Source organism: Bacillus sp. S/N-304-OC-R1, from assembly GCF_019749375.1.
GTDB lineage: Bacteria > Bacillota > Bacilli > Bacillales > Cytobacillaceae > Cytobacillus.
On the sequence record NZ_JACWFE010000026.1, the window covers coordinates 1 to 57,671 of the forward strand.

41 protein-coding genes, 1 pseudogene and 3 riboswitches (1 of these 45 running past the window's edge) are annotated in these 57,671 nt (G+C 35.4%); of the genes and pseudogenes, 6 read left to right on the forward strand and 36 right to left on the reverse strand.

Features of this window, described 5'->3' with window-relative positions; genetic code table 11:
• Positions 1 to 278: 278 nt before the first annotated feature.
• From H0173_RS20990 to H0173_RS21020, 7 genes are all read right to left on the reverse strand, one after another.
• On the reverse strand, positions 279 to 1,607 hold the full coding sequence (locus H0173_RS20990; protein ID WP_221848744.1) for an NCS2 family permease: 1,329 nt from the start codon (positions 1,605 to 1,607) through the stop codon (positions 279 to 281).
• Positions 1,608 to 1,761: 154 nt separating this feature from the next.
• Positions 1,762 to 1,863, reverse strand: a riboswitch (purine riboswitch).
• A 101-nt stretch (positions 1,864 to 1,964) separates the two neighbouring features.
• Positions 1,965 to 3,485, reverse strand: coding sequence for a glutamine-hydrolyzing GMP synthase (guaA, locus tag H0173_RS20995; protein WP_221848813.1), 1,521 nt, complete (start codon positions 3,483 to 3,485; stop codon positions 1,965 to 1,967).
• Between the two features lie 205 nt (positions 3,486 to 3,690).
• Positions 3,691 to 3,792: riboswitch (purine riboswitch) on the reverse strand.
• Between the two features lie 71 nt (positions 3,793 to 3,863).
• Complete coding sequence (locus H0173_RS21000) at positions 3,864 to 6,077, reverse strand: transglutaminase TgpA family protein (protein ID WP_221848745.1); 2,214 nt, start codon at positions 6,075 to 6,077, stop codon at positions 3,864 to 3,866.
• Positions 6,074 to 7,288 carry a DUF58 domain-containing protein gene (locus H0173_RS21005; protein ID WP_221848746.1) on the reverse strand — a complete coding sequence of 405 codons (1,215 nt, stop codon included), beginning with the start codon at positions 7,286 to 7,288 and terminating at the stop codon, positions 6,074 to 6,076. The genes H0173_RS21000 and H0173_RS21005 overlap by 4 nt, the downstream gene beginning before the upstream one ends.
• A gap of 1 nt (position 7,289) precedes the next feature.
• Positions 7,290 to 8,246, reverse strand: a complete 957-nt coding sequence (locus H0173_RS21010; RefSeq protein ID WP_221848747.1) for an AAA family ATPase — start codon at positions 8,244 to 8,246, stop codon at positions 7,290 to 7,292.
• Positions 8,247 to 8,737: 491 nt separating this feature from the next.
• Positions 8,738 to 9,868, reverse strand: coding sequence for a vWA domain-containing protein (locus H0173_RS21015; RefSeq protein ID WP_221848748.1), 1,131 nt, complete (start codon positions 9,866 to 9,868; stop codon positions 8,738 to 8,740).
• A gap of 74 nt (positions 9,869 to 9,942) precedes the next feature.
• Complete coding sequence (locus H0173_RS21020; protein ID WP_221848749.1) at positions 9,943 to 10,182, reverse strand: hypothetical protein; 240 nt, start codon at positions 10,180 to 10,182, stop codon at positions 9,943 to 9,945.
• 320 nt (positions 10,183 to 10,502) lie between these two features.
• On the opposite strand from H0173_RS21020, the gene H0173_RS21025 reads away from it, so the two are divergent.
• Positions 10,503 to 12,434, forward strand: a complete 1,932-nt coding sequence (locus H0173_RS21025) for a DUF2207 domain-containing protein (protein ID WP_221848750.1) — start codon at positions 10,503 to 10,505, stop codon at positions 12,432 to 12,434.
• A gap of 90 nt (positions 12,435 to 12,524) precedes the next feature.
• Here the strand turns inward: H0173_RS21025 and H0173_RS21030 are convergent, their stop codons facing one another.
• The 7 genes and pseudogenes from H0173_RS21030 to H0173_RS21060 all read right to left on the reverse strand — a co-directional run.
• A complete protein-coding gene (locus tag H0173_RS21030; protein WP_221848751.1) occupies positions 12,525 to 12,677 on the reverse strand; it encodes a hypothetical protein in 153 nt (50 codons plus the stop codon).
• Between the two features lie 369 nt (positions 12,678 to 13,046).
• Entirely contained in the window at positions 13,047 to 14,747 is a 1,701-nt protein-coding gene (locus H0173_RS21035; protein WP_221848752.1) for a transglutaminase domain-containing protein, read from the reverse strand.
• Between the two features lie 232 nt (positions 14,748 to 14,979).
• Positions 14,980 to 16,389, reverse strand: coding sequence for a VWA domain-containing protein (locus H0173_RS21040; protein ID WP_221848753.1), 1,410 nt, complete (start codon positions 16,387 to 16,389; stop codon positions 14,980 to 14,982).
• Between the two features lie 500 nt (positions 16,390 to 16,889).
• Positions 16,890 to 17,102: a hypothetical protein gene (locus H0173_RS21045; protein ID WP_221848754.1), complete on the reverse strand. Its 213-nt coding sequence runs from the start codon at positions 17,100 to 17,102 to the stop codon at positions 16,890 to 16,892.
• Positions 17,103 to 17,820: 718 nt separating this feature from the next.
• Positions 17,821 to 18,303 carry an IS200/IS605 family transposase gene (gene tnpA / locus H0173_RS21050; protein ID WP_221848755.1) on the reverse strand — a complete coding sequence of 161 codons (483 nt, stop codon included), beginning with the start codon at positions 18,301 to 18,303 and terminating at the stop codon, positions 17,821 to 17,823.
• A gap of 177 nt (positions 18,304 to 18,480) precedes the next feature.
• Positions 18,481 to 19,506, reverse strand: coding sequence for an ABC transporter substrate-binding protein (locus H0173_RS21055; RefSeq protein ID WP_221848756.1), 1,026 nt, complete (start codon positions 19,504 to 19,506; stop codon positions 18,481 to 18,483).
• Positions 19,507 to 19,680: 174 nt separating this feature from the next.
• Positions 19,681 to 20,487 (reverse strand): annotated as a pseudogene (locus tag H0173_RS21060) (pentapeptide repeat-containing protein); the annotation flags it as partial.
• A gap of 317 nt (positions 20,488 to 20,804) precedes the next feature.
• Between H0173_RS21060 and H0173_RS21065 the strand changes: the two are divergent.
• Positions 20,805 to 21,044: a spore germination protein gene (locus H0173_RS21065; RefSeq protein WP_221848758.1), complete on the forward strand. Its 240-nt coding sequence runs from the start codon at positions 20,805 to 20,807 to the stop codon at positions 21,042 to 21,044.
• 105 nt (positions 21,045 to 21,149) lie between these two features.
• Positions 21,150 to 21,674, forward strand: a complete 525-nt coding sequence (locus tag H0173_RS21070) for a DinB family protein (protein WP_221848759.1) — start codon at positions 21,150 to 21,152, stop codon at positions 21,672 to 21,674.
• A 47-nt stretch (positions 21,675 to 21,721) separates the two neighbouring features.
• Here H0173_RS21070 and H0173_RS21075 read toward each other — a convergent pair whose 3' ends face one another.
• From H0173_RS21075 to H0173_RS21095, 5 genes are all read right to left on the reverse strand, one after another.
• Complete coding sequence (locus H0173_RS21075) at positions 21,722 to 22,168, reverse strand: hypothetical protein (protein ID WP_221848760.1); 447 nt, start codon at positions 22,166 to 22,168, stop codon at positions 21,722 to 21,724.
• Between the two features lie 737 nt (positions 22,169 to 22,905).
• Positions 22,906 to 24,555 (reverse strand): pyridoxal phosphate-dependent decarboxylase family protein, encoded by a 1,650-nt coding sequence (locus H0173_RS21080; protein WP_221848761.1) that lies wholly within the window; start codon positions 24,553 to 24,555, stop codon positions 22,906 to 22,908.
• A 118-nt stretch (positions 24,556 to 24,673) separates the two neighbouring features.
• On the reverse strand, positions 24,674 to 25,876 hold the full coding sequence (locus tag H0173_RS21085; protein WP_221848762.1) for a methyl-accepting chemotaxis protein: 1,203 nt from the start codon (positions 25,874 to 25,876) through the stop codon (positions 24,674 to 24,676).
• Between the two features lie 53 nt (positions 25,877 to 25,929).
• Positions 25,930 to 26,640: a hypothetical protein gene (locus H0173_RS21090; protein WP_221848763.1), complete on the reverse strand. Its 711-nt coding sequence runs from the start codon at positions 26,638 to 26,640 to the stop codon at positions 25,930 to 25,932.
• A 54-nt stretch (positions 26,641 to 26,694) separates the two neighbouring features.
• Positions 26,695 to 27,063, reverse strand: a complete 369-nt coding sequence (locus H0173_RS21095; RefSeq protein WP_221848764.1) for a hypothetical protein — start codon at positions 27,061 to 27,063, stop codon at positions 26,695 to 26,697.
• Between the two features lie 122 nt (positions 27,064 to 27,185).
• Positions 27,186 to 27,273: riboswitch (cyclic di-GMP riboswitch) on the reverse strand.
• A gap of 377 nt (positions 27,274 to 27,650) precedes the next feature.
• Here H0173_RS21095 and H0173_RS21100 point away from each other — a divergent pair.
• Entirely contained in the window at positions 27,651 to 28,268 is a 618-nt protein-coding gene (locus H0173_RS21100) for a DUF47 domain-containing protein (RefSeq protein WP_221848765.1), read from the forward strand.
• Positions 28,269 to 28,285: 17 nt separating this feature from the next.
• Positions 28,286 to 29,284 carry an inorganic phosphate transporter gene (locus tag H0173_RS21105; RefSeq protein WP_221848766.1) on the forward strand — a complete coding sequence of 333 codons (999 nt, stop codon included), beginning with the start codon at positions 28,286 to 28,288 and terminating at the stop codon, positions 29,282 to 29,284.
• 688 nt (positions 29,285 to 29,972) lie between these two features.
• Here H0173_RS21105 and H0173_RS21110 read toward each other — a convergent pair.
• The 11 genes from H0173_RS21110 to H0173_RS21160 form a co-directional block, all read right to left on the reverse strand.
• Positions 29,973 to 31,244, reverse strand: a complete 1,272-nt coding sequence (locus tag H0173_RS21110) for a RidA family protein (RefSeq protein ID WP_221848767.1) — start codon at positions 31,242 to 31,244, stop codon at positions 29,973 to 29,975.
• Positions 31,245 to 31,886: 642 nt separating this feature from the next.
• A complete protein-coding gene (locus H0173_RS21115) occupies positions 31,887 to 33,380 on the reverse strand; it encodes a GIY-YIG nuclease family protein (protein WP_221848768.1) in 1,494 nt (497 codons plus the stop codon).
• Between the two features lie 1,042 nt (positions 33,381 to 34,422).
• Positions 34,423 to 36,048, reverse strand: coding sequence for a DUF2075 domain-containing protein (locus tag H0173_RS21120; RefSeq protein ID WP_221848769.1), 1,626 nt, complete (start codon positions 36,046 to 36,048; stop codon positions 34,423 to 34,425).
• A gap of 58 nt (positions 36,049 to 36,106) precedes the next feature.
• The gene (locus tag H0173_RS21125) at positions 36,107 to 36,409 is read right to left on the reverse strand and encodes a nucleotide pyrophosphohydrolase (RefSeq protein ID WP_221848770.1); all 303 of its coding nucleotides are present in this window, start codon (positions 36,407 to 36,409) and stop codon (positions 36,107 to 36,109) included.
• 914 nt (positions 36,410 to 37,323) lie between these two features.
• Entirely contained in the window at positions 37,324 to 37,716 is a 393-nt protein-coding gene (locus tag H0173_RS21130; RefSeq protein ID WP_221848771.1) for an SMI1/KNR4 family protein, read from the reverse strand.
• A 2-nt stretch (positions 37,717 to 37,718) separates the two neighbouring features.
• Positions 37,719 to 38,264, reverse strand: a complete 546-nt coding sequence (locus tag H0173_RS21135) for an HNH/ENDO VII family nuclease (RefSeq protein WP_221848772.1) — start codon at positions 38,262 to 38,264, stop codon at positions 37,719 to 37,721.
• 3 nt (positions 38,265 to 38,267) lie between these two features.
• Positions 38,268 to 41,405, reverse strand: a complete 3,138-nt coding sequence (locus tag H0173_RS21140) for an ATP-binding protein (RefSeq protein ID WP_221848773.1) — start codon at positions 41,403 to 41,405, stop codon at positions 38,268 to 38,270.
• 250 nt (positions 41,406 to 41,655) lie between these two features.
• Positions 41,656 to 42,240 carry a hypothetical protein gene (locus tag H0173_RS21145; RefSeq protein ID WP_221848774.1) on the reverse strand — a complete coding sequence of 195 codons (585 nt, stop codon included), beginning with the start codon at positions 42,238 to 42,240 and terminating at the stop codon, positions 41,656 to 41,658.
• A gap of 47 nt (positions 42,241 to 42,287) precedes the next feature.
• Entirely contained in the window at positions 42,288 to 42,743 is a 456-nt protein-coding gene (locus H0173_RS21150; protein ID WP_221848775.1) for a hypothetical protein, read from the reverse strand.
• Positions 42,744 to 42,763: 20 nt separating this feature from the next.
• Complete coding sequence (locus tag H0173_RS21155) at positions 42,764 to 45,034, reverse strand: dynamin family protein (protein ID WP_221848776.1); 2,271 nt, start codon at positions 45,032 to 45,034, stop codon at positions 42,764 to 42,766.
• Positions 45,035 to 45,047: 13 nt separating this feature from the next.
• Positions 45,048 to 46,511 (reverse strand): dynamin family protein, encoded by a 1,464-nt coding sequence (locus H0173_RS21160; protein WP_221848777.1) that lies wholly within the window; start codon positions 46,509 to 46,511, stop codon positions 45,048 to 45,050.
• 339 nt (positions 46,512 to 46,850) lie between these two features.
• On the opposite strand from H0173_RS21160, the gene H0173_RS21165 reads away from it, so the two are divergent.
• A complete protein-coding gene (locus H0173_RS21165) occupies positions 46,851 to 47,837 on the forward strand; it encodes a helix-turn-helix transcriptional regulator (protein ID WP_221848778.1) in 987 nt (328 codons plus the stop codon).
• 319 nt (positions 47,838 to 48,156) lie between these two features.
• Here H0173_RS21165 and H0173_RS21170 read toward each other — a convergent pair whose 3' ends face one another.
• The 6 genes from H0173_RS21170 to H0173_RS21195 form a co-directional block, all read right to left on the reverse strand.
• Positions 48,157 to 50,169 carry a putative dsRNA-binding protein gene (locus H0173_RS21170; protein ID WP_221848779.1) on the reverse strand — a complete coding sequence of 671 codons (2,013 nt, stop codon included), beginning with the start codon at positions 50,167 to 50,169 and terminating at the stop codon, positions 48,157 to 48,159.
• A gap of 127 nt (positions 50,170 to 50,296) precedes the next feature.
• Positions 50,297 to 51,664, reverse strand: coding sequence for a coiled-coil domain-containing protein (locus H0173_RS21175; RefSeq protein WP_221848780.1), 1,368 nt, complete (start codon positions 51,662 to 51,664; stop codon positions 50,297 to 50,299).
• 14 nt (positions 51,665 to 51,678) lie between these two features.
• Complete coding sequence (locus H0173_RS21180) at positions 51,679 to 53,391, reverse strand: HEAT repeat domain-containing protein (RefSeq protein ID WP_221848781.1); 1,713 nt, start codon at positions 53,389 to 53,391, stop codon at positions 51,679 to 51,681.
• A gap of 18 nt (positions 53,392 to 53,409) precedes the next feature.
• Complete coding sequence (locus H0173_RS21185; protein WP_221848782.1) at positions 53,410 to 55,194, reverse strand: Hsp70 family protein; 1,785 nt, start codon at positions 55,192 to 55,194, stop codon at positions 53,410 to 53,412.
• Position 55,195: 1 nt separating this feature from the next.
• Entirely contained in the window at positions 55,196 to 56,737 is a 1,542-nt protein-coding gene (locus H0173_RS21190; protein WP_221848783.1) for a hypothetical protein, read from the reverse strand.
• Positions 56,738 to 56,745: 8 nt separating this feature from the next.
• Positions 56,746 to 57,671, reverse strand: the end of a protein-coding gene (locus H0173_RS21195; RefSeq protein ID WP_221848784.1) for an MBL fold metallo-hydrolase. It continues 1,576 nt past the right edge of the window; 926 of the gene's 2,502 nt are visible here — the last part of the coding sequence; its start codon lies beyond the right edge, outside the window — the gene reads right to left on this strand; it ends in the stop codon at positions 56,746 to 56,748.

A 57,671-nucleotide genomic window follows, 5' to 3' on the forward strand; every position in this document is an offset into this window, starting at 1 on the left:
TTTTAAGTAAAAAGACTAAAACGTTGACGTTTCTGCTTTGTTTAGTTTTCAAAGAACTATTACGCCGTCCAAAGGCGACTTTATTAATATATCATTTCTCAATCGCTAAGTCAATAACTTTTTCACTTCTAAAATATTACCTCGTTTAACGACTGTTTTTATATAATAACACCTTACACTTTTTGAGTCAACCCAAAATTTAAGCTGTCTTTTTTCCACTTTATTAAATGCTCCTAACAATAAAAAACGGAGACCCTATTAGATCTCCGTTCACTACATTACTTTAAGAAAATGAAATATAAGACAAATATAACAAAGAAGAAATACATGATTGGATGAATATCTTTTGCACGTCCTTTTACAATCATTGTAATTGGATAAAAGATAAATCCAACTGCAATACCTGTTGCAATACTATAAGTAAGAGGCATCGCAACCATTGTAAAAAACGCTGGTACTGCAATCTCAAATTTCGACCAATCAATTTTTCCTAAAGATGAAACCATCAATATCCCAACGATTATTAATGCAGGCGCTGTAACCGGTGCAGTAATAACTGATAATACTGGGAAGAAGAATAAAGAAAGAATAAATAGCGCTGCAGTTACAAGTGATGCAAATCCCGTTCTTGCCCCAGCCGCAACCCCAGCAGTTGATTCTACAAAAGAAGTTACTGTTGATGTTCCAAGAATTGATCCAGAAATAGTAGCAATTGAATCAGAAATCAATGCTTTACCTGCACGTGGTAATTTATTATCTTTTACAAATCCAGCTTGGTTCGCAACTGCAACTAAAGTTCCTGCATTATCGAAGAAATCAACGAATAAAAACGTTAAGATGACTCCAAGCATTGTTGTTGTATAAAATGAACTGTCTCCAAAAGAAGAAAATAAAGCGCCAAACGTTGGTTCAATACTTGGAACCTTGTCTACAATTTTATGAGGAACATCAATTAATCCGAAAATCATACCAACAATAGAAGTGATGATCATTCCATAAAATACTCCGGCCTTGACACCCTTCACCATCAAGATAATCGTTACGATTAATCCAAAGATCGCTAATAGTGTATTACCGTTCGTAAAATCCCCTAAACCTACAAGAGTAGCATCATTATTTACGATAATCCCAGCACTTTGCATTCCGATGAATGCGATAAATAATCCAATTCCCGCTCCAACCGCTAATTTCAGCTCAATTGGAATAGCATTTATTAATTTTTCACGAAGTCCTGTTAGTGTTAAAAGTAAGAAGAATACGCCTGAAATAAAAACTGCTGCAAGTGCATGCTGCCAAGGGCTTCCATTAACAAGTACTACCGTATAAGCAAAAAACGCATTAAGTCCAAGACCAGGCGCAAGACTCAAAGGATACCTTGCCACTAATCCCATAATAATCGAACCAATAACAGCAGATAGAGCAGTAGCAACGAATACTGCACCATAATCCATTCTCAGCGCCTCTGGATAGTCTGTTACAGATTGAAGAGTTAGCGTCATTGGATTAACAACCAAAATATATGCCATCGCTAGAAATGTAGTGAAACCACCTAATATTTCACGGCGATAATTTGTTCCAAGTTCTTCAAACTGGAAATACTTTTTCATCTTTCTTCCCCCTAGAAGTTTGTTACTAGTTTTTTACTAACTAAAACAAAAATACGCCCTAGCTGATAACTAGAGCGTTGACGACAAAGTATGGGCCAATCATTAACAGAGGAAATAAAAAGTAAACATAAAAACAGTAATCAATCCTCGTATAAATGAAAGACACTTACCTCGTAGTCAAGCTATTATCGGTAGCTCGGTAGAAACTTCTGGACCATATTTCCAGAATTATACGATGTAAAAAACATATATTTAATTTACTTTTTTATTGTAACAGCAGGACAAAAGTCCGTCAATACAAAAAGCGAACATTTTCATGTTCACTTTTTGTATTGTTCGTATATTTTATGTTTTTCCTTATTCCCACTCAATTGTAGCAGGTGGCTTGCTTGTAATATCATACACAACGCGGTTAACATGACTAACTTCATTAACTATTCTTGATGAGATGACCTCAAGAACATCCCATGGAATTCTAGCCCAGTCTGAAGTCATACCGTCAATTGAAGTAACGGCACGGATACCAATTGTGTAATCATAAGTACGGGCATCGCCCATAACCCCTACACTTCTGATGTTAGGCAACACAGTGAAATACTGCCAAATATCACGATCTAAGCCAGCTTTTTTAATTTCTTCACGCAAAATATAATCAGATTCACGAACAATTTCAAGCTTTTCATCCGTAATTTCTCCTAAAACACGGATTCCTAAGCCTGGGCCCGGGAATGGCTGTCTCCAAACAATTTCATCTGGAATTCCAAGCTCTGTTCCTAGTGCACGCACTTCATCTTTAAATAATGTGTTTAACGGCTCGATAAGCTTAAATTGCATATCCTCAGGAAGACCACCTACATTGTGATGAGACTTGATTGTTTGAGCAGTAGCTGTTCCACTTTCAATAATATCTGTGTAAAGAGTTCCTTGTGCTAAAAACTCAATGCCTTCAAGCTTTGCAGCTTCATCATCGAATACATAAATGAACTCATTACCAATAATTTTACGTTTTTGTTCTGGATCAGACACACCACTTAATTTATTTAAGAAGCGTTCTTGTGCATCTACTTTAATGACATTCATATGGAAGCCTTCAGCAAATGTTTTCATTACACCTTCTGCTTCCCCTTTGCGAAGCAAGCCATGATCAACGAAAATACATGTTAGCTGATCACCGATCGCTTTATGGATAAGAACAGCAACAACCGAAGAATCAACACCGCCGCTCAATGCACAAAGAACTTTTTTATCGCCAACCAATTGACGAATCTTTTCCATTTCTACTTCAATAAAATTCCCCATTGACCAGTCGCCTTTGCACCCGCAAACACCGAATACGAAATTCTTCAAAATATCATTTCCGTAAACTGAATGAAGAACCTCTGGGTGGAATTGAACTGCATACATCCCGCGCTCTTCATTGCTCATTGCAGCAATTGGACATGATGGATTCACTCCATCTACTGTAAATCCATTTGGAGCTTCGACTACTAAATCTCCATGGCTCATCCAAACTGTTTGAACAGAAGGAAGATTAGCAAAAAGCTTTGATTCGTTTTCAATTTTCAGCTCAGCCTTACCATACTCACGGTTTTTGGCCTTTTCAACCTTACCGTCGAAATGCATAGTCATTAACTGCATTCCATAGCAAATTCCGAAAATAGGCAAACCAAGCTCGAAAATTTTCTCATCGCAACGGAAAGCTCCCTCTTCATATACACTGTTCGGACCGCCAGAGAAAATAATCCCTTTCGGATTCATTTCCTTAATTTCCTCAGCTGTAATTGTATGAGGGTGTAATTCACTATACACACCAAATTCTCTAATTCTGCGTGTAATTAACTGATTGTACTGACTACCAAAATCTAATACAACGATCATTTCTTGTCCTTCTAGTTTCGCCGTCAAGCTGTTCACCCCATTAGTTAAATTAAACACCATTTAATATGAATAGTGTTCTCTATTACATAAAAATTAACGCAAATACAATTTATAAAACGATGCAGCAATAAAAAATAAAAAACCAGAATCTGCTCCCCCGAAATTGGCGAAGGCAGACATTCTGGTTTCAAAAAACACGAAAAAGCATAGAAATATCTGCCTTCATAGTCAAATCATTTACGGTGATCTGGTAGAGACTTTCGAACCATATTATCGAGGATATATGAAGGTTTACATTCAATTTTTTTATTCTTGAGTAACTCCAAAATATTTGTCGCAGATTAATGAACCTATTGTATCAACAGATTATTTTTTCGGTCAAGCTATTGTTTTTTTAATTAAATTTTCCCACAATTCTTTCGTTTCTTTCCAGCTGCCTTCTGCGATTTCCCCTCGATAGAGTAACTTTTCATAACGTGCAGTTAATCGGCTCATTTCACTTGTAGAGAAGAAACGATCAACGTATTGCGCATAGTCACGGAGAGTTTGTCCTTCCTTCCGATGTAAACCATAGCGCTGCAGCTCACCTAGTAAAAGCATATAAGCCTTTGGAAAATTATCGTCCTTTCTTGTCCATTTAAATCTTAATGCTAAGTAATACGGAAGCCATTTGCCACGAGAACGGTAAACAAGGCTGACTACTAGAGCTATTGTGATAATTGACCCTAAAACCCACCTCCATGTTTTTCCAACGAATCCTTTAACAGACTGAGTAAGCTGTTTGAACGAAAACGATGAAGCCGCTTTTTCTGTTTTTTCCTCGGCAAGTTCCGGCTTTTCTTGTTCTTCCGGTTTTGGCTGATTCGTTTGAGTTTGAGTATTCGTTTGTGATGGCTGATCAAAATTAAACTGAACATTATTCGAGAAGCCTTGAGTAGGCTCAAACGGAACCCATCCTATATTCGGGAAATACACTTCTACCCATGAATGAGCATTATTATTCGTAACTTCAAAAATCCGGCGGCTATTTTCGCCTAGCCCTTTAAAATCACCCTCCGTATACCCTTTTACCCATCTTGCCGGTATACCAAGCGATCTAACAAGCACAACCATAGAAGAAGAGAAGTTGTCGCAATACCCGCGTTTTGTATCAAACAGGAACTGATCCACATAATCATCCTCAGCACTTGGGACAGCTACATCTTTTTGATCATATACATAACCATTCTTTTTAAAATATGACTCAATCTCCCGTACTTGTTCAAACCAGGTTTTCTTGCCCTCTGTAATGGACAGCGCTAATTCTCGGACCCTTAAAGGAAGATCATTAGGCAGCTGTGTATATCTATGAACGAAATCATTACTGAGCAAATTTCCCCCTTCAGAACTAGCTTCCATGAGAGCCGTCACACTATATTTAGGCACATCATACACAACCGAATAGTTTAAAAACGCAACTGGCCTTCCGTCTGAAAATGTATTAATTTTTTCGGTGATATTTTCTATTTCGAAAGAACTCCAAGTATATAAAGGCGTCTCGACTTTTTTAATACCTAGAGGATAGACAATATGACGATAGTCCATTAATGAATTAATATTGGCCGTTTCTTCAGCCTTTTTGATACCTTCACTATCTAGAAAAGATGTAATTGGTACCTCATCCTCTGGACGAAATGAAGTCATTACGTCTCTAGGACCGGAAGTAACCCATCCTTTTCCGGTATACACATCCTTTGTTTCTACCTTCCAATATTGTCGTGATTCAACTTCTGCACGAAACACAAGCTGATTATCACCGACAAATGGGCCGCCAAGCTCAGAATCGTCCAGGCCATAGCCAATCTTTTGGACCCCTCCACCCTCATTTCCGCTTCCATTTGCATACGATTTAATAAACGGAACAGGGTCTGGCCATATTGGTCCAGCCTTAGGTGCTGCAAATCCAAAGGACACACTGATGACAATCATGACAATAAGCGGTGTTAGCCATTTACGGGAAAGCCCAGACTTTCTTTGGATGGCTTCATTGTCTGTAAGTCTATAAAAAGTAAGCATCCCTAAGATCGCAAATCCGGAAATAATCGTTCTGACAATGGCTGCTCCTGCTTCATAAGTACTAAACGTGTCCAGTACTGTAATATAGACTAAAGTCATAAAAAAGAAGATGAACATTTGTCTTCTTGCGATGAGCCAATATTGGATTAAATACGTCATTAGCCAAAGTAGGACAAAAAACAGGAAGCTTCTAAATAAATTAGTTAAACTTGACCAGTCCTGTGCCGCCAGCATCTGAAGGTTTTTCCAAAAATCTGCTATAAAGTCACCTATCCATTTTGTTTGAAAAAAAGGACCTTCAAAATATAAGAAATGCAATAAATAAATCATTAACAGCCATTTAACGGAACCGCTGATTAACATTCGTGTTCCAAAAAAGGAAAATAACAAACATACTGCGCTAAAAATGAGAAATACCCATATATAAGATGTATCAGTTAATTGTTCAACTGGCCTGATCCACTCCCATAGGAGAAGGAATCCTAATGTATATAGCAAGAATGTTGCTAAATCCTTTTGACCTTTTTGAATTCTCACGCTCGAGCCACCTCCGAAAAGACAGCCTTAAAGTTACCATTGTGAACTAAAACAACCCGAACCCCTCTTGCATTTGCAGCAGACTTAAGTGACAGTTCATTTTGCGAAAGTGATTCCATTTCGTTTTTTATGATAAAAATGGTCACCGTGCCGCTTTTTGAAATGAGTAACCCCGCTTTTTCAATCACATTTCTCGTCAGCTGTGAGGTGATTAGCATTAAAGTGTTTTTCTGCAGCTGAAACCCTTCTGCTTCTAGCACACGATCAATCGAAACAGGACTATTATCTCTTACTTTCGCCAAATGATAGAATAATTGCATCATCTGTTTCTCCCCGCCTCTAATCGGTATGGAGATTCTCTCAGCTGAAGAAGAAAGAAAACCTACCTGAGCACCTTTCTGGAGAATTGCTCTAGCAAGGGAAGCAGAAAAGGAAACAATCGCTTCAAAACTGCTGCTTGGTGCACAATCCATTAAGATAAATACATCATGGGATTGTCTTTGCTCGAATTCCTTTGTCATAATATCGTTTCGCTTCGCTGTAGCCTTCCAGTTTATCCATGAAAAACGGTCTCCAGGCTGATACTCCCTAATCCCAATGGCCATAGAAGTATCCCTTTGTACTCGCTCCTTTGAAGCTGTCATTCCCTGGTCATAATGATTATCAAATGGCCTGTAAATCAGATCTTCATAAGCTGGATAGACCATGATTTTTTGATTCGTTTGGAAATGGATTTCTTTTTCAATTAAGCCAAGCGGATCACCAGTTTTCAGCCGTATCGTGGGAAAATGATGTTCTCCCCTTAATAACCCATGAATTTCAAATTCCAAAACCATTTCCTTCTTAAACCATGGAAACAAGAATGATTTAGCCCTGTTTCTTTCTTGGGCATAACGAAGCTGATCACTCAGACAATCCTCGATTAATAAATAGAATAAAGGGAAGGACGTCCTCCTTTTCAGCCTAATTTCTACCTTTAATGTTTCACCGGCATTGTATTCATGCTTCTGAAAAACTCGCGTTGCCTCGAATTGATTCAAACTATAAAGGGAAAGAATTAAAGCATAAATCGCAAACGGAAGAAAGCTGTAAAATAAAAACCAGCTGACAAACCCACCTTGGAACATTGCGTACGAAAAGGTAATAATAATCAAGAGATACAAAACGATGAGTTTCCATACCTTTTTAAATGTAGATTTTAAACCTTTCATTCTACTTCACAAGCCTTTTAACAGGTACTGGAGTCCTTGCGATCACGCGATCGACTACTTCATCAGCTGTAATTCCTTCAAACTTTGCCTCTGATTTTAAAATAATCCGGTGAGCGAATACAGCCTGAGCCAAATATTGAATATCATCTGGAAGAACATAATCTCTTCCATACATAAATGCGTACGCCTGCGCTGCCTTCATTAAAGCTAGTGATCCCCTTGGACTGACTCCTAAATAAACATTTTCATGAGTTCTAGTCCGGTTTGCAAGATCAACAATATACCGTTTAATCGTGTCATCCACATGAACTTCTTTAATTTTTTCCTGTAACTCTCTAAGTTCCATTAAATCAATAACAGGCTCCAGCTCGTCAATAGGTCTAGCTCTTTGCGCCCGGTTTAATACTTCAATTTCTTCCGCCATATCTGGATAGCCCATCTTCATTTTTAATAAAAATCGGTCTAATTGAGCTTCAGGTAGAGGATAAGTGCCTTCGTATTCAATTGGGTTTTGAGTAGCCATAACGAAAAACGGCTTATCAAGCTTATGAGTCACACCATCAATGGTGACACTGCTCTCTTCCATTCCCTCTAGCAATGCAGATTGGGTTTTCGGTGAAGTACGGTTAATTTCATCGGCGAGAATGATATTCCCCATTATTGGGCCTGGTCTAAATTGAAACTCCATTTCCTTCGGATTATATATAGAAACACCCGTTACATCTGATGGCAGCAGGTCCGGTGTGAATTGAATTCTTCTAAAATTAGCCCCGACAGATTTTGCAAGGGATCGTACCATCATCGTCTTTCCAACACCTGGTACGTCTTCTAATAGAACATGCCCTTCAGCAAGCAAGGCAATTAAGCTTAATTCTGCCACATTGCGCTTGCCGATCATAACCTTTTCAATATTCTCCAAAACTTTCTCTATCGTATGATGCATGTATTCACGAGTCATATTTTCCTCCTGTAAATAGTTTAATAGATTGTTTATGTTTAATTTTTCCATATACCTATCGTTAATTAATTCGATAAATTTTGTCAAATACCTGTAATATTCTTCTATCTTTTGATGTTAATAACATGGAATGCTTATGAAGGAGATCTAGTTGAGAAGAAAAAAACAATTTTTGCAGATAAAAAAGTTATATATGCAATTACATTTGAGCACCTATCCAATCCATTTACATATGTCTAAGTACTTAGAAATGCGATGATATTAATATTCTCATTTATAGACAAATCTGTAAATAAAAAAGGCGTGGAGTTTACCTATATTTTCCATTTGTAATTAAGATGCAAGCCCCTATAAAAATAGAATCTCCGAATATTCCATTCAGAGATTCCATTGTCCATCTACTATTTTTCCAAATGAATAGATCTTTCTTCTCTTTCAAGAGTGACTGTTGGCAATTCTACCCTTATTGCATTTCTGCCTCCTAAAGAAATCTATTTTTTGCTCTCCTCACGAAGTTTTTCCATTCGTTCGGCCCAATCATTAATTTTATTATCGATTCTATTAACCTCGTTATCAATTTCGTTAAGTTTTTGCTGTTTTAATTGTACATTGACTTGTTCCAGCTTTTCTTTTTGCTCCTCGATCATTTTAACTAACTTATCTTTTTGTTCTTCACTAATCATTTTTTCTATATACATCACATCAATGGCATCTCTAAATCTTCCTTGTTCTACATTAATCGCATAAGAAATTCTCTGTGACATTTTTTCAACATCCATTTGCTGCCAAAGAATCGCAAATGTTCCTTTAGGCGAAGACCATTGCTTGCTAATAATGTCAAGGAAGCCAGGCGGGATCCATTTCTGAATAACGGTATTCTTTAGCTCTTCTGTGTTTTTCGCAGAAAAATATTCACCATTCCCTGCCTCTGCTACTGCTTTTAATTGGTTCTCTTGCTTTGCATCCACATCGAAACCAATAATATTCACCTTACGATTCTCTCGACCTTCCACAAATCGCTTCGCCTCTTCAACCGGATTCCCATCACATATTTCCGCTCCGTCACTTACAATATACAGTGTGATATCCCCATCAATGGACTGGCTTACTCTATTCGCTTTTTGAATAGCACCTGCTAGAGGCGTCCATCCTTTTGCCTCAACACCATCAACCGCTTTAAAAAAGGATTCTTCGTTATATTTTTGCAAAGGATATACCTCATCAATTTTCGAGCAGGATAATTGTTTATCCTTGTTTTCCTGTGATCCGGCATGTCCATAAACATAGAGAGAAACATCACTTGTTGCACCAATGGTTTTGGCAAAGCTTCGAACAGCACTTTTGGCAATTTTCATCTTTTGTTCCCCATCTACATTTAGAAGCATACTGGAGCTGGCATCTAACATGATAATTGCTTTTTTAGCAGCTTTTTCCTGTGTTGCCGATTGCTCTGTTGCTTCCTCAGGCTCAGGCAAGTATGGTTCATCAAACTGCGGCTTAAACGTCATCAATTGCTGGACTACATCCTTATAAGCGCTGTTTCCTAAATAATAGATGAGCGATTTAAAAAGAATCTCTGTATCTTTGGTTTCATTTGTCGTTTCCTGCAAATGAACGGTCAATTCATCTTTAATTTCTTTCAGCGAGTTTATACTTGGCCAAGAGGCAGTTTCTTTATCATATGTAAACTCTTTCGTTAATTGACCTGAGTTGAATTAGCTAAATCTTCAAGTGTTTCTGGAATTTTCAGGGATTCAATTTCCGTTAGGGACACCTCCCCCTTTACTTCCACCTCTTTATGTTCTTCTTCCTTTTCTTTCTCTTGCGGTACTGTCTCATTTTCTACTTCTGGTGTTTCCTCGCTTACCTCTTTTTTGTCGGAACACCCAGTAAGGAATAATAATAAAACACTAAACAATGCTATGGTCCGTTTCAATTATATTCACCTCAATCATTTTTTAACGATTTCATTTATTTACGTTTTAGGCTGCGTAATAGATTCTGTGAAATTCGGACTATTCTTTTGCGCACCTTTAATATTACTGCAAATGTATACTTTTTAGGCTAATTATGGTAGAAACAGGATTTTTGTAATAAATGTCCTATTTCGGGAGATAGGATAAAGGAAAGGAAATCATTTCCTTAACCAGGGATAAAGAATCAAATGAAATCCAATACAGGAAAATGCGGAGAACATCATAAGTCCATACTGTATAATGATCATAATAAAATTAGACAATTAGAAGGAGGGATTCATTGAAAAAGTTCACTATAACCGTATTGACTTCGATTATTATTTTGTTCTTCTCTCATTCTGCACAAGTGGCAGCAAAATCCTTCTTAATTAATCAGGTAGATATCCATGCATTTATTCTAGATAATGGCGATTTATATGTTGAAGAGCTTTTCACTTACGAATTTGAAGGGCAATTTAATGGTACAACTCGGACCATTGGTGTCGATGATCATCAGGGAATTCAATTTTTTGAGGGATATCTTGCACCGCCAAGTACAAACCTATTAAGTTATGATTCGGGGTCCTTTAAACCTCTTAAGGTGGAAAGAGAAAACTTAACTTTTAAAATTCACACCGCCTCTAAGGATGAGACAAAGAAGGTTTTTTATCGTTATTTGATTAAAGGTGCCGTGACAAAATATAAAGATACTGGACAATTTTACTGGCGTTTTTTTGATGAAATGAATGAATCTGATTTGCATCATATAACCATTCGAATGACCTTATATAACGACTCGGATAGGACATTAAAAGGCTATGCTTTTTTACATGACTTAACGGGCGGCAGTCTTGAAAAGTCGAAACAAGACGGCATCATTTATATGAATGAACTGCTGCCTGCTGGAAAGACGGCAGAACTCCGTTTTTTGTTTCCAGAGGATTACTTAAAGAATGCGAGGTTCACAGAAGAGGTTTCTAAGCTTGAAGAATTCTTATTAGAGGAAGAGAAATATCAAAAGTGGTTTGAAAAGAGAACAGCTGTAAGTCCAATTGTAGATGGAATCGATGTGATCCTGTTTATCACTGTTTTCTCTTTACTGTTGGTTACAGTTTTTTACCCGAGAAGAATTATCCGGCTATTTCATAGAGGTTTACCTGTGGAAGAGCTTGAAAAGTTAGACTCCTTCATCTTGGCAAATCTTTACCGCAAAGGCAAACTGCAGCACAGTGACATCATTAGTGCTCTTTTTCGACTATACCAAAAAGGGATTATTTCCATAGGGCAAGAGACAGCCAGGCCCGCTTACTTGGAGGACGAGGAAGCCCCCGATTACACATATCGTTTTACTCTGCTTAAACACGGACAAAAACTGACCCAATACGAACAAGACTTAATTGATTGGCTTTTTGTCACAGTGGATTCAGGCCAAAGAGTTTTTTCCTTAGACGATCTCCCCTTTCCAACCAAAACAGAAAAACAGAAAAATTGGCGATTAGAAGAGGAATATAAACAAGCGGAAGCAGCATTCCACAGTACTTTTAAGAAGTGGAAAGAGACTGTTTTAGCAGATTCGGAGATAAAGAAATATGTGAGAGTCAATCCTATTAGAAAGTGGTTTGTCAGATTGGGTATTCCCCTATGGATTGCTTATTCTCTGTTAAGTACCTGGATGGGCAAGGCAGATCTATTTGATATGCTCCTTATTGTTTTGCTTTTATTAGCTGGTGGAGCTGTTTATTTTCTAAAGAGACATAAACGTTCAGCTCTCTCCATCTATTTATTAGCAGGTTCCCTAGCTACCGGTCTGTTTACCTTTGAAATTTCAGACATGTATGCGATTTTCTCAGCTGCCTGCATCATGATTGCCTTTATCGTACCGGTATATGATATTACTTTGAAGGCTGTACCCTTTTATAAGGGCATAAAGGCATTTAGAAAAACGATTGCGACCGGACAATTTACATTCAAAGTAACTAATTCAGATAAGTGGTTTCAGCATGCCCTTTCTCTAAATCTATTTATTGAATTAAAATACCGATATACTTCTTCATTTTCTGAGAGTGCAGAAGGTTTCTCGCCGATTTTTAAAATCTCTTCAGAAACCGCAGATATTTTTAGCTATCCGCATCATTATTATTACCACAGATACTCTTCGTACAATTCAAGTGGATCATCAGGAAACGGATCGAGTGGAGGATCAGGCGGCGGAGGCGGCGCTGGTGCGTTTTAGACATTATAATGACGATATGTGGAAGAAAAAAATTCCTAAACTATGTAAAAAACCTTGAAGGGCTTTGGTCTCCTTCAAGGTTTTTTGACCTTACTTCTTTTCCAGTTCTTTATACAACTTATCCTGCCATGCTTTCACTTTTGCATAAATTTCATCAGCTGCCCTTTTTGCCTCTGCTTCTTTTTTCGTCCTTATGGATCTAAAGTAGTCATTTCGAAGATCATTGTATTTTCCCTTTTTCAACTTGCTCCTGCTAATTCGGGAAGATACAACACTTCTATTTTCCCTTTTTCAGCTTGCTCCCGCTAATTTGGGAAGATACAATACTTTTATTTTCCCTTTTTCAGCTTACTCCTACTAATTCGGGAAGATACAACACTTTTATTTTCCCTTTTTCAGCTTGCTCCCGCTAATTTGGGAAGATACAACACTTTTATTTTCCCTTTTTCAACTTGCTCCTGCTAATTTGGGAAGATACAACACTTTTATTTTCCTTTTTTCAGCTTACTCCTACTAATTCGGGAAGATACAACACTTTTATTTTCCCTTTTTCAGCTTACTCCTACTAATTGGGGAAGATACAACACTTTTATTTTCCCTTTTCAGCATGCTTTAATAAATCACTCCCGTACGTGTATGAGTTTTATTAAATTGCTCCATATCCGGATCAAAGTATGTGTCAGTAAATTTAGGAACAAATTTGCCATCTTGTAAATATCCTGATCCCCATGTTGGGTCCATGATTAGCCAGCTGCCATCGATATTAGCTTCCACCCATGCATGCTTCCCTGGCCAGAATTGTCCTGCCCTTCCTTCAATCATTCTAGCTTCGATTTGACTTGCCCTTAGGAGTGCAACTGTTAAGTAAGCATAATCTTGGCAAACTCCTGTTTTAAGCTGCAGTGTTTTTAAGGCACTGTCATCCCACTCGAATTCATCATTCTCATATTTTGCGACATCATAGCTGATGTTCTTGGCTACATAATCGTAAATGGCCTTTGCTTTTTCTCGGTCGGAACTTATGCCTGCTGTAAGCTCCTTTACCAGTTCTTTCATTTCAGGTGCATCTGATTGTATTCCTCTGGAAGGAAGAAGATCCCGTTCATCTTTAAGAGCTTTGGATTCTACCTCGAACTGCGCAAAACCAAAGTATCGGAAGTAATCACTGTTCTCCTCTTTAATTTCAGGTACGCTTACCGTAATATCATATGTACCTGGACCAAATCGTAAATAAAACGAGTCATCGAACTTAAAATTCTTAACAGGGATGACATCTAATGCTTCATCCTCACCCTTTTTTGATGTGATGTAAATATGTGTGGTTTCCGCTGCAAACTCAGCTTTAGGGTCAATGGAACCTTTAACATTAAAAATCCCATCTGACTCTTCACCTCCAAATAGTGGATACTCCAGTGAAACTCCCCGCTCTATATACGTCTTCGAAAACTCGATTGGCTGCATTACACGGTCAGACTTGTTATCTATTAAAATTGTTGTGGCCGTTTGGTAATAATTCTCCCGTTCTTTGTCAGGAACTAACACTTCAAGCTCATGTACGCCTTCCCCATAAAATAAAGGGACATCATATGAGAATTTCCCATCTTTTATTGAAATGACATGCTTCCATGTTTCTGAATCTTTATGGAGTGTAATCATTAAGGTATCACTATCAGTCAATTTGCCTGCCTTGCCTTTTAACTGAAAAATCTCTTCTTCCTCCACATAGCTCGAATCTAAATTTACTGCTAAATCTGCTTCTCGGCCAAACTTTGTATACGTGAGATCCCGCTGAAGATCAGGATTCACATTAAATACTTCAAATTCAGCTGTATCATAAAAATAATTATCTCGGTCTGTACTCGGGAGTTGAACAGTTATGCGGTATTCTCCTTCTCCATTAAAAAAGTGAATGGCCTGCTTAAATTTCCCCTCTTCAATAGGAGTGAAGTATTCATGCTTATCTCCCGCAGGGCCTCTATCTTTAGAGTAAACTTTGATCCAAGCATAATCCGATTTTAAAAGAGTGTGCTTTTCAATTTCCCCTTCAACCATCACTACCCCATTAACAGCAAATTTCTTATGTTCAGGGTTTTTAAAGGTTACACCAATCTCTTCACTATAAGAAGACAGCTCAATTGGTTCGAATTCAATTTCCTTATTTTTTTCCTCTGCCAGCTTTTCATATTTATTTTCTTCCTTTTTAGGAGCTTTCGTCTCTGAATCACTTGGACTAGCATCGCTGCAAGCTGAAAGGATCAAAAAGGAGCTTAAAAAACTAAATAAAATCGTAAAAAAATTAATTTTCCTATTCATTGCTCTGCCTCCAAATTTATCATTAAGGTTATTAAAATAAACCGGTTGTATACAGTTAAATTTACGTTTTACCAAGGGTTTAGTTCCTAAGGATAAATTCCTCTTTTTTACATAGATGATATGACTAAAGGATTACTTTTTCTGTAAAAACAAAAAACCGATAGGTGATTCCTACCGGTAAAAGGGATATACGCTAATAAATAATTCCGATATTTTGGTTAAAGAACTGGAACTATGGATTCTTTCTGTCAACTTGGGTTTCATACTTTTGAATAATTTCGTTTATCACATTCTCAGAGTATTCTTCCGTAAGTTTTCTCAATTCTTTCTCTATTTGTTTTCCAATTTCTATAGCTAAACTATATCTTTCCCTACGTTTATCAGATAATCGCTGGCGCGCTTCTGCGCTAATTTGCTCATGATCCCTTAGATCACTGAAAAGATGAAGAATATTCATATCTTCATTATTATTTGCTCTACTCCAATCAATGCTAAACGATGGTATATTTTTAAGAAATTGATCGTATTTGTTTGAATTAACATTATTAATAGCGTCCGTTTTCCACTCTTCCCATTTTCTTGCCATAGTTTCTGCCCTTTGCAGTTCTTTCTTTAATTCCTGTCCATTCCTTGCATCACTATAAATCCCTTTAGACGCAGCGGCAACATCCTTTAACTGCTGCTGCCCCTCCGCATCTAAATCAAAGCCAATTACATTTACAATAGGCTGAATATCAGACTCTGCTAGTTTCTTAGCCTCTGTAACAGGATCCCCGCCACAAGTCTCTACCCCGTCACTTACGATATAAATAATATTTGTATTATTATCACTTTTATATGATGATAAATCTTTTTTCGCTTCTTCTATTGCCTTCGCCAGGGGTGTCCAGCCTGCTGGTTTAATTTGGTTTAACGAATTTTTTAATACGTCGGCATCATATGTACCAAGCTCGTAAACAAGCTCATTACTTTTACATGATATTTCTTTATCTTGATTAGATCCGCTTCCCTTATGACCGTAAACTCTAAGAGCAATATTTGCTCCTTCCGGCAACGAGGCTGCAAATTCCTTAATAGAATCCTTTGCAATATTCATCATTGTCTTTCCATCAATGATCTTGCCCATACTTCCGCTTGAATCCAGCAGAATTTGTACATTTAACTGTTCTTTAAATATGTTTTCTTCATCATCAAAATTCGGATTACCTAATGCTTCGATTGCCACCTTGTCTAGTACATCTTCTGGGCTTGGATAATCCTCGTGAAAAAGGGATAATGCCTTTCTCCAATAAAGCTCAATCTCTTGATCGGATGGGGTTTCCCCAAGAGCAGGCAGCTCCTTAAAAATATTTAATATTTTACTTTTTTCTTCCTCTGATAAATTTTCATATTTTTTCCCAGCATAAATCCCTTTAGATGCATGGATAAATTCTGTTTCTGTCAATGTGGGTTCTGGAAGCTCGGCCAATAATTCATCTATCGTTTTGTTCGGTTGCTCTTTATCTTCTTTTTCTTTAAGCTGCTCGACATTAGCCTCTTCAGTATCATTCACTATTAAATCATATTGTTTTTGACTGCATGCTGAGAGAATTAATGAACCTAACAGCATTAAAATTAAATAGATTCGACGACTTCTACCCATTTACAACATACACTCCTTAAAAAAAATTATTAATTTTGCTCGAAGGTTTACACTCGTCATCTTGGGTTTCTAATTAAAGGAACTATTTTTACTTCAAATGCCCGTAATCCGCCTATTTTCATTTTTTCGTTAAACGATTGTATTAAGTTTGCAGGATCTCGATGAACGCCATCTTTCTTAAAACCATCATCAAATTCCTTTATTGTTTTTTTAAAGGCTCCATTAATTTAACTCATAGAATCCTTTAAAAGGGTCATTATCCTTTTTATTGATGCCATTGGGATATTTGCGGGTTCTTTTTAACCTATTAATCATTCTCTGGTAATCACTCATTAATTCGAGTGCCTTAAGGCCTTATTCGTACATCATGGCATTGTACTTTACACATTCGTCTTTTATTGTCTTTAAGATATTATCATCGAAATATCCATGTTCTCTTGTCGCAAAGCGCTGCAAATGACCAAGTGTATGAATAAGACCATCGATTCTCTCACGGTGTCCTAACCAGATGCCTCTAGTTTAGAAGATTTATTGATTAAGCCAGTTTTATGCTGTGTTAACAAGGAGAATACTTCCTTATATGGGGTCATGTTTTTCAACATTTGCGGGACCATTTCCTTCATGGCTCCATGAATCGTCGTATTAAATCTAATTAAGGAGAGTGCCGGAGCCTTTGCCCGTTCAAACGGTACAACATTTCCTTCACAGTCCAAATTAAATATCCAGTGATGCCTTTAAGAATTTATTCATATAGAGTTAGAAAATAATACTCTTTCCCATCAAAATAGGCAAAATCCCACATATCCCACTTTTCTATGAAATTTTTATTCTCTTTAATATTTTTTTCATGTATCTTTGTAGGTTTTATGTTAATCAAATCTACACACTCCCTTGGATAGTGAATTATTTTCGAAACCTATAAAGTCATTTACGCTTGGACTACAGAATAGTTCCTAAGAATAAATTCCTCTTTTTCACTTTTTTGTATGACTTAAGGCCCGAGTTCGTATGATATAAAAAGCTGGTAAGACGATTCCTACCAGCAAAAAAGATATTTCCGTGATATATAGATATTTAGTGTTATTATTCTTGGGCATTTAATTCTTATATGATAGACAACTTATCATTTGCTAGTACTAAAAATTTATAAGGTAACCGCCAATCGCCATGAGAAAAGATGATTGTAGTGGATAAATCTAGAATTATCCCTAGTCCCTGCAGCATCTATTCCAGCAAGCATCACTGCAATAATCCCTAAAACGATAAAAATAAGGATTCCTGTAGAATGTAATTTGAAATAACGACCATCCGTGCAAAACGGGTAGTTTTCTCTGCGGCTGGAAGCCTTTGTTACTGACCAAGCCCTAAAGGGCCACTGAATGGTTCGCCAAGTGTACTACTTCTACTGGCCAGACCTCAAAGGCCTCCATCCTACTTCCGTTTCTTTTTCTGTATCTCTTCACCTGTGAATGGATCAATATATTCCATCATACTCAATTGTTCTGCGACTATATCATCTTGTATCTGATTACGAATGTATTCTTCGATTACCTTCTTGTTTCTTCCGACGGTATCTACATAATATCCAGTACACCAAAATTTTCGGTTCCCGTATCTATATTTCAAGTTGGCGTGTCGATCAAATATCATTAAACTACTTTTCCCTTTTAAATAACCTACAAATGAAGACACACTTATTTTAGGCGGAATACTTACTAACATATGTACATGATCTTTACACGCTGTTGCTTCAATAATCTCCACTCCTTTTCTCTCACATAGAGTACGAAGTGTTTCTCCTATATCCTTTTTGATTTTCCCGTAAATTACTTGCCATCTGTACTTCGGGACAAATACGATGTGATACTTACAATTCCAAGTCGTGTGTGCTAAACTATTAGTGTCTTTTGACATAAGACTCCTCCGTATGCTTGATATTTTGGTTGGCGAACCAAAAATATTTTAGCACCGCGGGGGAGTTCTTTTAATACCACGCTATAAGCTTTTTGGAACCCTAGGCCTAGCCTAGGGTTTTCTTTTCTATAATAATAAAAAAACTGCCATCCATACTGATAGCAGTTTTTTTGTTACTTATTCACCTACAATTTTTGCGCCCTTTAACATTTCTTCAGTCAATGTAATTCCTTCAAGCTCGGCAGCCTTTTTGTTAATCACAAGCTCTAAGTTTTCAGGGAATCCAACTGGAATGTCACTCGGCTTTTTGCCTTTTAGTATATCAACGGCCATTTTACCAGTCGAGTAACCAAGATCATGGTAGTCAAGTCCGTATGAAGCAAAGGCTCCACGCTTAACGGAATCTCCTTCTCCTACAAACATAGGGATTTTCTTGTCGTTTGCTACGGTAATGACAGATTCAAGAGCGGACACAACCGTATTATCCTTTGGAATATAGAATACGTCTGCTCTTCCTACTAATGATTCAGCAGCTTGCTTTACTTCAGAGCTTGTTGATACGGATGTTTCGACTGCTTCTAATCCAATCTCTGCGATTACCTTTTTCGCATTTTCAACGTTCACGACTGAATTGGGTTCACCAGAATTATAGATAATCCCTACTTTTTTCGCATTAGGGATGAACTTTTTAATAGAGTTAATCGTGTTTTTAATCGCATCAGGATGTGTATCAGAAGTACCCGTCACATTCCCGCCTGGCTTTTCAATGCTTTCAACAAGCTTGGCTCCTACAGGATCTGTAATCGCTGTAAATAGAATTGGTATCTCCTTTGTCGCTTGTACAACCGCTTGTGCACTCGGAGTTGCAATTGCTAGAATCACATCATTTCCATCCGCTACTAGGTTTTGTGCAATGGACATATTATTATTCATATCTCCCTGCGCATTCTGATAATCTAGCTTTAAGTTCTTGCCTTCCTCATATCCTGCATCCTTTAATGCTGCAATAAAACCTTCTCTCGCAGCATCTAATGAAGGGTGCTCCACCAGCTGAATAATTCCAACTTTTACTGTTTTCTCTGCCTCTTTACTGCCTCCGCTATTATTTGTGCCACTGCTTCCGCTAGTTTCGCTGCTTTTCGATCCACATGCTGCAAGCAGCATTAACGAAAAACACAATAGGGCCATCCAAATCTTCTTCATTTCATTTCCTCTCCTCTTCTCAAGCTTGCTCTAAAAATTTATTATTAATTTCTAATATTTCGATATTATCACGCCTAATCACCTATAAACAACAGAAAATTCAAAAAATCTTTTTGGCTTTAAAGGGATAAATAAAAAGGCAATAAAAAAACACCTTTGCACTCACAAAGATGTTCATATTAACCAATGGTTCGGAATTTTTAATGAAGCTGGCAGCCTAGTATTCCTATCCCCATTGGCAGAGTTCACTTGTGCCTGTGTAAGAAAGATACTTCCTGTAAGATTGGCCCCGCTCAGATTTGCATCTCTTAAATCCGCACCGATAAAATCGGACATTCTTAAATCCGCATTCCGAAGGTCAGCTGCTATAAGCAAAGCCCCTCTTAAATTAGCACCTTTAAGGTCTGCTCCTTTAAGCTTAGCGCCAATAAGGTCTCTCCCTCTAATCAATTTATTTGCCTGCTTGTTATTCGATACTTTCCTGCGAACAAGTTCGCTTGTCTGCAGAAGGAGTTCATTCACACCTGCTCGATGTGCCGGAATATCTAGTTCCATAATGGATGTAGGATTTAAATAGGTTAGACTTTCTGTTTCCTCAAAAGCAGCTTGTAACTTCTCATGGATAGGTTTAGCTTCTTCTAAATGTAGTGCCTCATCTAAGTAAGATAGCATCTCATGAAGCTGCTGCATGACAGGAAATACGTCAAACATTTCATTAGCTATCTCGGGATGCTCCCGCCAATCATTGCCATCGTATGTGATCTGAGATACCTTCTGCCCTGCACCGAAGCATTCATAAACAGTACAGCCCCGAAAACCTTTTTCTCTTAAGCTGCTATGAATACTGCAGCGATAATCAGCCTGCAAATTGGAACAAGGCTTGCCCCCATCTTTTTTAAATGCAAAATCCGCACACTTTGCATACGGAAGAGCTACACAGCATAGAGCATAGCAATTTTCACAATCTGCTTTTAAGTTATTTAGTTTAGTATTAGCCGTTAATGAATGTCATAACTTACACTTCCTTAATAAAACGGATGTCGGATTAAACGCCGTTCTTACATTTTATTGGTTAACTCGTGATTAATATTAGCACGATTAGATGATTGATAAAACTTATTTATATTCAAGAGATTCTCCTTCACGGGGACAATGGACCTGTCCCTTTGTCCCCTTACTTAAATTTCACAGTACTCAATACTTGTCCATTTCAAATAGAGCTGGACCTGCATATCTTGTACCAATAACTACATTTCCTTATTTAATAATGAGACAAAAATAACAAAGGAGCTGTTCATATGGTATTTATCGGTTCAGTCACCATTAAAAATATATCCGGGTCTGCTACTGTACATTTCGGCAATACAAAGACCATTTCCCCTGCCTCATCATCTAGCACAACCACAGGTTCAGGTTCTGGAAATACCGGTGCCATAACGATAACCTATCCCGGAATGACCTCAGCTGCATCAAACACCTCAAATGCAGGGAGTTCAAATCGTATTAACAATGTTAAAGTGGAATTCTCTATAGACTGAGTCCGCTATGGAGCAGGTGAACGGTTCCCTGCTTTATACATAATAAGAAATAAAATCATGACATGTGATAAGATCATAAGTAAATGAACCGGAAGGAGCAGACATATGAATTTTAATTTAAACGAAGCAATTGAAGTTCTGGAGCGTACTCCACAATCCTTGGAGCATTTTCTAGGCGGTTTATCCGATGGATGGCTGCATTGCAATGAAGGCGAAGGAACTTGGAATGCTACTGAAGTGATTGAACACCTCATTGAAGCTGAAAAAACGAATTGGCTCCCACGTTTAGAAACAATTTTAGAGAACGGGGAAAACAAGCCATTCCCATCATTTGATCGATTTGCGCATCTAAAGGAAAAATCAGAAGAAACGATCGAACAAAAGCTCCTAGAATTTAAATCCATACGTCTGCAAAATACAACCAAACTAAAGGAATTAATTAACCCTGATTTACATCTTGAGCTTACCGGTTCACACCCGGAATTTGGGTCAGTGAAATTACGAGAATTGCTTTCTACATGGGTTGTTCATGACCTAACACACATAGCTCAAATTGCCCGCGTCTTGGCAGAGCGCTACAGGAAAGACGTCGGTCCTTGGAAAGAATATTTAAGTATTTTGAATAAATAGGTCGACATAGAAAAAGAGGCTTTTCCTGTGTAAAGTTTTCATCAAACTTATCGGAAGCCTCTATTTTTATTTTCTGTTTTCGTTTCTTTAGCACTGGCATTGTAATGTTTAAGCTTTGAAAAAGGTTTTACCTTTTTAACGTATTTGTCATTAAGTACAATCACTTTTCTATTCTCAGTAGGTGAGTATTTTCGATACACAGTTTGATATTTTTCAAAGACCAGATGCCCTAAATAATAAACGGGGATCGTAATAAAAGTGAGAACGATTAATTGCAGCAGCCAATTGAACTCATTCCCAAAGACATATACAGTCATAACGGTCTGGACCACCATTGCCACCATCAAAACAATAATTACATTACATATATGAAAAGCGCGCTCATCTTTGTCTTCACGAAACATTCGCTCTAGTTCAGATTTGATAAAAAGTGTAGCTGCCACTGAAATCGCAATGGCAATAAGGGAAACAAAATATGCAAGAACCGTATACATTTTTTAAGCCCCCGACTTACATAATATCCTTATTGTATCACAAGAGAAGAAAAAAGAAGCCCCTCATAAGTTTCCTAAGTAATTCCGTTAACGTGGAGAAGACCCAAATTCACAAGTTAAATAACATAAGAATTAGAAAAACAAATAAACATTGTAAATAGCACACAAAAAAGCTTGAGATTTTTCACTTTAAAGTGGAATGTTGCTTATTTAATTAAAGCTCCTATTTGTTGAAGGGGGAAAATCTATTTATGCTAAAGAGACGCCCCATACTTTTTAAATAAAATGTCTTGTCCTTAATTAATAACCAGAAAAAGTAAATAGACGGAGATTTTCCCGTTAAATGCAGAATGGAGCTCGTTTTGGGGTAAATAAGGGGAATTTTTCCGTTTATACAAAGAAAAATCCCCTGTTTTTTCAATTTTTGAGTGCATAGGCGGAATTTCTCCGCCTATTTAAGCTTATTTTTTAAAAAATTTCCAATTAAGAGGACTCTTTCCGCCTATTTCTCAGATTGGGGCTTAACCTGGTTCCCAAAATGATAAGAGAGTGTATGCAAATTCATATGCTATTTACAATGTTTTTCACAAAAGCCGAACTACTTAAAGTTTCCCCCAAGCTTAGCAATCTTGAGGAAAACTTCTATAAAAGGATTTTGAAGAACTCATATCTTTTTCTAACGATATTGTCTCATTGTTTCAAATAGGATAACCCTACAAATAAACTTTTTTACCTCTTTAAGATTTCAAAATCATCTCTTTACAACTTTTCGTTTTCAGGAATAGTTCTAGATGCTCTTTTAAAAACCCTACATAACGGTCGATCTCTTCTATCGTTGAGTATGGCGAGATTGCAAAAAATTTATGAGCATATACGGATACAGGCTTGTTGGAGTTTGATGCTTCCACTAGTCGTTGCTTTTTTGTATTTCCAAAGAAGACGGTATCTCGTTCAGCACCAATTACCTCTGCAAACTCATCATTAAATTGATTAATTTCCATTATTTCTTCTACGGTTAAAAGACCGTTTAATTCATCATTCCACTTAGTCTTTTCGGGATAAAAACGGAAAGTTGTAACTGGAGAAATCTCATTCGTGATCATCACATTAGAAATTTTATTTGTTAATTTTTCTCTAAATGCAATATTGACACGGATGTAGTTGGCTAGAAGCTCTTGATAGCCTTCGATTCCAAATGCTAATAAAGAAGCATATATTGCCAAAGCACTTCCCATTCGCGAACATTCGAGCGTGTAGCCTGTATGATAGCTGCCATAACCGCGATTCCCTACATACGGGGTTTCCTCTGCATCTAAATCAACATATTTAAGATTCTCTCTATTTTTGATTAAAAATAAACTCGTAATATATGGCGTTTGTCCAAGCTTATGGAAATCAAAGACCATACTATCTGCAAGCTTCATATGTTTAAACTTCTGTTGATAAGATTTCAAAACCTTATTAACGTTGTCGTCAAATTGCAGAGGATTGCTTTCAAAATCGTATTGATTAAAGAAAGTATACATGCCCCCCATAGCAGAGTCTGCATGAATATAGATTGGATATATCCCATATGTGCGTTCCAATTCGTCTGCTAATAGCTTAATTCCCTCAATGTCATCAACCCCAAATGTATCAGTTGTTCCCATTGAGGCAAGGATATAAAGGGGAACACCGCCTTTTGCAATAACAAGCTCTATTTTTTCTTTTAAATCTTCTAGATTCATAGAATGATCAGCATTCACCTTCACACGAATCATATTTTCTACACCAATACCAGTTGCTTCTACTGATTTATACAGACTATAGTGTGAGAGCTCTGAACAGAAGCAATAAAGATTTTTCGGTACACCAGTCTTATTAGAAGATGGTGCGTAACGGGCAATAGCCAGACGTAAAGAGTTAAAGACAGCGCCTTGTCCTCCCCATGTTGTATATCCTGCACTAATGCTCTCATCATATCCGATAAGTTTGGATAGCATACTTGTTATTTCGACTTCTGCTGTAGCCGCTGCCGGCCCTTCTACATCCCAAAGATTGTTTCCATTAACGAGCACCATTACTAAATTTCCGATAATACTAGCAATATTCGGAAGAGGAGCAGCATTAGCTACATAATTCCGATTGACGTACCGATGTCCTTCTACCAATTTTAGTAGCTCCTGAATGACTTCCTCCATCGGTACACCCGTTTTCGGAACATCAGCCTTTTGAATGACACGATTATAGTAATCCTCTGTATACTCCGGCATTTCTCCAAGCGTTAGTTTGTTAGGATCCTTTAATTCATCTATCTTTGTTAAAATCGTTTTAAAGTAGGACAATAATTCCTCTCTTTGTAAGTCGTTTCCGTCCATACTAGGGAACAATTTTTGTATTTCTTTCATTGCTTGACCTCCTTGATGTTTTCACTAGCTAAGAAATTTTGCAAACGCAAAAAAGAAGCTTCTCACAAGTTGAACCAACCTATGAGAAGCACCTCTTATTATGATCAGCGGGCAAATTTTAAACTGCTGCACTAGCATTATTTTCAGCATCTTGACTCATTTTAGCTTCTGAAGTTTCAACACTATGCTTCCATTCATTTAGTAATTTATTTACATCATTCGTTGTCTCTACAAGATTCTTTGCTTCCTGAACAAGTTTTTGCATAGTAACTAGCTCATCATCACTAATTTCTACTAGTTCCTCAAACATTTCAACAGACTCCCTAGCGATATTAGTTATCTCAACAATGGTTGTCATAATCTGCTGAGTTGCAGAGGATAATTCTTCTGTACTAGCAGAAGAATTTTCATTATTTTCAGCAATGATCTTTGTAGTTGATAGAATCTGTTCGAACATGGATCCAACTTCTGCCATGGTTGTATTTGTATCACCGAACTCTTCTGTTCCCTGTTGCATGGACTTGACAACTATTTCAGTTTCTTCTTGAATATTCTTTACGATATTTGATACTTCAGAAGAAGACTGGCGTGATTGTTCGGCCAATTTTCGAACCTCATCCGCAACAACTGCAAATCCTTTACCATGTTCACCCGCACGGGCAGCTTCGATTGCCGCATTCAATGCCAATAAATTAATTTGTTCTGATATCCCTGTAATCACTTTTACAATCGTGCCGATTTCGTTAGATTTTTCTCCAAGTTTATTGATGGCATCAAATGTTATATGGATCGTTTGATTAAACTGCTCCATTTTCTTTAAGGAATCTATAAGCTTTTCGTTTCCTACTAGCGTCAAGTCTAAGGTAGTGTTCGATTGCTCTGAAATTTGATTTGATCTTACTGATAGATCTTCGATAGCCTGTGCCATTTCTTCCATAGATGCGGCGCTTTCTTCTGCAGCAACTAATTGTTTCTGTAGTCCTCTACCTACTTCATCAATTGCCGCTCTCACAATATCCGCTTTCTCGGAAGCATATTCACCGATTTCAGCGAGAGTTTCTCCTTTTTCATGTACATTTTTCGAAAATGAAAAAAACCTTTCTCTTACATTGCTGAAAAACGCTAATAGACCATTAAATACAGCATGATTAGAACTTCTTTCATCCATTTTGCTGATAAGATTACCTGCAGATATTTCTTTCATTCCATTTATTATTTCTTTATTAATATGAGATTGATGTTTTAGTGAAAAATATCGATAAGCAAAGTACACCGATACCCCTAATAAAATAATAATGATACCTAGCATAATAGCTTCCATATTAAATTAATCCCCTAACCCTATTTTTTATTGAATTAGACTTAAATGTATATTTATAGTTCCTTAATAAGGATATATGTTCCATCCGCTACATTTGCAGGAATATTTTTTAACTTATCATTTTCCTGATACTTATGAACAATATAGTTTCCTTCTAAATCTACATATTTTTCCATGTTATGATATTTTTCAAATACACGTATCGACTTCAAGTTTGTCGCTTCAACTAAAACAGTCTTCACTCCTTGTGAAGATGCCTTTGTTATCAATGTATTTCCTAATTGCTGAATAATTTCGGGACGGTCCTGTTCAGCTGTCACTCCTAACATAAATAGGTGTAATAACTCTCCATCATTGATGTCTTTCCCAGTTCGTTTTTTATAATCCTCCATGAAACGATTATCCACATCCTCTAGAACACGCAGAATGACATTCATATTATAAAAAGAACCTTCAAATATATCTTCTCCGATAATCTCTGGTGCATTTGTATCTCCAGCAAGTACACCAACAACATGATTATTACTATCCTTAGCTACCGCGCAATATCCCTGCTCGACTGTAGATTCTAAATATTCCTTGGTAAACTGATAGAAATCTTCATAATCTAAATTTAATTGACCTACCATCGGTTCCTGAATCCATTTTCCTGAAACGTCCACTCCAATAAATGAACGAGCTAGACACTCTGCTGCATTCTGAACTAAAGTTGTTTGCTCCTTCGTAATAATTTCGTATGTATATAATTCTTGTGTTGTTTGCACTTACTAATCTCCCTTTCAAATTAAAAAATAAGTTTCTTTAGATTGGACCTAACATTACCTAGAATGAGGTACTTTATCGATAATTGAACCTGTGAACTTAATTCTTTCAAGGACATTCCTAATTTGGACTTGAGCAATTTTAGATGAAGGTTTTACTACAAAGATATCTTTAAAACCTAAGCTAGAATAAAGCTGCATCGCTTGCTCCAACTGCGGAACAACCTTTGAAGGGACAGGTGTTTGATGAGTAGCATCCACCACAAACGTATAATCGTGTCTTGGTACTTTATTAATTGTATCTTGTAAATCCGCTATATAGCCTTCTGCATCTTCCTCTCTTATTAACCCATGCACTTGTACATGGATTTCCTTCCCCACCTCATTAATGGCCATTTTATATTTCTTTTTGTCTACGACTATCATCTTACAATCTCCTTTTTTGCTATCGTCTTCTTTACCTCATTGTTAACATTTGCACGTTCTTTTCAATAAAAAAAGCTACCCCCGATATAGATAGGGTAGCCAAATAACCGCTTGTTATGATTCTTGGCAACCCGACTATCATCATCCATTTAGGATTTTAGACTCGTAGCTTTGCGTCCTTACCTTTCGATAAGTTTGCCTTTTTCAATTTTAAGATAGTTCTAATCTCATGCTGATATTTTCCTATCATATTATAAACTATTTGTAATTTTTTGTCGAACTAGAATATTTTTCTTAGTTTGAGACCAATATCCATACATTATTGAAGGCATGCCTATCACTAGCCGATTTTTCTTGCTTCACAAAGTTCCACTATTTGATAATACAAATGCACGTTTTCCAATCAAACGTTTGATTGAAAGCAAAAAAGAGGCTTTAACTGCGATTTAATCTTTGTGTCCGCCGACGGGTATGACTCTCAATTGTAAAGATTGTGTAAATTTTCCATTAAGAATCTATTAACTTTCGATTATTTACGCTATTATTTGTATGTTTGATTAGTAACTGAATGAGGTGTGAGGAAAAATATGTTTAGAAAAAAAGAGGATCAGTTTTATCTGCATTTAGCTAATATAGCTGCTAATTTAAAAGAGAGCATGAATTATTTTACAGATTATAAATTAACGAGTTCTGAGGATTTGGTTATTTTCTCCGAAAAAATGAAAGAGTATGAGAAAAAAGGTGATACACTAGTCCATCAAGTTATCCGGGACTTGAATACTGTATTTATTACGCCCATTGAAAGGGAGGATATCTTAGCACTGGCAATGAATATGGATGACATCTTAGATGGATTAGAACACACAGCTGCCTATTTTGATATGTATTCCATTACAAGTGCAGATAAATATATGCTTCAGTTCGTTGAAGCCATTCAAAAATGTGTCATAGAGATAGAAAAAGCCATCCATTTATTAACGAACAAAAACCTTCTGCAAATTAGAGAGAATGCGATAAAAATAAAAGACCATGAATCCCAATGTGATATTGTTTTACGGACTTCCATAAAGCATTTATTTCATAGTGAGAAAGATCCAATTCGTATCCTTCAATATAAAGAAATTTACGAAGAACTAGAAAAAGTGGCTGACTATTGTCAAAATGTAGCCAATACATTTGAAGCAATTATTATGAAAAATGCATAGGGGAGTAAACAACTAGAATGAATACAATCCTTATCCTAACCATTTTAATTGTTGTTTTTGCGGTCGTTTTTGATTTTATTAATGGGTTTCATGACACGGCAAACGCGATAGCAACATCCGTTTCGACAAAAGCGCTTCAACCAAGGCACGCCATTATTTTGGCTTCTGTCATGAACTTTGTTGGTGCCATGACATTCACTGGAGTGGCCAAGACGATTACAAAGGATATTGTTAATCCGTTCACTTTAGAAAATGGGTCAACAGTCATCCTTGCTGCATTGTTTGCGGCGATCATTTGGAATTTAGTCACTTGGTATTATGGAATTCCAAGCAGCTCGTCACATGCCTTAATCGGATCCATTGCTGGTGCTGCAATCGCAGCAGCTGGCTTTAACGCATTAAATTATAGCGGATTCATCGCTATCCTTAAAGCACTTATCATTTCACCACTCCTCGCCTTTGGGGTTGGATTTATCGTCTATAGTATCATCAAATTAGTCTTTAAAAATAGCAATTTATCAAAAACGAACAAACGATTCAGACGGATCCAAATTGCCACCGCCGCTTTGCAGGCATACTCACATGGTACAAATGATGCGCAAAAGGCAATGGGAATTATTACAATGGCCTTAATTGTTAATGGTTTTCAAAGTTCAAATGATATTCAAACATGGGTTCAATTTATTTGTGCGCTTGCGATGGCAGTAGGGACAGCCATGGGTGGATGGAAAATCATTAAAACCGTTGGCGGCAAAATTATGAAAATCCGGCCAGTCAGCGGGGTAGCTGCTGACTTAACAGGAGCAGCCGTTATCTTTGGTGCAACTATTATCCATATGCCTGTTAGTACAACCCATGTTATTTCTTCTTCTATTCTTGGGGTTGGCGCCTCTCACCGACTGAAGGGAGTTAAGTGGGGAACGGCACAAAGGATGCTCATTACATGGGTGATAACGCTGCCGATTTCCGCTACTTTGGCAGCAATCTGCTATTTCATTCTTGATTTGGTGTTTTAATATGCAAGCCCTCCTTATATTTTTGGAGGGCTTTTTGATGGGAGAAATAGTGTTCGAAAATTTGATGTTAATGGAAACCATAAAACACGGGGACTGTTCTAATATTTCTCTTAAGATATATATCCAGACATGATTGGAGATGCGCTTGCCCCCCAATTTTTCTTGTTTCAAAAAATTCCACTGTGGATAAAACAAATACACTTTTCTCCAATCAAACGTTTGATTGAAAGTAAAAAAGAAGCTTCTCAAAAGTCTAGTGACTAATGAGAAGCTTCTTTTAATTGGTAAGGTGTTTATTACATCATTCCACCAGTAAGCTTAGAGTGTATAACATCGTTAACGAAAGGTGCAAAAAGTGCGGTAAATCAACGTTTTGGATATTTCTTACTGTAACATCTTTAACGGCGATTTACCGTTTTTTATGGGATTGCGTTAGCAAAATGTTAGCATTTTCACTTCAAGATTCTGCCAGCTAGGTAATCAAAAGTGTAATCTACAGCTTTTAGTAACGTCGATATAAACCATATACTCAATATGTGAGAGAAAAAGCTTCGCTGTTAAAAAACGGAAGCTGCCCCAATTTTAATTTGAGACAGCCCTTTTTTATGAATAGGATATGCGATTTCGCATTCACCATCGGCAATAACAAGTCACTTTGATAGTCCCTGTATTTACAAACAAATGCCTGTTATGCTTTTGGAGGTGTTCCTTCAGCGTTTGATACAACTGCATCGATTTGGATTAAAGCATCTTGAGGTAAAGCTGATACGCCAACTGTTCTTCGTGCAGGAACACCGCCTGGGAAGAATGTTTTGTAAGCTTCGTTTACAGCATCAAGATCTGCAATATTTTTAAGGAAGATATTTACTTTAACCACATCTTCCATAACATGGTCGATACTTTCTACAATTGCCTTGATATTTTTCAAGCACTGTTCAGCCTGCTCTTTTACACCACCAGCTACTAATTCACCAGTTTTTGGATCCAAAGGTAATTGAGCTGAAAGGTGATTGTAATGAGAGAACGCTACAGTTTGTGTAGATAAAGAACACTTTGGTGCATTTTCAGTGTTGTTTGCCCATATAACGATTCCATGTCTGTCTTCAATAGCTTGTGGAGGTGTACCGTCTCCGTGAGAAACTACTGCTTCAATTTGTACTAAAGCATCCATTGGTAAAGCAGATGCTGCCACTACTGTACGTGCAGGAACATAAGCTACAGCTCTAGCGATAGCTGAATCTGGGAAGAATGTTGAATAAACTTCATTTACCGCATCAATATCAGTTAGGTCTTTAAGGAAGATATTGATTTTCACAATATCGTCAAAAGGAACGTCAATACTTTCTAAAATTGCTTTAATATTTTTTAAGCACTGTCCAGCCTGCTCTTTTACACCGCCAATTACTAATCTACCCGTTTTTGGATCGATAGGTAATTGAGCTGAAAGGTTATTGTAATGAGAGAAAGACACAGTTTGTGTAGATAGAACACATGTTGGCGCATTTGGCGTGTTATTTGTAAGCTTAATAAGGTCGCCTGCTTGTGGTGCATTTGGAATAGTACCTTCACCGTTTGATACAAGTGCTTCAATTTGCACTAAAGCATCCATAGGTAAAGCTGCAACTGCAACTGTTGTACGTGTAGGAACATAAGTTGGGAAGAATGTTTTAAAAACTTCGTCTACAGCGTCAACATCTTTAATATTCTTAACGAATACAGTGATTCGAACAATATCGCTCATAACATGATCAATGCTGTCTACAATTGCCTTGATATTTTTAAAGCACTGTTCAGCCTGCTCTTTTATACCACCAGCTACCAATTTACCAGTTTTCGGTTCGATAGGTAATTGAGCTGAAAGATTATTGTAATGCGAAAAAGCTACAGTTTGTGAATATAGACCGTTACCGTTTGGAGCATTTTCCGTATTTCTTGCTAATACTGCGTTATAGCCGCTCATAATAGTATTCCCCTTTTAGATAATTTTTTTTATAGATTTATGTATTAACTCATGTTTCGCACCGAAAAAACCGGTCTAAACCATTAAAAATGGTTTATTCTGTAGAAATGCGAGGAATATTAATTAGTTTAACCTTGCAACTTAACTATAAAATATAGGGCATTACAGGCGAATAAAACTGTAAGGAGATACATTGCAAAAAGATTAAATTATATAAAAACTCCCGTATTGCTCATTTGCAATACGGGAGTTTTAGGTTTATTTCAGATTCGGTTCCACCTATATGTTTCTAGATGCTTTTCAACATATTGGATTAGATCCATTAACTACAATATGTTGATCCTATCGTCATTAAGAATTGTCAAAACAGAATGGCAAGGCTGCTTCCCATATATGGTCTTTGATGCGACCGACACGGAACAACAAGCATACGAGAGGTCTTTTGGACTGGCTTGGTGAAGTGCCTTGCTATACGCATTACGTCCGTTAATGTTATTTGGGAATATACACCAGTGTTTAGTGCAACCTACCAACGCTAGCGTAGGTAAGCAGCCCACCTAGCGTTTCGACTACTCCTGATATACTACGAGTAGATTTCCATGTTCGCCCTTAAATTTTTACATGTTAATTTCCAACTTACAATCACGACACTAACTCAGCCTCTTCCATTGCCAGTGTCTGGTTATATTCCTCAGCTAACATGGTTGTTATAAATTCCACTGTCGGGTCTATTTCCTCTACCATCTCTCTAAGGGTTTCAATATTTGTTTTAAAGAATTCTTTCCTGTAGTTTACTTTGTTCACTCTTTGTTGACTCAACATTTTATGCAACTTGTTTTCCAATCCAACGGCATCATCACTGAATACCATTGCATGCACATCAAATTTGAATGGAACTGAGGCACTCCCTAATTCGTCTACTCGCTCCTGTGGATCCATTCTTCTTGTCATTCCAATTTTAAACATCTGTTCGCCAAAGGATCCAAGGTTGGAAATGATATAGACATATCCTGCTTTGCCTAGTGTAAGGCTAGCGATTTCCTCCTTTTTGCCATTAATTTTTGAAACCTGTAGGTCCAATTCTTTTAGCCGTTCCTCTAATTGACTCACCTTTTCTATATCTGTTTCCTCTTCGAGCAACTTTTTGTTCCTAGCAATTTCAACAAAAAACTTTTCCTCCTCTTTTTCCAATCTCTTCTTTTCTTCTGCAAGTTTCTTTCTTTCCTCGGCTTCTTGCCTCATCTGTTCCTTAATCATTCTTTGCTCTTCTTTTTCTCGTTCTCTATATACATAATACTTATACTCAATGTTGATTAATTCAACATACAGTGGCTCTATTTCATTTAAGAACCTTGTAATAGTGGGCAGAATAGACATATTACCGGTAGCACAAAGGGATAGATACTTTGTAATAATATCTTTTACTGACTGGACAGCTTCATCGAGCTTGTTATATCTTAGTTGTAAAAGTAAAATTTGAATTTCAGCTTGTAGCCCAATAGCCATCAGATTATAAATGGTTTTATTACCTTTAGTTGTATACCTGTCTTCGTATTTACTCAGGACATTTTGAATCTCTTTGTTGGTGTCATTGGATAATTTTCTTAGCTCTTTGGAGTTATCTGAGTGTAAATGTAATCTAATTACTGTACCAAGCAATCTTTCTTCATCTAACTCCTTACTCAATTGCTCAAGTTGCTGGTTTACAGAATTAAAATTAATTGTATGAGGAAATCGCTCTTCAAAGTTTTTCAATCCTAGGAGATCTGCTTTAAATTTTCTAGCTTGATTTTTGTATCTTTCCACTTCTTTTACCAACTTATTTTGTTCCTGGGTAAGCTCGTCTATGTTCGTTTGATATTCCGTCACTTTTTTAACTATATCAGCTATGCTATTTGTTGATTCCTGTACAATCTTTTCAGCTTCTTCCCTCGCATTCGTCAGAATTGATTCTCGTTCTCTACTAACCTCTTCTTCAAAGCTAGTCTTCAAACCTTGTATAAATGAATCTTGATCATTAATAATTGCATTATTTTCTTCAATCATATTACTGATATTTTCCAAATCTTCATTTAGCTTTTCTAGCTTTTCTTCTTTTTCCTTAATAGGCATATTAAACAATTCATTTTCTTGCAAACTTTTATTAAAGGCACTTCGCTTTTTTGATTGAACAACCAATAGAATAATAGCTAAGATTAAAGGTACGACAAGTATACCAAAAATAGTTAGAATAAAAATCGTTGGTGTTGAGTACCACCACTCATCTTTATTATGTTTAATTTCAATCAGCTCCTTTTTTAGAATTAAACTTACAACGGATATTTGGCAAATATACGAAAAATATCGCCTATTGATTCCCTAATGATAATCTTCTCCAAATTAGTGAACAAATTCTTCCCCATGAACAAGGGGGATAAATTTTTGTTTAATTTACAATGATTCCGGAATTTCCACCTCCTAAAAAATACCTAATTCTATATTAGCATAAAGGCCATTGTAGGGTAGGAAGAAATTTAAAACCTAACGCCCTAATGTTTACTGGAACGCCCCGATTATTCTTGTTTCACAGTAATGTTCCAAATATTGCTTTAAATAAAGTCATAGTATTATTAATCAAAAGATTGATTAACGGTAAAAAAGAAGCTTCTCGAAAGTATAGTGATGACTATCGAGAAGCTTCTTTTATTTAGTCAGGCACTTCATGCTGCCCCTAAGGTGAGTGTGTGTAATTTCTTTAACGAGAGGTGCAATAAACGCGGTAAATCAACGTTTTGGATATTGTTGACTACATCTTTAACGGGAAATTACTGTTCTTCATTGGAATTACGTTAGCAAAATGATAGCAAATAGTTGAAGTAAAAAATCGGTTAACAGTACTTTTCCAATAAAAATACCCACCTCCCGTTTAATTTGCCTTAAAAAGAGGCTACATCTGGATCAGCAGTATGAGATTGCTTTGGGAATAGGAATCCTGTGGTGTAAGGTGACGATTGTCCATACTAATCGAAAAGCTTTTTCAATTTCAACCGCAGCACGACGTGCATCTTCTACGGTTCGCTTACCAGTCACGAAGTCGTTCATCAAGTTTAATGCCATAAAATTCGTGAACCCCTGGTGCCTCCCAATATATTAAAGTATTACCGTACCGGGTCAGGCTCACTAGCCACAATGTGAAACTCTATTTGATGATATTATTTTGAAGTTTTAATAACCTCGATCTTAACTTCGGATCACTAGCATAAATATACAACCCACGTATTCCTCTCTTCATGAGAACATTAAGAGAATTTAATATAATTTTTTCCTTTACCTCATCACTATTTTGAAATTCATCTTTACCTCTAAACGCTTCCGTATCCTTATAATTATTTATTAAAATTTTTAATTCATCTGTGCGTTCATCATATGAGATTGATGGCCCCAGAATAACACCTACATAATTTAAATCGAAACCTTGAATTGTATAAATAGATCCAACTTCCCGTATTGTATCTGCTTTCTCAGCCCATGTAACATTTCCATAATCTCCATTCCAAGGAAGTTTAAAATCATCTTCTTCTACGTAATAATCTTGATTGTCCTTCTTATGTATATAATCAAATGTAGATACAATTCTTGCTAACCCATATTCCTTATTCATTTCATGTATAACATCGTACATATCAGTTGCCGACCCAAAAATTCTAAAATCATATTCAGGGTCTTTTGGTATTTTATTAATCTTCTTTTCAATAAACTGGTCAATCCAATTAACCATGTCATTATTTGCCTGCATACGGAATTGGTTAGTTAGCTTATAAGTAGGTTCAGTATTGTAATTACCTATAATAGAATGAAGTCTTTCTTCATCCCAGTAGCTCTTCATCTTTAAAACTTGCTTATCATCATAAACTGCAATAACAATCTTGCTATGTCTAATAATCTCTTGTAGTTGATTTTCCTCAACAAAATTATTATAAGGATCAGGCTTTGTTAATAATAAATGTGCTTCATCAACTAATACAACATCAGCCTTCTTCATCAGTTTTTTTCGCTGATTAATAAAGGATGTTGGTTTTTCAAAATTCTTTTTTGTGAGTGCTTTGACATTACCAGCTATTTTCTTGTATGTTTTTAGCATCTCTGTATGATTGACTAGTAAATAATTATTGCTTTTATACAATGGTGATGATTTTTCCTTTGATAACTCTTGGATTTTATTAATAACAGAACTTAATACAACACTCTTTCCTACCCCCGCTTCTCCTTTAATTAAGAAGACATAAGGCTCATCATCATTAATGTGCTGCTTGCATACCTCAATAATCTTTTGCTGAAGTTCCAACTGTTCTATGGATAATTCCTTGAATGGAGAAAGCTTGAATATATCCTTATTTTCAATCGTATATCTAGAATTATCTACAATATCTCTATTTAAAAGCTCGTCCCATATGTCTTCAAACAATTCCTCATTAAAGAATTTTTTTTCATAATAATTGTGCATAACACTATTAACAGTTTGACTCTTGTTTTGTAATTTGTATCGCTCATCTGCTAGAAAATAATTAATCAACTTTGTTTCGATATTGTAAGTTGCAGATCTATTAAACTTTTCATGAATGATCAGGGACATTTTCTTCAATGATTTTCTTTCAATATTATTTAAGTGATCCCTCATACGATTTCTTACTGCCACAGTTTCACCGATATAGACCGTTGTATCATTATTCAAGAAGTAAACTACAGGATAATCAGTATAATACCCATTAATACTGTCTATGGATGACTTGTCAAAAGGCATTGTTTTTATATCTACTTTACTCATATTGCATTCTACCTACCTCCTGATTCCTGGCATATCAAAATTGACCTATTACTTATTACTACTTCTTCCGTATTACTGGGTATTTTAAAGCATTCTTTTCCATTTTCTTTAATGCTTCCTCTTCCAAATCTACATTCATTTTTTCCGATAGCTGAAGAAGATAGATAAATACATCTGCCATTTCTTCTTTAATATTCTGTCTAGAATGAGCAACAGCCTCTTCACTACTTCTCCACTGAAAATTTTCTAATAGTTCATTAGCCTCCAGAGATATGGAAATAGCTAAATCCTTTTCATTGTGATAAGAAGCCCATCCCCTATCATCTCTAAACTCAATGATTTTTTGCATTAAATCTTTCATTTAAAGCCCACCCAGTTTGAATTCTATTTTTGTAAATATATTCTATTTTATCACTTGTTTTATTGTGATTGTAAGTTATTACCCTATTTTACACTGCTGAAATTAAAGACTTTAACAGAAAAATATATCTAGATACTAACTTAAAGGATCATGAATATTGAGACAGTACAACGGATGGTGTCAGTCCCACAGGAAGAATAATTTCACGAAAAGCATTATTAATCAAAAAGAATCCGACAAAGTTTTGCTAAAAACAATTTAACATAGAAAAAGAGTGGACTGCCTTGTTTTTGAAAACAACCAAGGATTACGTCTGGAGCATGGCTCCTCGGCTATGATGCATATCCCCAGTTAAATATAGTACGACGTACCGGATGCATAGTGTACGCTAGACTTTAAAAAGCATGAAAAAAGAGGCTTTCCACAAGTTTGCAAAACTCATGGAAAACCTCTAATTTTTTTGGAGACTATATGTTACTCAAACGTTACCCTTTTTAGGTGTAAGAAAGGTTATTAATTTTGATATAACAAGGTTTTAAACCCCCTATTACATCATGCCGCCCCTAAGGTGAGAGTGTGTAATATCGTTAACAAGAGGAGCAAAAAACGCGGTAAATCAACATTTTGGATATTATTTACTGTAATATCTTTAACGTAGATTTACCGTTTTTTATGGGATTGCGTTAGCATAATGTTAGCAATCTTATTGCTATACATTATTGTTTGTTCACACATCCGACATGGCATGAATAGTGTTCTCAGATTTAATGGTGTAGTGGTGTTTACCTTTTACTTAGCTTTTTATTACTTTTAAGCCTATCTGGCTCAGATGATGAAATAGCATTCCTTTTTATTATAAAGCTTTTTAAAAAGACTCCTTGATAAGATTTATCAAGGAGTAAGTGGTTGAAGCTTTACAATATTTCTTGTTTTAAAAAATCATAAAATGAATCATATAACTTTTTAAATTCATTATTTCTATACTCATAAATAGTACCATCTGCATCCATCACGATTAAGATACCTTCAACACCTAAGTTCTGAATAACGATATAGCTTTCCAACATGTTTTCATTTAAATCACGTTCTTGTTGTGTCGCATTTACCACATTCAGATAATCATTTGTACCTAAACCAAAAACTTCATTACTCCCACACGCTAAGGATCCAAAGCTTTCTATAAAATTTCGGTATTCTTGCGGAAATGTAAAACGTAATTGACTTTCTGCTTCACGAATTACTTCATAATCTACATTTCCAATTGTCATCGCCTTCGAATTTTCAATAAGATTGTTTATGTTACTCATGATTAATTCCCCCTATCTTCTATTTGCTCAGCTCTTGCCTTCCAATAAGATTCCCGTTCTTTATTAAATTCATTTCGATCTATTTCAGAATCTTTCTTTTTATCATGTAAGACTCCATCATTTCCTGGCCCCCTATGCTCTTTGGATGTTAACTCAGCTAGTGGAGAATCCATTTCTTGTCCAATATGGTGCAACTCAATCGGCTGTCCATCCTTTAATGGTGCTAAACCTTCTTTCATTCGCTCTAAATTGGTTCGACCAAATGAATCTTTTTCATTATAATCAAGGTCTGTTCGTTGGAGTGACTCTCTTCCATTGACTTCACCTTTTTCTAAATTCGCCTTATTATAAATATCCTTTTCTTCTTGTGAAGCATTTTCTAAAGCCTCGTCTACAGTCTTATATTCCTTTTTTTCATCTACATATTTTGCAATAGGTTTGTCTAATTCACTTGAATTTGTGATCTTCTCTGGCATGTTCTTAGCGATTTCAGTTAATTGTGATTCTGCTACGGTAGTTTCAGCGATTTTTAATAAAGCTTCAATCATCGTCTATCTAACCTTTCTTTCAGAGGTCACCCACGCTGAGTAAATTTCTGCATTTTCTGGACTATCCTGTGAACAGTTTTTTAATAAGCACTGAGTAATAGACAATTTCATTTCATTGGATAGTCCTTCTGTTAATTGCTCAATATCTCTGTTTATATGAGAGTTAAAATCGTTAAAGTCACTGGAGTTTCCAATAAGTTTAGTAACAATAGCTTTTCCATCTATTAGATTTGAAACTACTTGAGATAATTCAGCAAAGTATTCATCTTTCCATATGTTCAAAAAGCCTTTTTCGTAATACTCTTGTAGGATTAAGTGAATAGCCATTTTATTTTTTGTTGAAATGGCAAGACGACTTAATGAAGCTTGTAATAAATCAATATCGATTTCTATATTTTCATTAACTCTTGATTTTAGTAATAGCTTTAATAAATTTGAGTAAAACCATTTTGTGTCAGCAAAAGACTCATAGTTAGATAAAGAAAATTGATATTTTTCTTTACTATATTCAAACTTGTTGATTTTACACAAAACAGGGTCTAACCAATCATTTTGATAAACAACTGCTACACCCCTAGGTAATTTTGCAATCTCGTCTAATTGTTCATTTTTTAATGCCGCAGATCCTCCTGCAAGTTTACGATCTGCGTCGTCGGGTAGGCGCATAATAATTTTTGTATTTGTATTGCGGATGGCAGAAATATCTACTGCATTTGGTGACTGATCAGCAATTATAAATCCTTCCCCATATGTTCTCATTTCAGCAATAGCATTTGATAACATTTCAACTGATTTTCCTATTAGATTAGAACTTTCATTACTTTGCTCCATTGATGTTTTTTTCAAGATGTGGTGTGCTTCCTCTAAAACGGTAACGTGCTTTAACGGCTCATTCATGTCTTTTGAAAAACACATGCGATGTTCACTTAATCGCATCACAAGAACTCCCATAATGAAAGATTTTGTTTCAAGGGACCCTACTCTACTTAAGTCAATAATGACATTGCTATCAAAAAGTAATGCATTATCCAATTCGCCTGAGTGGAATATAAATCCGTTTAAACCATTTGTGAGTGATTTTACGCGCGTAACTAATGCTCCAGTATAATTGCTTTTAAGTTCCGAAGAATACGCTGAGCTTTCAATTACATTTTGTAATTCTACTAACAAATCTCCAAAAGTAGGGAAAAACTCCTCAGAGTATTTGTTCTTAGACGTAATTAAGTCCCAACCACTTGTTTCATAAGATTTAATAATTGCTTCCTTCAGTACGGCAGGCATTGCTGCATACATTGGCCAACAAACATTAAATATTTCTACTAATCTATCGATATGTTCCAGTACATGAATTCCTCTTGGAAACTTAAATGGATTAATTTTGAGTAAATTAGAAAACTCAGGATTCGTTCCAAATACACTTACATCACTTCGATTTCCAAATATGTGTTTGTATTCACCTTTCGTAGGTTCAACGATTAGAAAGTTCACTTTTTGATTGGACAAGCTATCCAATATACTATACACAGTATTGGATTTCCCTGATCCCGTAGAACCCGTTATAAAAGTGTGCATAGATAAACTTTGTAAATCTAAATCAACAATCGTGTTCTCAACTTTTCCCATGTGGAATATTTTACCCAACTGTACTTTAGGTACATATTTATCGTCTTCACGATCATAAGTTAATACATTTCTACCAAACTCTGCGGATTCAACTACTGGAAGCCCACTAACAGATTTCCTTGGCAACCCAAAACCTATTGCTAACTCACGCCCATTTACTAATGTACTTGGTGTAACATATGGCATATCGAATCCAATATTTCGCTCTATTTGGATTAATGGATGATGAAACTTCGTTAAATAATCTGTTACCATTGCTAGTTTTTTCGGCTCTTCAGTACTCCATGTATTCAAAAATGAATGCTCGACGGAAGAATTATCTCCGCGAATAATAGCCTGATAAGTTGAAGAAACTACTTTAGCCGTTTGGGGATTGTCTGCAAGGAAATAACATCCGCAATTCCAAAGTCCAAAATCTTCTGAGCTTTTTAAACGCATTAACTGTTCATCAATCTTTATAAGCAAATTACTTACGGTTTTATTTTCAAACTTTATTTGTAGATTTCTAGAGTTTGAGCTTGTTAGCGTATTACTATTGTTCGTCGTTTCCGAATCTGCTTTTGAAGACCCATTCGTTAATGATGATCCTTCAGTTTCTGACGTATTATAGTTGCTCGAAGTCGTTACACTGTCTGACTTCGAAGAACTTTGTGAAATCGATAAAATAAAACTATAGCCACTACTCGTACTTGAACTCTTTGATATATTTTTTGATGAACCTTCAGATTTACCTGTCGTATGGCTTTGTGTTTTAGATATACTATCACTTATTGTATTCGTAATCCCTTTGCTAATACCTTCAGTAACTGCTTGACTATCACTTTCACCAAATGATAATTCTGTTTGTTGAAAGGGAGATAATTCGGTATAGAGCGCCTCATAGCCTTGACGAATACGCGAAACAGTTTTAGTGTCTAAGCGATCTGCTATAAAGATAGCTGAGAACTTTTCATTTTTCATAGAATCAATAAGTTTCTCTAGTCCCTGTATGTACTGAACCTTCTCCACATCTTTTAGTGCCGGAATACCAGATACAGAGGTAATTACTTTATTATTACTAGTTACTGTGTTTTGTAGGATCCCTTCTATTACAGACTCAATTTCTTTATTTCTTAAGTTTCTTAGATCGGTTCCAGGAAAATTACCGGTAAAACTTTTTTCCATACTTTCTTTAGCGGTTGTAATGTTCTGATCAATATCTCCCGAACGAACTCCCATATACAAATTTGTTTCTTGTCCATCACTATCAATCACTAAAACAAGGGAACTATTCAAGTTTCCAACAGCATTATAGACATTAATAAGCTTTTCTGAAATATCCTCATTTTTATCATAAACAATCTTGGTTACTTGAAATAAACGAATATGTTGTCTTACTGTTAGCTCTTTAATGTGATCTGGTACTGGGATAACTTCATGCTTCGCTAAATCAAGTAAGTAATTTTTTTCGATAAATTCTTCAGCAATGGCTAATGATTGCTGAAGATCATCTTTTCTTCGAACGTCGAGTGAGCCCATAAATGTACCTCCATTTTGAAAATACCCTCTTTTAAATTATCGTTGATTTCCGATTTCTACTTGCTTGCACGAGCGATCCGGGAACTCATGGCCACTTTGTAGTCCATGATCCTCTTTGACACGCTTTTCTCAAGGAAGTCTAGCGCCTTTGAAAAAAAAATAACAATGAAACTAACACAACCTTATTAAAAAGGACGGCTAAAGTAAGTACAATACTTCCAATACTCAAACCGTCCTCAACTATGTTATTTTAATGAATTTTATCTTTCAAAATATATTGATGTGGATTCATGTTAACTTTAGACTCTTCGTACATTTCTAAGTTTTTCTGATATTTAATACCAGCTTTTATTACTACCTTTTCTTCTACATTAGATATTTCCAAGCTCGAAGAGGATTCTGTTTTAGTACAAACCTTATCCTCTGTTAGAGTAATATCATCCGCTTCCCTAAACGATAATTCACTATTTATTGAAGGACCATTACACACTTGTTCATTTAACTGTTGGTCTTGGATTTGAAGATCATTTTTTTTTTCGTCATTTGGTACTTGTTCTACTTCTATAATATCAATTGTTGAATGTGAAGAATTGCGGTGATTGAATTGTTCATCCAAGGGTTGATTAAGGTTTGTTATATCTTCTTTTGGTTCATAATCAGAATCCTGATCAACTTCTATACGATCAGACTCAATCCTTAATTCTTCAATAAACATTTTTTTATTTGATTCCTGCTCTAAAACTTCAAGTTTTATTGTAAGATTCTGATTATCATCTACTAATTTTTGATTAACCCTATTAATACTTTCAATTTCACACTCTAATTTATTAATCAAATCTTGTTTTTCTTTATTTATTTTTTCTAAAAAATCTATTCTTCTTTTTAATCCTTCAACATGTACATGGCTGCTATGGCTAACACTACCACCACCATCCCTATTACTAGACCCTTTTTTCCAGTACGTCCTCCTTGTTGTGGGGAAGAACTTCTCACTGTTACTTTTGGTTCGCCTTTTTGCAGTTGAGGTTTTAAAAGTTCTTCCTCATAAGCTTTTCTTCCTACATTCAAAGTGTGATCAAAACGCTCTTTTGAAAAATTTGAAGATAATTGTGCCTGTAATTTCGTAAAATATTCTTTGGACCAAACCGCACGATTCATATCTAGTTCTCTACCATCATGAGATTCCCAAATATTAATACCATTGCTTTCAATTTTTCTTAGGGCTGCGTTAATTTCACCGCTCCTTCCAGTGGGATCCGACATAATCTCCGTACCTATTGCACTTCTAATTTTGCGTATGTTGCCTTCTTCAATAGCTTGCTGTAAAAATTTAGACATTGCTTCTTCCCCTTTCTATTTTATACTTCTAATACTTTATCAAGCCTAATAATAAATTCATTAAGCCAAATTTTCTTCTCTTCATTTTTCATTAATTCTTCTTCAATTTTAGAGCTGCGACTAGATAGATTTTTAATTTCTTCGACGCGCTTTTTCATTAACAATTCAAGACGGTCAATTTCACTTATAAAGTAACGTTTCAGCTTTTCTTTTTCATTTTCTGAATATTGTTGAGCTTGATAGAAATTTTCTTCTAAAGAATATCTGACCGGGTTTAAGAACTCTTCCTTTAATTCAGACATATTGACATATTCGCGTGTTTCATATACGTCTTTTTCATAATATTCGTCGTCAAACCATGTCCAAGGCTTGTACCATTTTTTATTGTCATTATAAACGGTTTTCGTTCCAACCAATTCTTCTTCTTCATAACTGTAATTATTTATTAAATCATCGACATCGGGTAAATCATAAGAAAACAGTTTTATATTATCCATTTCAGCAAGGGAATTCTCTTGGAAGTCCATAATATTTTTAATGTATTTTCTATACTCATCAATATATTTTTTTGCATTTTCTTTAAGTAGCCCGCCGATTAACTTTTCTAAATCAGTAACAGCTGAACTTTGTAACATGTCTACGTCTTTTCTTGCTTTATACAAGATCATATCTGCTTCATGTTTTCTAACTTTTTCATTGCGGAAGCGGTCTGAAATCGCTTGAAGCTCTTGATTAAAGATTTTTTCCTTAGAATTCTCAAAATAGGATTCGATATTAAAATCAAGGTTTTTAATTCTTTGCCTAAATACCTTTGCTTTTTCTCCTTGCTCTAACTCTTGCTCAATTCGAGACATTTCCTGATGGACTCGATCTTTTTCTTCTTGGTCATCTGCCATTCGTTGTTGAAGATTTTGCATCATTTGTTCTCTTTCAACAATTTTTTTGAATGAATTTACAGCGTTTGTAATTTTAGATGTAACGGCATATTTATCTAAGTATTCATTAATAGCCATTTCAACTGCTGGAACACCTGAATGATATAAAGCTTCTAGCTCTTCATCATGTTCGTCCCTTGCCATCATAATCTTATCTGAGATTTTATTTTTTAAAGAAGGACTTAACGGTGCATAATTCGTTAAGTGCATACTTGGTTCTTCGATAAATAAATCAATATTCCGTAATGTTTTATTTTCTTGTCTCGTTAAATCCTGACCACTATTGTACTTACGAATAACTTTTGCCGTTTCTGCTGAAATAGGGTAAATATTTGGATTTTCAATTCCATGCTTTTCTAAATAGTCTTTTACGTTGTGTAGAACGTTAGCAAGATCTTCCCCCTTGTCTGGGTCGAAGCAATCTGCTTTATTTACGGCAAAGATAAAACGGTCTTTTGATTGTTTACCACCGACTTTCATTGCTTCCGCAACTGTTTTAAGCAATGCATAGTCGTCATCAGTCTTTAATTGCGTTGCATTCAGTACATATAAAACCATTGGTTTATCATCATTTTTAATAACTCGGTGTGTATGATCGCGATGGCTCGTATCCATTGAATTGTTCGGACCTGGAGTGTCTACTAGAACTAGATTCATCTTTTCAGAAGACATTGATGGAATTCTACCTTTGATATCAATAATGGATATTTCTCGGTTATCATTGAAGCTATCCATGTCTACATAAGATAGATTCTGTTTCGAAACTAATTCTTTTCCATCTTTATCATAACAAACAGCAGAAAAACGTGTGCAATTGTCATCATTTTTTATTCTAGCAATTTTAGCTGTACAGGCTTCGTTCTTTGATGGCATTAACTCTTGGCCCAAAAAAGCATTAATAAGTGTCGATTTACCTGAACTCATCGTAGCAATAACCGCTATCTCAAACTCACTATTCATTGCTTTTTCAAAGTTTTGTTTTATTTTTGGATCTTTTAAAACATTAAATGGTCCAGCAAACATATGATTCACAAGACCCTCTAGTTCCATAATTTTATCGGAAGACTCTTTGCCTTGAATATGTTCAACGTGAATGTGGACCCCTGCATGATAATTCTTGAATTGATTACATACCTCTGCTAAGTCTTCAAAGTCTAATAGTGTGCCTTTGAAAGAAATATTTAACTCATCTTCATTAATTTCTTCCACTAATACTCGGACAAGCTCATCGATCCAAACTTGTAATCTTTCATTTTTATACTGACTCAGCTTTCCTTGTTGCATAAAGTCTATTCCATCTACTTCAATGATCGTTTGTACAGTGTATGGGTTGTACATAATGTTGATAGTTGCCATAAAATGACCTCCACTAGAATAAATTAGTTATTTGGAATACTCCCGAATTTTGAACAACATTATATATTTTATTTGTTTCATAATTTTGAATCGAAGTACTCTTATGGACTTTATTAAATTCTGTTTGCTTTAATTTCAATGTTGCGTATTGACTTAAATTAGCTGCTTCTTGTGAAAAATAATCATAATAAAAATCAAAGTGCTTTTTCTCTCTTCTCGTAATTGGCTGATCCAGTATTATATTTTGCCCAAGTTTAGCTGCAAAGGCAGAGGAGAATAGAATTTTAGGGTTTTCAAAACCATTTCCGGTTAAATAGTCTATGGTATTATTCACCAAACCCTCGATTGACTCTTGGCCTTCCTCGTCAATTTCATCGACTTTGTTAACGATAAATACAATATCTTTTTGACGTTTAGCTATTGTTTCTTTTGCATGCTTAAGCAATACCTTGTCATCATCTGTACCTAGCTGAGTTGCATTGATAACATATAAAACCGTGTCATAATGTTCATTTAATAAAGATTGATAAGTGACTTGCTGATGCGAACGATCCATTGAATTATTGGTCCCTGGAGTGTCAATCAAGCGAATTTTCTTATTCGTTTTGTATAAAGGAGATAGGGCACCTTCAATATCAATCCGTTTTGTATCTAAATTCTCATTTAATAATTTCAAGTCACTTTCTTCTAGTGAAAAGGAACATTGAAATGTTTGCTCATTATTAGTCGATATGAAGAATCGGTCTTTACTCGGAACGTTCGTGTACGTAAAAACTTTTGCTGTACATGCTTCATTTTGAGAGGGAAATAAATCTCTTCCCACTAAGCAATTCAAGAAAGTTGATTTACCTGAACTCATCGTTCCAATGACAAGGAAGTTCTCCTCTCCCTCTATTAAATATTGATCATATTTTTTGAATTCGTCATACAAAAATGTTAAAGCTTTGCAGGGGCGTTGGTGAAGCAACTCCTTAGCTAACTTAAAATCACATGACTTAAGGGCATTTGTAAATTTAATAATCTTTGAGGCATAATTAATATTAACTTTCAGATTAATTTTATTAATAATTTGTTGTACCTCTTGATCATTTTCTTCAACATTTCCATACCTTAAAATTAAATAGTGAGCTAAAAAAATGTACTTATATGAATAGAAACGAATTCCAAACTTCTTAAACTGAACCCGCAATTTTCTTGTATCATGTAATAATGATTTTATATTAATTAAATCAGCAGCTTTTTTTGAATCATACCCCTTAAATAAAACCTCATAAGTAGACTTCACAGTTTGTTGGTAAGTCTTAAAGTACTTATCACTATTAATAAAGTGGAAGAGTAGTTCAAAAAAATTAGTTTTAATTAACGGAGTTTCGATATAAGTAGGATGATTTTCATAAGAAAATGAGCATAAAGCTTTATAATACTCTTTAACACTTTCAAACTTTTGTTTTTGTCCCGAATATTCTGTTGCAATCATCTTATTAATCCTTTCGGTTCACCCTCAATGAAGTACATAATACAAAATATCATTTCCAAATAAAGGCTAAATTTTTACGACAAAACAATTGGTCCTTGTTACATAATATAACAAAATGAGCCAAAAAAATAGTAACTTGGTAGCACTCCTAATATTTTCCGAATATGATCTAAATTTATCCAAAAATAATAGATTTGCGCTTATTTTTGTTATAATGGGCTTAATTTCTTTATTAAACTCTTCTTAATTAAATATTACAGATTTAAGACGACATAAAATGTCTATGTAAATATTTTTTTTATAATAATCCGTGGCCTGTGGGCTTTTAGGAGGGTTTTTATGAACTTACAATCTGATCAGACTAAAGGAATTAGAATTTTGAATCTTTATGAAAGATTACAAAAAGGGGAATTAATCAACAAGCAAGAGGAATCTGAGAGGTTTAATGTAGATCCTAGGACAATACAACGGGATATCGAATTAATTAGGGAATATTCTTCACAAACTAACCATTTTGAAAACACAGGTTCAATATCTTATAACAGAAAAGAAAAAGGTTATGTCATTGAAAAAGACATGAACATTTGGTTAACATTCCAAGAAATACTGACTTTAGCCAAAATCCTACTAGAAAGTCGTGCATTTAACCAAGAAGAATTAAACACATTATTAACAAAATTGTTCAATCAATTATCTTCAAAATATAAAAAGCAGTTTCAAGATGTCATTCTAAACGAAAAGTTTCATTATAAACCTCTTCAACATGATAAACCTATCATAAATGCGATTGGAGAGTTTAGCAGTGCCATTCGTACAAAGAATATTGTGGAAATCGAATATTCCCTTGAACAAGCTAAAACAAAAAAGAGGCATATAATAAAGCCAGTCGGCCTCCTATTTTCTGAATTTTATTTTTATGTAGCTGCCTACATAGAGGGAAGTCATTTCAGTTTCCCAACCATTTTCCGATTAGACCGAATTACTTCATATAATATTAAGAAAGTTCATTTTAAAATCCCTGAAATTGAACGCTTTCAAGAAGGTGAGCTAAGAAAACATATTCAATTTATGAGTGCAGGCAAACTAATGGATATTCAATTCAAGTTTTGGGGAGCCTCCCTTACTGCTGTACTTGATCGGATTCCGACAGCTGAAATAATAAAAAAAGAAGCAGATTACGTAATTATTCGAGCAAAAGTCTTTGGCAAAGGAATAAAAATGTGGCTCCTAAGTCAAGCTCAAAATGTTGAAGTTCTTTCCCCCATAGAATTAAGAAATGAAATGAGAGAAACGATTAAAGAGATGATGAGTATTTATGAATCATAACTTGAAACTACAATGGGCAGTTCACCATAAATGATCCTGCCCGTTTTGTTGTCAAGCCCAGCTCCTACTTGGAATTTTTCTGAGACAAATATGGTGTGTTGGTATTGGATATTTGTTTAATACTTATTTCAAAGCTAACTTTATTACTGATTCAAGTTGTGACGAGTATGATGAATTAACATACAAAATCTTGCACCTAATAATTGATCGCATTGATTTACAAGTGGATAAATCAGTTTTTTTACTATCGTTTTTATAATATAAAATAAAAGTAGCAGCCCTGACTTTACATTATTACAGATAGCACTACAATTCCTGTTTATGAAAAAGGTTTAAAATTAAACAAGTCATCGATCTCCTCAAAATCTTCATCATCAACTTGTATAGCCCTTACTGGACTCCTATCATCCTCGTTTTGTGATTCCCTCACTCCAATATTTCCAATAGTACGGTTTGTGTCTTTAACAGGCTTAAAATTAAATTCTTCAAACAAAAGTAAGAATTCATCTTCCATTTGATTCTCTTCATTTTGAGCGGTCTTGTTCTTTATTTGTTCTCGTCTTTTATTTGTTTCCTGCCATTTAGATAAGATAACTTTTTTCCCACTATCCGGTAATTCCCTAATGCATTTTTCAACACTTTCACTTGAATAAAGCTTTTCCCATTTAATTAATACCATGAGTAGCTCAGATATCAATCCCCTATTATACAAATGCGTTGCAATATTCATCGCAGTCGCTAATGACCATCGATTGAGTCCAAGTCCTCCCACTAGATCAAGGAATTTAAGAGGATTTTTGCTGTTTAAGGCATTTCGAATATAGTATGCCAAGGTTTGATTTAGTATTGTAGTATTCGGCAGCTCAAGCTTTTTATGATTTAAATTATAAAGATAAATCATTTGATCAATAATCTCTTTACATGCCAGGTTTACACTTTGTTTTTTTGAAGTTGCTTTCCCTCTTCCTTCTAAAAACTTCTCTCCGTTAGCAAAAAATGTTGAGACCTTTACGTTGTGTTTAAGTTGATGGGATAGACCAGATGTAGCTATTTTTGCCTTGGTCTCAATATTAAGCTCTTGTGTAACGATTTGTAGATAGCTCCGATAATCAACCGATATTGAATCTTTTTTATTAGTTGAAATAATATAAGTCCGTACAAATTCCTTTATATTTTCGAATGTTTTATCATTTTGATGCTCCAAATTTTCTAAAAACATTGCAGCTACTAACGTTTGCACGATATCAGCCCTAAGTGAAGGGGCATTTAAATCATTTTTATTAGGAATTCTAACAGACTTATAAATAGAGGTTGGCAAACATTTACTTAAATGATTTTTGGATACAAGACTACTTGTTAATTCCATCAAGCGACTATACTTTCCACTAGCCCTTGTTTGAAATTCCTGTAGAATATATTCACCAATCATACATGGAATAACTAAAGCTCCAAGCCAGGCGTAAAAAGAAAATGCTTCCATTGTATTAAGTTTTTTTTCATTTGCAAACGACTTATGAGTAAAGCATATATCTAAATTTTTTAAAGAAATATCATTTGTAGAAATCTTTAGCGTTTTATATAGTGGTAATAATTCATCTTCTCTATTTTTTGTTAACACTAAAGCTACCTTTTTTGCAGGTTGAACAGATTTATTTCTTGGTTTCTTTGAAATACTAACTTTATTGTTTTTGAACAAATTTTGGGCAGCTTGCTGTTGTGCATTTTTTTTAGTCTTTGCTTTCCCCACTCCACTTAAACCATTTACACTAACTTTCACAGTGTAATAACAATCGTGTTTGGGGCCTTCCACACTTATAGTCTCATATTTAATGTTATCAGTAGTCAATTTCAAATCTTGAATATATTCCTGTAAAGCTGATTTATAATCAATCAGTTTATCAACCTTCTTACCCTTTTTATATAAGGGAGAAAGAATAGTCCTCAATCTGTCTAAACCATTTTCTCTATAAATATAATAAAAAATTATTAAACAATGTTCTAAATAACGTTCTTTTCTTTGGCTTAATTCCCCTCTACCAAGAAATAATAAATCGTTTATTTTATTTTCATCATAAAACTGAAGAAGAATCTCATCCTTGTATTGTGTAAGCTTTTCGTTAATTTCTTTATGTTGCTTAGTTTCTTCCTCTGAAATTAAGGATGCAAGTGCTAAATGATAGATTAGTTTCCCCATATGTATATAAGATTTTTGTATTTCAATTTCATCAGTTCGTTTCTTTTCATTTAAATAACTCGAATGATATAAAGCCTGTTGCAGGAATTGAGAATCTATATTAATATTCAGTTGACTCTTCAACTTTTCACCATTCATGATACCTTCACCTCTTGACTTTCTTTATACTCCTTTAATTAAAAAGTGTGGGTTAACTTATTTACTACTAAGTAAAGTCTACCCACACTTTTTAGTATTACATCCACTTTATCTATGGTCCGATAAACTAATTCCTAGTTGGTTTGTTATCGAATTCAACAAACTCTTCAAGATCTTCTTCATCAAAACCAAACATTATATCATCTTCAGTAACCTTTTTTTCCTCATTTGCAAGAGCTTGATTTACTTGGTCTGATAGTTCATTACGTTCCTTTTCTACAACTTCTAAGTTATATTTAATTGTAGTAAACTCTTTGGATGTCGTTTCAAGAAGATCTGATAGTTCACTATTTTTTGCTTGTTCATCTTCTAGTAGACGTTGTAAGTCCTCGATTCGCTTCTCCAACAGGAATATTTCCTCACCAAACTCATCTTGCATCTTAATAGTCTTCTTATCAAAATCATTCTTTAGTTCCTTTTTAATCTTTTCAGTTATAGAATTCGCTTCTTTTTCAAGAGTACCAACACGACGTTCTAAGCTAGCTTTATCTTTCCCTAGATCCTCGTTTTCCTTACGAATTTCACCAAGTGCTTCACCTAAACGACCAGACTCTTTCAGTTGCTGTTCAATTTTACCATTAAGTGATTCTACAGATTTAGTCAATGCTCGATTTTCTTTCGATAAGGATTTTACTTGCGAATCCCTTGACTTTAAATCTCGTGTTAATTCGGCTACCTTATCTTTTTCGGATTCATATAGTTTCTTATATTTTTCAGCTTCCTCAAGATCTGAAACTCGTTCTGATACATTTAAGATAATCTTTGCCGCCATCCTAAGTGCTTCATCAGGGCTACGTTCGAATAATTCCACTTCTGGCAATGAGTTTTCCTCCAATTCATCCTCTAGTTCAAAATATTCTTCTAGCTCATCATCAATAATTCCGTCCCAATTAATGTCAAGTCCTTGACCTTCTATCTTAATACCAGTTTCACGGTAAAATTTTACGACATATTTCTCTTCTTTTAAAAAAGTATAAATCAGTTCTTTTATTTCACCATTCTTATAAAGGCGCATAGTGTTTATCGCTCCATAAACTGGCATTACTTCTTCATCAATTAGATTTCTAATTTGGTTGTCCCAATCCTCTATGGTGAAACTAGCATAATCGTTTTCAAAATAGAGATGAATCGTCTTTTGTAATATTTCGTCCCAACTATTTGCTAGAAAATTGTAGTAATCGTAGCTCTCTAACAAGTGTGGAGAAACTAGCTCGATCAATTCTTTATGACTGCGCTCTTTTCGTTTGAGTTCTTGTAAAGTTATACCCGCTTTTTTAATCAATTTGAATTCATCCGATAAGGAATGTTCTAATACTCCATCTCCACAGACTTTCAATAGGGCTGCATCTAGGTAACGACTCTCTATTCCTTCCACCTCAATATATGGGAATCGTTTACGTTTACTTCCCTTCTTCCTCCCTGCATTAACAGCCATTTTATCTCCATCTCCTATTCTTCTTCTCTAATTGTTGAAATACGGCCTTTTTCTTTTCTCATGTTATCAATAATCTGATCTAGCTCTCGGACCACTCTTGGGTTTGTCTCTTCCTGTCTGGCTTTATAAAGAATATCTTGCGATAACAGCTCACGCTTTTTATTTACGTGTTTTCCGATAAGTCGATATATTTCAAGTTTTAGCGCAGGAATAGGTTTTTGGTCTAGCTTCTTCTGTAGAATTGGACCAACTTCTTGAGGGATAATGTTCGCATTTTGTAATGCTGATACAAGCAAAATCGCTTTATCGTCGGGACAAGTAAGTATTTTTTGAGCCATTTTAACAATCATCTTGAACGACATTTTAGGCAATTGCTTTTGAAGGACATACTGTTCTCCCTCTTCTCCGTTTATTAACAAATTCACGAATTTATCAAATGATTCTTGGTCACCTAGACGAACTAAACAATTAAGAGCATCTAGGTATAGTCTATTATGTCGCTCGTTTAGATAAGGTTTAACGACAGAAATTAGATTAGTATCATTTTCAGCAAGATATGAAATAGCACCCAAACACTCTTGTTTTAATCTGATGTCTTCAGTTGATTTTAATTCCTTAACAAGTAAGGTTAGTACTGACTGATCCCTTGTGTGACTGAAACCGCGAATGATTGCTTTTCTCTTAGCAGGATACTTTTTAAAAGCATCTATTAATAAGTTAGTTGAAAAAGACATTTTTAAAGCTCCAAGGGTCATACAAATTGGTATGAGTTTATTTTCATCCGTTTCTTTTTCTAAAACCTCAGATAACACAGGGATAGCATCCTCTTTAAATGAGCGAAGTGCAATAGTCAAAATCGGGCGGATTGATTTTTTATGATTGTTTATATATGCTTCAAATACAGGTTTTACAGCTTCCGATCCAAAATCTGCGAATCTAGGAGCTAAGTGAATAGCATGGTCAATCAAATCGTTACGGTTACTATCTAAATCATTAAGACGTTGAATTAGGGGTTCAACCGATTTTTTATCTCTTATCTTTATTAACGCTTCTAGTCCAATACCAAAGAAATCTGGAGATAACATGTGATTTAGAATGCTAGGAACAGCTTCATGTTCTCGTACAGCACCAGAAACTAGGATAGCTAAGGCGATATGCTGAGTACTATTTGCTTTTTCAAGAACGGCTTTCAAGATTTTTCGGCCTTTTAAACTTCTAGAAGTAAAGCGGCTTAAAAGATGCACTAGTTCGTTTTTACGTTGTTCATCTGTCAAATCAAACTTACGACATTCTCTAAAGATAGCTGTAATGGCTTTCTCACCGTACTGTTCAACTTCTTTTGAGGCTTCTTTACGTTTTGAGACATCATCACTATATGCCATTATTTCCAGTGCATCAAGAATATATCTATATTCCTTCTCATCCATGTCTTCATCTAGAGTTTCAAATGAAATGTCTACATATCCAATTCGACCAAGGTACTCAATCTCCACTAGCTTTTCATTTCCGTCTTCTTGGGATGGGCCAGACAATGACGTAAAGAAGTCAGCATCTATTCCATCACTTTCATCCTCTTGTTCTGCTTGTCTTAATAATTCTTGTTTTATTTGCTCTTCTTCTTCGTCATTAAACACATCTTTTTCAATAAATTCTTCCTTCGGTAAATCTTTTTTCAGGTCGGTCAGTTTTTGTAGGATACTTGCTGACATACGATCTTGTAATGACATGGAATCAACCCCTTTTGATTACTTAATTTTATTGATATTAGCTTGTTTTGCTTTCAAGTTTTCAATTTCCTCTTCAGTAAATTCATGAGAACCAATATTCACATCAATCACTTCCGTTTCATCAGATTCTAGCCAAGCTTTAATCGATACTTCACGTTCTTGATTACATTGCACTTTTAATACTAATTTAGAATTAACAGGGACTGGCTTTTTAAAATTAACCGTAGCTGATTTTAGTTTCTTAGTATGAATTGATTTAGCTGATGTAGCAGTAAATAATTCTAACTGCATTGCATTAACTGTTTTAGCTGAATTTGGTCCAGTTACAATGAATCGATCCTCGATGATACGCTCAAATGGTAATTTTGTTCCTTTCTCTAGCAATGCAACAGGATCTGCACCAATAACATCTATATAGACGTTATTTGGAATTGTGTTAGTGAAAACTACATCTTTACTTGAAATATCTGTGTCCGCAACTGATATTTGGTCACTTGATTTAAAATTGATACGATCAATCTGATGATGATACACAGCAGCTCCACGACTTACCGCAAACATTGGATTAATAGACTTAATTGGTTTTATACGACGACCAAAAATTTCATAGATTCGTTCTTGAATCGTATGGTAATACGTCATTCCACCCACGAGGAATACCGCATCAATATCATTTACAGTCATATTACCAATTTTCGCATGCTCTAAAGCGTTCAAAATTGGCTCTTCAATGTTGTTTCCTTTTTTGCTCTTTTCTTTATAAAGCAACTCTTCAATTACATCATCATACTCTTTCTTAGTAATAGTTAGTGTAGTTACTAGGTCTGTTGGCAATTGGACTGAGAGCATTTCGCGATATGTTAGGCTGTTAAACTGTTCTTTGTTCTCATAATAGTCAGATTGAGAAGTACGTAATTGGTTTTCGATTCTTGTACTAAAGAATTTTTTTGCCTTCTCAGCAAAATCAAGCAGGTTTTCCCAAAGGCGCAAAATATCCTTTTTATCATATTTGCTTTTTAACTGATTAAAATTCATACCCACATGCTTTAGCACTTTTTTCATTAGTTCGTTAACTACTTTTCTATCAAAGTCAATTCCACCTAATTCAGTATATTGAGAGATTGATAGCTCCTGAATATCAATTCCTCCATTTTCGGTTTCACCAACTTGAAGAATGGAAACGTCACACGTTCCTCCACCAAGATCAAATACCATTAAGTTCTTTTTCCCACCATCTAACTTTAAACGACGAACAGATGGATCTAGTTTCTTCTCCTCGTTAAGGAAGTCAATCAATGCAGCAGTTGGTTCGGGTATCATATGGATGTTATTTTTATCAAAACCACTCAACACACCAGCTGCCTTCGTAGCTTGTTGTTGTTGAAAATTGAAGTTAGCAGGGATGGTAATAACTACGCTATCAATTTTTTCCCCAGCATAATATTCTTCCGCTTGAGCCTTTAGTATCTTTAACACATAAGATGACACCATTTCAGGACGTATTATTTCTCCGTCAATTTCCCAAGAAACATCCTGTCCAATAAACCGTTTAGCTTCTTTAATAACCCGTTGAGGATAAACGCCATTTATACGTTTAGCAAATCGACCAACGTAAGGATGCCCTTGATCATCTACATATAACACAGAAGGAAGCGATTGATCCGTTACGATAGCATTTCCGCTCTCATCTACCTGTGCCACTTCTAAAGCTTGAGCTTCAATATCTCCTCGCACAGTAAGGTTTGCTACACTAACAGTTGAATTTGTTGTTCCAAGGTCTATTCCGATATATCTTTTTGACATATTACATTTCCTCCTTAACTTCAGTTACCAAAGGTTGCACGACAACTTTACCATTGATTGCCCAACCGAATTTCAAAAGTTTTACATTAATAGAATCGTTTTGGCTAACAATCGGCCCATCTATACTATAATTTTTAATAAGTTCATCTTTGTTAATCTCAATAACACTACCAAGTTCGTAGTTGTTGCTATGTTCTTCTAATCCAATTGCCAAACTTAAACTTGAGAATAAGTTGATTAGTCTCCCTGCACTGATGTTAGGGCTAATAGGTGCTTTTCCTTGACTCTCTTCAAATAAGTCGGATAATAAATAATTGCTACTCTCACCACCAATAGCATTAAGTACTTTTACAAATGCTTTCTCTTCAGCTAGTTCTACCTTTTCTTTTTCCTGTTGCAACGCTTGTTTCAATCGATCTATTTCCTCTTTAGCTATTTTCAATTGGTTTTGGTCAGAGTCTTGAGTAACCAAACTTTGTGTATTTGACAGTTCGGAAGCCTTAACAATTGCAGACTTTACAGCAGTCAAAGCATTATCAAGAGCAGCAACAATTTCATTATGCAGTTCGTCTTTTAGTTTTTTCACTAGTACAGGCGGTCCATCGAGTGATGCTTCAGTTTGTTTCTCTCTTTCAACAAGCCTAGAAACCTCCTCATTAACAGCAACAGAAACACCCGCTTCATCAAACTCATTGAAAGAACCTTCTTTTCTTTTCGGTGATAAAGAGTTTTGTGTATTTACTTCCGGGGCGTGATTATCCAATAAATCTTCCATTCCAAAGTCTTCTTCTGAATCGTTTTGATCCACAATTTCAACTACTGAATTTAATCTTTGTTTTAACGTACTTAATACTTCTGTTTCTTCTATCTCATTCAATGCACCTAATAAGATAGATTTCATTCCTTCCGCATAGACAAGATCATTCACACCAACTATTTTTCTGTAAGCGCTCATCTTTACAAAATTGAGTCCTTTTTTGTGTTTGAAACCTACTCTAGCAACAGACTCGCGGTAGTCCGATTTAGAAGTGCTTTCGAAAAGTAATGGCATTATCTGTTCAACTGTAGGTAATACAAGGCTATATTGCTGTTTACCACATATACAGGCTAAGAAACGAACTAACAAGTCATTGAATAACCAAGACTTGTTGCTACTAAATGTTTTATAGCTTTGAAGATCGCCATCACATATTGCAATGAACGCCTTCCGAGTATTAGGAAATTTAAGGTTGATTATATAAATAAAACTAAGTGCAAGTGATTGATTAATTTTAAGCTCATTTGTTTCATTCCATGTCTTTACAACCATTTCCGCTAAACTTTCATTATCGTCAGACCCTACTTGATTAAATACACACTTTTCAACCACTAATTGTAATTCCCAAAAAAACGAATTACGTTTTGATAAGTCGGAAAGATTTAGTTCGATCAATTTTTCTTTGAATTCTTCTTCACTTATATTTTCCGCGCTAGAAAATAGCTCTTTATCCGATTTAGCGTATTTTCGTAACACAGAATCTAATATCTGAGTTTTAATATCCATATGTCCTTCTATCCTTTCCTGTCTAAGTAATATATTTCACCGTTAAAGGCGGGGGTGACTTCAACCTCATCTTTTAAATTGGTAAGTAAGTCAATCAGTGTAGGATATATTTTTTCGCCACCTACTATCGATTGTGTTGGTATAAATCTTTTATCATGTTCACCATGCATTAGGAAAACCTTTTTAGGTTGTAGCTTTGTAATAAGTTGTACGATTTGTTCTCGACTTGCATGAGCTGAAAGACGGAAAGTTTCAATTCTTGCATGAACTTCTTTGTCAATACCATTTACTCTTACTTTTCCAACAGAGCCTTTTTTGGCAGTTTGTAAAACATGGTGACCTGGGCTTTCTTCATCCATATAACCTGTAAAGGAAACAGCGTGGCGTTCCTCCTCTATTAAGTATTCAGCATAACGAGCTGATGCGCTGTTTTCTGTTAGCATCCCAGAACTAGCGACAATACAGTTGTTTCCTGGGTATATGTAGTCCTCCATAAAATCAGTGAATGTAAAATCACTATTTCTTCGATTGGAATATACATCTTGTGCTGATTGAACACCGCCTCCAAAAAATAATGACTCCTTACTCTCATCTTGATAGAATTCAGGATTGATATATCGACGTTGTTCTGAATATCTTTGATAAATTCGGCATACATCGGTAACCCTTCCGTCTAAATAGACATTGAATGGCAAATATTTTTCCTCTTTAAAAGCATTTTTTAGAATAAGAATGATTTCTTGTGCTCTTCCTAATGCAAAAGCAGGTATTAACATTGTGCCACTCTTATCCATAGTTCGTTTTATAGATTCAACGAATAGTTTTTCTTGTCTTGTGCGATCAATACTAGCATTAGTAGGTAAGAACCCATATGTGGACTCAGTGATTAATACATCTACTTCCAAATCATCAGGAAGAACTAATCCTTTTACGG

Bases quoted from the DNA above. Each gene is read 5' to 3' on its own strand.
- H0173_RS20990 (WP_221848744.1), bottom strand. From the start codon at position 1,607: ATGAAAAAGTATTTCCAGTTTGAAGAACTTGGAACAAATTATCGCCGT.
- guaA (WP_221848813.1), bottom strand. From the start codon at position 3,485: ATGATCGTTGTATTAGATTTTGGTAGTCAGTACAATCAGTTAATTACA.
- H0173_RS21005 (WP_221848746.1), bottom strand. From the start codon at position 7,288: ATGAAAGGTTTAAAATCTACATTTAAAAAGGTATGGAAACTCATCGTT.
- H0173_RS21010 (WP_221848747.1), bottom strand. From the start codon at position 8,246: ATGACTCGTGAATACATGCATCATACGATAGAGAAAGTTTTGGAGAAT.
- H0173_RS21035 (WP_221848752.1), bottom strand. From the start codon at position 14,747: ATGAATAGGAAAATTAATTTTTTTACGATTTTATTTAGTTTTTTAAGC.
- H0173_RS21040 (WP_221848753.1), bottom strand. From the start codon at position 16,389: ATGGGTAGAAGTCGTCGAATCTATTTAATTTTAATGCTGTTAGGTTCA.
- tnpA (WP_221848755.1), bottom strand. From the start codon at position 18,303: ATGTCAAAAGACACTAATAGTTTAGCACACACGACTTGGAATTGTAAG.
- H0173_RS21055 (WP_221848756.1), bottom strand. From the start codon at position 19,506: ATGAAGAAGATTTGGATGGCCCTATTGTGTTTTTCGTTAATGCTGCTT.
- H0173_RS21065 (WP_221848758.1), top strand. From the start codon at position 20,805: ATGGTATTTATCGGTTCAGTCACCATTAAAAATATATCCGGGTCTGCT.
- H0173_RS21070 (WP_221848759.1), top strand. From the start codon at position 21,150: ATGAATTTTAATTTAAACGAAGCAATTGAAGTTCTGGAGCGTACTCCA.
- H0173_RS21075 (WP_221848760.1), bottom strand. From the start codon at position 22,168: ATGTATACGGTTCTTGCATATTTTGTTTCCCTTATTGCCATTGCGATT.
- H0173_RS21080 (WP_221848761.1), bottom strand. From the start codon at position 24,555: ATGAAAGAAATACAAAAATTGTTCCCTAGTATGGACGGAAACGACTTA.
- H0173_RS21085 (WP_221848762.1), bottom strand. From the start codon at position 25,876: ATGGAAGCTATTATGCTAGGTATCATTATTATTTTATTAGGGGTATCG.
- H0173_RS21095 (WP_221848764.1), bottom strand. From the start codon at position 27,063: ATGATAGTCGTAGACAAAAAGAAATATAAAATGGCCATTAATGAGGTG.
- H0173_RS21100 (WP_221848765.1), top strand. From the start codon at position 27,651: ATGTTTAGAAAAAAAGAGGATCAGTTTTATCTGCATTTAGCTAATATA.
- H0173_RS21105 (WP_221848766.1), top strand. From the start codon at position 28,286: ATGAATACAATCCTTATCCTAACCATTTTAATTGTTGTTTTTGCGGTC.
- H0173_RS21110 (WP_221848767.1), bottom strand. From the start codon at position 31,244: ATGAGCGGCTATAACGCAGTATTAGCAAGAAATACGGAAAATGCTCCA.
- H0173_RS21120 (WP_221848769.1), bottom strand. From the start codon at position 36,048: ATGAGTAAAGTAGATATAAAAACAATGCCTTTTGACAAGTCATCCATA.
- H0173_RS21125 (WP_221848770.1), bottom strand. From the start codon at position 36,409: ATGAAAGATTTAATGCAAAAAATCATTGAGTTTAGAGATGATAGGGGA.
- H0173_RS21130 (WP_221848771.1), bottom strand. From the start codon at position 37,716: ATGAGTAACATAAACAATCTTATTGAAAATTCGAAGGCGATGACAATT.
- H0173_RS21135 (WP_221848772.1), bottom strand. From the start codon at position 38,264: ATGATTGAAGCTTTATTAAAAATCGCTGAAACTACCGTAGCAGAATCA.
- H0173_RS21140 (WP_221848773.1), bottom strand. From the start codon at position 41,405: ATGGGCTCACTCGACGTTCGAAGAAAAGATGATCTTCAGCAATCATTA.
- H0173_RS21150 (WP_221848775.1), bottom strand. From the start codon at position 42,743: ATGTCTAAATTTTTACAGCAAGCTATTGAAGAAGGCAACATACGCAAA.
- H0173_RS21155 (WP_221848776.1), bottom strand. From the start codon at position 45,034: ATGGCAACTATCAACATTATGTACAACCCATACACTGTACAAACGATC.
- H0173_RS21160 (WP_221848777.1), bottom strand. From the start codon at position 46,511: ATGATTGCAACAGAATATTCGGGACAAAAACAAAAGTTTGAAAGTGTT.
- H0173_RS21165 (WP_221848778.1), top strand. From the start codon at position 46,851: ATGAACTTACAATCTGATCAGACTAAAGGAATTAGAATTTTGAATCTT.
- H0173_RS21170 (WP_221848779.1), bottom strand. From the start codon at position 50,169: ATGAATGGTGAAAAGTTGAAGAGTCAACTGAATATTAATATAGATTCT.
- H0173_RS21175 (WP_221848780.1), bottom strand. From the start codon at position 51,664: ATGGCTGTTAATGCAGGGAGGAAGAAGGGAAGTAAACGTAAACGATTC.
- H0173_RS21180 (WP_221848781.1), bottom strand. From the start codon at position 53,391: ATGTCATTACAAGATCGTATGTCAGCAAGTATCCTACAAAAACTGACC.
- H0173_RS21185 (WP_221848782.1), bottom strand. From the start codon at position 55,194: ATGTCAAAAAGATATATCGGAATAGACCTTGGAACAACAAATTCAACT.
- H0173_RS21190 (WP_221848783.1), bottom strand. From the start codon at position 56,737: ATGGATATTAAAACTCAGATATTAGATTCTGTGTTACGAAAATACGCT.